Source organism: Terriglobus albidus (assembly GCF_008000815.1).
Classification (GTDB): Bacteria; Acidobacteriota; Terriglobia; order Terriglobales; family Acidobacteriaceae; genus Terriglobus; species Terriglobus albidus_A.
Genome location: NZ_CP042806.1, coordinates 978,870 through 1,035,755 on the forward strand (window position 1 = coordinate 978,870; position 56,886 = coordinate 1,035,755).

General features: G+C 56.6%; 53 protein-coding genes (2 of these 53 running past the window's edge). 35 read left to right on the top strand and 18 right to left on the bottom strand.

The window, feature by feature from the left end:
* Positions 1 to 544, top strand: the 3' end of a protein-coding gene (mctP, locus tag FTW19_RS04015) for a monocarboxylate uptake permease MctP (RefSeq protein ID WP_147646441.1). Its footprint begins 1,043 nt before the window's first position; 544 of the gene's 1,587 nt are visible here — the last part of the coding sequence; its start codon lies off the left edge, out of view; it ends in the stop codon at positions 542 to 544.
* A 258-nt stretch (positions 545 to 802) separates the two neighbouring features.
* Here the strand turns inward: mctP and FTW19_RS04020 are convergent, their stop codons facing one another.
* Both FTW19_RS04020 and FTW19_RS04025 read right to left on the bottom strand, forming a co-directional pair.
* Positions 803 to 1,990 (bottom strand): carboxypeptidase regulatory-like domain-containing protein, encoded by a 1,188-nt coding sequence (locus FTW19_RS04020; RefSeq protein ID WP_222705525.1) that lies wholly within the window; start codon positions 1,988 to 1,990, stop codon positions 803 to 805.
* Positions 1,991 to 2,434: 444 nt separating this feature from the next.
* Entirely contained in the window at positions 2,435 to 3,367 is a 933-nt protein-coding gene (locus FTW19_RS04025) for an AraC family transcriptional regulator (protein ID WP_147646443.1), read from the bottom strand.
* Between the two features lie 113 nt (positions 3,368 to 3,480).
* Between FTW19_RS04025 and FTW19_RS04030 the strand changes: the two genes are divergently transcribed.
* On the top strand, positions 3,481 to 3,840 hold the full coding sequence (locus FTW19_RS04030) for a hypothetical protein (protein ID WP_147646444.1): 360 nt from the start codon (positions 3,481 to 3,483) through the stop codon (positions 3,838 to 3,840).
* 77 nt (positions 3,841 to 3,917) lie between these two features.
* Here FTW19_RS04030 and FTW19_RS04035 read toward each other — a convergent pair whose 3' ends face one another.
* On the bottom strand, positions 3,918 to 4,268 hold the full coding sequence (locus FTW19_RS04035; protein WP_147646445.1) for a nuclear transport factor 2 family protein: 351 nt from the start codon (positions 4,266 to 4,268) through the stop codon (positions 3,918 to 3,920).
* Positions 4,269 to 4,391: 123 nt separating this feature from the next.
* Here FTW19_RS04035 and FTW19_RS04040 point away from each other — a divergent pair, with 123 nt between their 5' ends.
* Complete coding sequence (locus FTW19_RS04040) at positions 4,392 to 5,309, top strand: AraC family transcriptional regulator (RefSeq protein ID WP_147646446.1); 918 nt, start codon at positions 4,392 to 4,394, stop codon at positions 5,307 to 5,309.
* A gap of 162 nt (positions 5,310 to 5,471) precedes the next feature.
* Positions 5,472 to 5,735, top strand: coding sequence for a nitroreductase family protein (locus tag FTW19_RS04045; protein ID WP_222705526.1), 264 nt, complete (start codon positions 5,472 to 5,474; stop codon positions 5,733 to 5,735).
* 177 nt (positions 5,736 to 5,912) lie between these two features.
* Here FTW19_RS04045 and FTW19_RS04050 read toward each other — a convergent pair whose 3' ends face one another.
* Positions 5,913 to 6,077 carry an SDR family oxidoreductase gene (locus FTW19_RS04050; protein WP_147646447.1) on the bottom strand — a complete coding sequence of 55 codons (165 nt, stop codon included), beginning with the start codon at positions 6,075 to 6,077 and terminating at the stop codon, positions 5,913 to 5,915.
* Between the two features lie 49 nt (positions 6,078 to 6,126).
* Between FTW19_RS04050 and FTW19_RS26005 the strand changes: the two genes are divergently transcribed.
* From FTW19_RS26005 to FTW19_RS04075, 6 genes are all read left to right on the top strand, one after another.
* Positions 6,127 to 6,300 carry a hypothetical protein gene (locus FTW19_RS26005; protein WP_222705527.1) on the top strand — a complete coding sequence of 58 codons (174 nt, stop codon included), beginning with the start codon at positions 6,127 to 6,129 and terminating at the stop codon, positions 6,298 to 6,300.
* A 14-nt stretch (positions 6,301 to 6,314) separates the two neighbouring features.
* A complete protein-coding gene (locus FTW19_RS04055) occupies positions 6,315 to 6,953 on the top strand; it encodes an FtsX-like permease family protein (RefSeq protein ID WP_222705528.1) in 639 nt (212 codons plus the stop codon).
* A gap of 170 nt (positions 6,954 to 7,123) precedes the next feature.
* Entirely contained in the window at positions 7,124 to 8,431 is a 1,308-nt protein-coding gene (locus tag FTW19_RS04060; RefSeq protein ID WP_246153725.1) for an acetamidase/formamidase family protein, read from the top strand.
* An 828-nt stretch (positions 8,432 to 9,259) separates the two neighbouring features.
* Positions 9,260 to 11,992, top strand: coding sequence for a carboxypeptidase regulatory-like domain-containing protein (locus FTW19_RS04065; protein WP_187143256.1), 2,733 nt, complete (start codon positions 9,260 to 9,262; stop codon positions 11,990 to 11,992).
* Positions 11,993 to 12,052: 60 nt separating this feature from the next.
* On the top strand, positions 12,053 to 13,183 hold the full coding sequence (locus tag FTW19_RS04070; protein WP_187143257.1) for a sensor histidine kinase: 1,131 nt from the start codon (positions 12,053 to 12,055) through the stop codon (positions 13,181 to 13,183).
* Positions 13,180 to 13,953: a LytR/AlgR family response regulator transcription factor gene (locus FTW19_RS04075; protein WP_147646451.1), complete on the top strand. Its 774-nt coding sequence runs from the start codon at positions 13,180 to 13,182 to the stop codon at positions 13,951 to 13,953. Before FTW19_RS04070 ends, FTW19_RS04075 begins: the two co-directional genes overlap by 4 nt.
* 51 nt (positions 13,954 to 14,004) lie before the next feature.
* Here the strand turns inward: FTW19_RS04075 and FTW19_RS04080 are convergent, their stop codons facing one another.
* The 3 genes from FTW19_RS04080 to FTW19_RS04095 form a co-directional block, all read right to left on the bottom strand.
* On the bottom strand, positions 14,005 to 15,024 hold the full coding sequence (locus FTW19_RS04080) for an NAD-dependent epimerase/dehydratase family protein (protein WP_187143259.1): 1,020 nt from the start codon (positions 15,022 to 15,024) through the stop codon (positions 14,005 to 14,007).
* 1,155 nt (positions 15,025 to 16,179) lie between these two features.
* Positions 16,180 to 17,526, bottom strand: coding sequence for a hypothetical protein (locus tag FTW19_RS04090; protein ID WP_147646453.1), 1,347 nt, complete (start codon positions 17,524 to 17,526; stop codon positions 16,180 to 16,182).
* A 557-nt stretch (positions 17,527 to 18,083) separates the two neighbouring features.
* On the bottom strand, positions 18,084 to 18,461 hold the full coding sequence (locus FTW19_RS04095) for a nuclear transport factor 2 family protein (RefSeq protein WP_187143261.1): 378 nt from the start codon (positions 18,459 to 18,461) through the stop codon (positions 18,084 to 18,086).
* Between the two features lie 477 nt (positions 18,462 to 18,938).
* Here FTW19_RS04095 and FTW19_RS04100 point away from each other — a divergent pair, with 477 nt between their 5' ends.
* Positions 18,939 to 19,520 carry a helix-turn-helix domain-containing protein gene (locus tag FTW19_RS04100; RefSeq protein ID WP_187143263.1) on the top strand — a complete coding sequence of 194 codons (582 nt, stop codon included), beginning with the start codon at positions 18,939 to 18,941 and terminating at the stop codon, positions 19,518 to 19,520.
* 249 nt (positions 19,521 to 19,769) lie between these two features.
* Here FTW19_RS04100 and FTW19_RS04105 read toward each other — a convergent pair whose 3' ends face one another.
* Positions 19,770 to 20,156: a hypothetical protein gene (locus FTW19_RS04105; protein ID WP_147646456.1), complete on the bottom strand. Its 387-nt coding sequence runs from the start codon at positions 20,154 to 20,156 to the stop codon at positions 19,770 to 19,772.
* Positions 20,157 to 20,683: 527 nt separating this feature from the next.
* On the opposite strand from FTW19_RS04105, the gene FTW19_RS04110 reads away from it, so the two are divergent.
* The 7 genes from FTW19_RS04110 (at position 20,684) to FTW19_RS04140 (ending at position 26,844) form a co-directional block, all read left to right on the top strand.
* Positions 20,684 to 21,619, top strand: coding sequence for a TIGR03435 family protein (locus FTW19_RS04110; RefSeq protein ID WP_187143265.1), 936 nt, complete (start codon positions 20,684 to 20,686; stop codon positions 21,617 to 21,619).
* Positions 21,620 to 21,786: 167 nt separating this feature from the next.
* Entirely contained in the window at positions 21,787 to 22,653 is an 867-nt protein-coding gene (locus tag FTW19_RS04115; protein WP_147646458.1) for a TIGR03435 family protein, read from the top strand.
* A 13-nt stretch (positions 22,654 to 22,666) separates the two neighbouring features.
* Positions 22,667 to 23,425: a TIGR03435 family protein gene (locus FTW19_RS04120; RefSeq protein WP_147646459.1), complete on the top strand. Its 759-nt coding sequence runs from the start codon at positions 22,667 to 22,669 to the stop codon at positions 23,423 to 23,425.
* 58 nt (positions 23,426 to 23,483) lie between these two features.
* On the top strand, positions 23,484 to 24,476 hold the full coding sequence (locus FTW19_RS04125; RefSeq protein WP_147646460.1) for an alpha/beta fold hydrolase: 993 nt from the start codon (positions 23,484 to 23,486) through the stop codon (positions 24,474 to 24,476).
* A gap of 177 nt (positions 24,477 to 24,653) precedes the next feature.
* Complete coding sequence (locus tag FTW19_RS04130) at positions 24,654 to 24,851, top strand: hypothetical protein (protein WP_147646461.1); 198 nt, start codon at positions 24,654 to 24,656, stop codon at positions 24,849 to 24,851.
* 278 nt (positions 24,852 to 25,129) lie between these two features.
* Positions 25,130 to 26,047: a VWA domain-containing protein gene (locus FTW19_RS04135; protein ID WP_246153726.1), complete on the top strand. Its 918-nt coding sequence runs from the start codon at positions 25,130 to 25,132 to the stop codon at positions 26,045 to 26,047.
* Between the two features lie 248 nt (positions 26,048 to 26,295).
* On the top strand, positions 26,296 to 26,844 hold the full coding sequence (locus FTW19_RS04140; RefSeq protein WP_147646463.1) for a DUF3011 domain-containing protein: 549 nt from the start codon (positions 26,296 to 26,298) through the stop codon (positions 26,842 to 26,844).
* Positions 26,845 to 27,038: 194 nt separating this feature from the next.
* Here FTW19_RS04140 and FTW19_RS04145 read toward each other — a convergent pair whose 3' ends face one another.
* The gene (locus FTW19_RS04145) at positions 27,039 to 29,792 is read right to left on the bottom strand and encodes a hypothetical protein (RefSeq protein WP_187143269.1); all 2,754 of its coding nucleotides are present in this window, start codon (positions 29,790 to 29,792) and stop codon (positions 27,039 to 27,041) included.
* 605 nt (positions 29,793 to 30,397) lie between these two features.
* Positions 30,398 to 31,129 (bottom strand): YcbK family protein, encoded by a 732-nt coding sequence (locus FTW19_RS04150; RefSeq protein WP_147646465.1) that lies wholly within the window; start codon positions 31,127 to 31,129, stop codon positions 30,398 to 30,400.
* A 215-nt stretch (positions 31,130 to 31,344) separates the two neighbouring features.
* Here FTW19_RS04150 and FTW19_RS04155 point away from each other — a divergent pair, with 215 nt between their 5' ends.
* The gene (locus FTW19_RS04155; RefSeq protein ID WP_147646466.1) at positions 31,345 to 32,058 is read left to right on the top strand and encodes a class I SAM-dependent methyltransferase; all 714 of its coding nucleotides are present in this window, start codon (positions 31,345 to 31,347) and stop codon (positions 32,056 to 32,058) included.
* Positions 32,059 to 32,274: 216 nt separating this feature from the next.
* On the opposite strand, the gene FTW19_RS04160 is transcribed toward FTW19_RS04155, so the two are convergent.
* Genes FTW19_RS04160 through FTW19_RS04170 form a run of 3 tightly spaced genes read right to left on the bottom strand, consistent with a single transcriptional unit; the run spans position 32,275 to position 33,741 of the window.
* Positions 32,275 to 32,766, bottom strand: coding sequence for a hypothetical protein (locus FTW19_RS04160; protein ID WP_147646467.1), 492 nt, complete (start codon positions 32,764 to 32,766; stop codon positions 32,275 to 32,277).
* 53 nt (positions 32,767 to 32,819) lie between these two features.
* Positions 32,820 to 33,302 carry a DinB family protein gene (locus FTW19_RS04165; RefSeq protein ID WP_147646468.1) on the bottom strand — a complete coding sequence of 161 codons (483 nt, stop codon included), beginning with the start codon at positions 33,300 to 33,302 and terminating at the stop codon, positions 32,820 to 32,822.
* A gap of 1 nt (position 33,303) precedes the next feature.
* Positions 33,304 to 33,741 carry a YraN family protein gene (locus FTW19_RS04170; protein ID WP_147646469.1) on the bottom strand — a complete coding sequence of 146 codons (438 nt, stop codon included), beginning with the start codon at positions 33,739 to 33,741 and terminating at the stop codon, positions 33,304 to 33,306.
* 46 nt (positions 33,742 to 33,787) lie between these two features.
* Here FTW19_RS04170 and FTW19_RS04175 point away from each other — a divergent pair, with 46 nt between their 5' ends.
* Complete coding sequence (locus FTW19_RS04175) at positions 33,788 to 34,678, top strand: EamA family transporter (protein WP_187143271.1); 891 nt, start codon at positions 33,788 to 33,790, stop codon at positions 34,676 to 34,678.
* A gap of 136 nt (positions 34,679 to 34,814) precedes the next feature.
* Here the strand turns inward: FTW19_RS04175 and FTW19_RS04180 are convergent, their stop codons facing one another.
* Both FTW19_RS04180 and FTW19_RS04185 read right to left on the bottom strand, forming a co-directional pair.
* Entirely contained in the window at positions 34,815 to 37,397 is a 2,583-nt protein-coding gene (locus tag FTW19_RS04180) for a glycoside hydrolase family 2 TIM barrel-domain containing protein (RefSeq protein WP_147646471.1), read from the bottom strand.
* Complete coding sequence (locus FTW19_RS04185; RefSeq protein ID WP_147646472.1) at positions 37,394 to 38,101, bottom strand: TetR/AcrR family transcriptional regulator; 708 nt, start codon at positions 38,099 to 38,101, stop codon at positions 37,394 to 37,396. The genes FTW19_RS04180 and FTW19_RS04185 overlap by 4 nt, the downstream gene beginning before the upstream one ends.
* Before the next feature lie 316 nt (positions 38,102 to 38,417).
* Between FTW19_RS04185 and FTW19_RS04190 the strand changes: the two genes are divergently transcribed.
* Both FTW19_RS04190 and FTW19_RS04195 read left to right on the top strand, forming a co-directional pair.
* Complete coding sequence (locus FTW19_RS04190) at positions 38,418 to 38,939, top strand: hypothetical protein (protein WP_147646473.1); 522 nt, start codon at positions 38,418 to 38,420, stop codon at positions 38,937 to 38,939.
* A 283-nt stretch (positions 38,940 to 39,222) separates the two neighbouring features.
* A complete protein-coding gene (locus FTW19_RS04195) occupies positions 39,223 to 39,486 on the top strand; it encodes a hypothetical protein (protein WP_147646474.1) in 264 nt (87 codons plus the stop codon).
* Here FTW19_RS04195 and FTW19_RS04200 read toward each other — a convergent pair.
* Together FTW19_RS04200 and FTW19_RS04205 are read right to left on the bottom strand one after the other, a co-directional pair.
* Positions 39,470 to 39,724, bottom strand: a complete 255-nt coding sequence (locus tag FTW19_RS04200) for a hypothetical protein (RefSeq protein ID WP_147646475.1) — start codon at positions 39,722 to 39,724, stop codon at positions 39,470 to 39,472. The genes FTW19_RS04195 and FTW19_RS04200 overlap by 17 nt on opposite strands.
* Before the next feature lie 110 nt (positions 39,725 to 39,834).
* Positions 39,835 to 41,013 (bottom strand): acyltransferase family protein, encoded by a 1,179-nt coding sequence (locus tag FTW19_RS04205; RefSeq protein WP_147646476.1) that lies wholly within the window; start codon positions 41,011 to 41,013, stop codon positions 39,835 to 39,837.
* Positions 41,014 to 41,197: 184 nt separating this feature from the next.
* On the opposite strand from FTW19_RS04205, the gene FTW19_RS04210 reads away from it, so the two are divergent.
* The 5 genes from FTW19_RS04210 to FTW19_RS04225 all read left to right on the top strand — a co-directional run bounded on the left by FTW19_RS04210 (position 41,198) and on the right by FTW19_RS04225 (position 49,391).
* Positions 41,198 to 42,505: a hypothetical protein gene (locus FTW19_RS04210; protein ID WP_147646477.1), complete on the top strand. Its 1,308-nt coding sequence runs from the start codon at positions 41,198 to 41,200 to the stop codon at positions 42,503 to 42,505.
* A gap of 378 nt (positions 42,506 to 42,883) precedes the next feature.
* Positions 42,884 to 46,249, top strand: a complete 3,366-nt coding sequence (locus FTW19_RS04215) for a TonB-dependent receptor (protein WP_147646478.1) — start codon at positions 42,884 to 42,886, stop codon at positions 46,247 to 46,249.
* 83 nt (positions 46,250 to 46,332) lie between these two features.
* The gene (locus FTW19_RS04220) at positions 46,333 to 47,871 is read left to right on the top strand and encodes a hypothetical protein (RefSeq protein WP_147646479.1); all 1,539 of its coding nucleotides are present in this window, start codon (positions 46,333 to 46,335) and stop codon (positions 47,869 to 47,871) included.
* Between the two features lie 108 nt (positions 47,872 to 47,979).
* The gene (locus tag FTW19_RS26010; RefSeq protein ID WP_222705529.1) at positions 47,980 to 48,084 is read left to right on the top strand and encodes a translocated intimin receptor Tir; all 105 of its coding nucleotides are present in this window, start codon (positions 47,980 to 47,982) and stop codon (positions 48,082 to 48,084) included.
* A 20-nt stretch (positions 48,085 to 48,104) separates the two neighbouring features.
* Positions 48,105 to 49,391 carry a GRP family sugar transporter gene (locus FTW19_RS04225; protein ID WP_147646480.1) on the top strand — a complete coding sequence of 429 codons (1,287 nt, stop codon included), beginning with the start codon at positions 48,105 to 48,107 and terminating at the stop codon, positions 49,389 to 49,391.
* 424 nt (positions 49,392 to 49,815) lie between these two features.
* Here the strand turns inward: FTW19_RS04225 and FTW19_RS04230 are convergent, their stop codons facing one another.
* Positions 49,816 to 50,709, bottom strand: a complete 894-nt coding sequence (locus FTW19_RS04230; RefSeq protein WP_147646481.1) for a sigma-70 family RNA polymerase sigma factor — start codon at positions 50,707 to 50,709, stop codon at positions 49,816 to 49,818.
* 120 nt (positions 50,710 to 50,829) lie between these two features.
* Here FTW19_RS04230 and FTW19_RS04235 point away from each other — a divergent pair, with 120 nt between their 5' ends.
* The 8 genes from FTW19_RS04235 to FTW19_RS04270 form a co-directional block, all read left to right on the top strand.
* Positions 50,830 to 51,336, top strand: coding sequence for a carboxymuconolactone decarboxylase family protein (locus FTW19_RS04235; protein WP_147646482.1), 507 nt, complete (start codon positions 50,830 to 50,832; stop codon positions 51,334 to 51,336).
* Between the two features lie 117 nt (positions 51,337 to 51,453).
* Complete coding sequence (locus tag FTW19_RS04240) at positions 51,454 to 52,068, top strand: hypothetical protein (RefSeq protein ID WP_147646483.1); 615 nt, start codon at positions 51,454 to 51,456, stop codon at positions 52,066 to 52,068.
* The gene (locus tag FTW19_RS04245) at positions 52,058 to 52,441 is read left to right on the top strand and encodes a transcriptional regulator (protein WP_147646484.1); all 384 of its coding nucleotides are present in this window, start codon (positions 52,058 to 52,060) and stop codon (positions 52,439 to 52,441) included. Before FTW19_RS04240 ends, FTW19_RS04245 begins: the two co-directional genes overlap by 11 nt.
* Before the next feature lie 66 nt (positions 52,442 to 52,507).
* Positions 52,508 to 53,899 (top strand): cell envelope integrity protein CreD, encoded by a 1,392-nt coding sequence (gene creD, locus FTW19_RS04250; RefSeq protein ID WP_147646485.1) that lies wholly within the window; start codon positions 52,508 to 52,510, stop codon positions 53,897 to 53,899.
* Entirely contained in the window at positions 53,896 to 54,645 is a 750-nt protein-coding gene (locus FTW19_RS04255; protein WP_147646486.1) for a di-trans,poly-cis-decaprenylcistransferase, read from the top strand. The genes creD and FTW19_RS04255 overlap by 4 nt, the downstream gene beginning before the upstream one ends.
* Positions 54,642 to 55,142 (top strand): hypothetical protein, encoded by a 501-nt coding sequence (locus tag FTW19_RS04260; RefSeq protein WP_147646487.1) that lies wholly within the window; start codon positions 54,642 to 54,644, stop codon positions 55,140 to 55,142. The genes FTW19_RS04255 and FTW19_RS04260 overlap by 4 nt, the downstream gene beginning before the upstream one ends.
* 237 nt (positions 55,143 to 55,379) lie before the next feature.
* Positions 55,380 to 56,108 carry a DUF305 domain-containing protein gene (locus FTW19_RS04265; RefSeq protein WP_246153560.1) on the top strand — a complete coding sequence of 243 codons (729 nt, stop codon included), beginning with the start codon at positions 55,380 to 55,382 and terminating at the stop codon, positions 56,106 to 56,108.
* Positions 56,105 to 56,886, top strand: partial view of an LVIVD repeat-containing protein gene (locus tag FTW19_RS04270; protein ID WP_147646488.1) — the start only. It continues 1,237 nt past the right edge of the window; 782 of the gene's 2,019 nt are visible here — the first part of the coding sequence; its start codon is at positions 56,105 to 56,107; its stop codon lies beyond the right edge, outside the window. Before FTW19_RS04265 ends, FTW19_RS04270 begins: the two co-directional genes overlap by 4 nt.

Genomic DNA, 56,886 nt, shown 5'->3' on the forward strand with positions numbered 1-56,886 from the left:
CGGGGCCGCCAATCTGTTTACCCGCAGCATCTATCGCGCCTGGTTCCGCCCTCACGCCACTGCGCAGCAGGAGTCGCGTGTCGCCAAGAACGTCTCCTTCGGTGTCAAGTTCGGGGCTCTCCTCTTCGTCTTCACCTCATCGCACGACTTCGTCATCAATCTGCAACTGCTCGGTGGTATCTGGATCCTGCAGACTTTTCCTGCCATCACCTTCGGTCTCTGGAAGAGGGTCTTCCATCATCAGGCCCTCATCGCCGGCTGGGTCGCGGGCATGGCCACAGGAACATCCATGGCCGCAGCGCTGCGTCTGCATTCCTCAGTCTATGCGCTCACCATTGGAGGCGTGAGCATCAGGCTCTACGCCGGCATCTGGGCGCTGATGGCCAACATCCTCATCGTCTGGCTGATCTCCACCTTCCTCGATCACGCAAACATTCCACGCAACTACGACGAAACCACCCTCGCCGACTATCAGGACGAATGGGATGGGTCAGGAGCTGCTATCAGCAACGACGTCATCTCGTGCGAGCGAATAGAGGCCTAAGAGTCAAAGGCGTGCTCCATGCCAGGCATGGGGCGCCGATGGCCGATCGGCTCTATAAAAATTCGATCTTCGCAAACGCCTTGACGTCTTGTTGAAGGGCACAGCTTCAGCACCGAACCAAGCCTGATAAGTAAGCGGTGTTTGGATCATCAACGAAAGGTGGATTTATATTTACCGAACAGCGCGAGCGGGGCCTTTGTTGACGCATGAGTGTGAGCTGGGTTCTCAAAGGCTTCAGCCTGAGTGCGATTGGCATGTCTATCTAGCACACGCTTGCGGGTGATTGATCACCACCGTGCGTGCCTCCTTATCGTCGGAAAAAGTCAAAATGGTGCCGCCACAACCAGGATGTTCCCTATCAAGCGCAACAGAGATGGCGTATTCCCGGCCGGGGGAGAGTGGAAGAACAGCGCTTCCGGAGGCGTCTGTCAGGCCAGTTCGCGTTGGTTCGTCTCCTCGGCTACCGTTCGGGAAGGCGTAGAGATACAGACCGGCAGGTGCCGGCGAACCATCCGGCAGGATTACATTTACTCTGACGGTCCGTGTGGAACGCAGGCGGGCAAGCACGAAGTCTACCCGGTCCACACTCGCTGCGGGTCCAAGAGCAATCGTCCGTGCTTCCGGCCTTGGTGAATGAGGATAGTAGATTGTCGAAGCACCGTCTTCTGTTAGGTATCCCGGGTTTCGTGCGGCGACGAGATAGTCACCGGGCGACAGGTGCTGAAATTCATAGCTGCCATTCAGGTCTGTGGTTGTGATGTGACTTGAGTTCATCCGGGCTTCGCTGGCGTACTGCAGTTCCATACGCATGTCCGCAACAGGTCTACCGTCAGCATCGACGACGTTGCCTCGGATTCGGCCTTCATAAGTGACAGGCCAGTTCACCTCGGCGCATCCTTTGTCCGCGACCCTGATCTTTGTGGGCTTGCTGGTTGCAAACCCTTCGGGCACCAGCGCTGCAACAGAATATTCGCCAGCTTTGAGATTCCCGAAAACATACCTGCCTTCGCTGTCTGCCGTAACAGTTCGACTGTCGGGTCCTGAGAGTTGAACTGTCGCGGGTACAACGGTGATGTTACTGTCGAGCGGCAATCGCAATGAGCCGGAGATCACCGAGCCATGCGGGGCGGTCTTATAGGCGCGCATCCAGGTCACCGCCGCGTTCTCAACACCCGGCTCCAACAGCGCTGTTCGGGAACAGCGAGAGGTCCACAACCGCGCGTCGCTTACGTAGGTAAAGACGACGTACTCACGTCCGACCTGAAACGGAAATCCGCAGGCCGAGCTCTGCTGCGACGTATATATGATCTGTTCGGCTTTGGGCTCTCCACTGAACGTCTCCGCTACGGATAATCGGACCTTGAAGGTGCCGTTGCTGGCGAGTTGCATTTCTGTGCCGTCCGGACGCTTGACTGTCGTGATGTTCGGAATCAGCGTGCTCTCCACGACGGTCCCGCGGAAAATTATTGACGAACCCATTTGGATGGAGCATACGGGCCCCGGACCACCGCAGAAGCATGCGTGTGCATTGCTTACCATCCCAAAAAGCAGCGTGAATCCAGGCAGAAATCTCAGCAGTCGGCGCATAGACGCTCCTATGTCCTGTGACTACTTGTCAGACGCTTCGCTCCTGATTATGTCTCATCCAACGGCTTTCGATACGTAAAACAAGCCACTTCCCAAAAGAGAGAAGGTTTTCCAGCAGGTGCAACGCCTTTCATCGATCAAGAAGTGGGTGGGCGTCTAGTTCAAGAGTAGGCTGATTACCTATTTGCTTGGACCGAAGGGGTGAGAGCGAGAGGCTTCCATGGGGGTGCTTACATCAGTGGCGTGCCGGCGCCCCGGAAGAACAGTGTCTAATCCGGCAGCATTCGATATATCTCTGTGCTCCTACTTCGGCGAGAGCATCGCCGAAGCCTGAAAGCGGTCTGCAAACCTTGTTGGAGAACAACCTACTGCCTTTGTGAAGGCTGTGCTAAATGCGCTGCCTGACTGAAACCCGACTGTCAGTGCGATCTCGCCAACGCTTCGGCTACCGCGCCGAAGTTCATCTTTGGCGATCGCGATGCGCCATTGTTGCAGGTATTCCATCGGCCCAATTCCCATCACTTTGGCAAACCGCGCGGCGAAGGCGGATCGGGAGCTCCCACATAGACGCGCCAGCTTTTGGGTCGTCCACGGGAGGCCCACCTGGCTATGGATTGCCGTCAGAGCCTTCGCTGTGATCGGATCTGCCAGCCCCGCGAGCAAACCGGTTTGTGCGTTGTCGGGCGCGAACTTCTTGCTTCGAAGAATCTCAACAAGCACCAGTTCCATCAACCGCGCAATGACGAACTCGCTGCCCGGGCCCGAGGCGCTCGACTCGGCTTCATTCATCATGAGGAGATTACGCACCCGCTCCGACGAATGCTCTGTGGCCTTCACGCAGGTGATCTGCGGCAACAGATCCATCAGCAACTGTTCATTGGCAGAGTCAAAGGCAAATTTGCCACCGCGAACTACCGTGCTCGGGGAATCCCCATCGCTCAGACTTGCAACACTTCCGCTGCCGGTGATGACTGCTTCGCTGTCGATGGCTTCCACATCGATATCGGAAGCCAGGCTGAATGGCATCGACGTGCGGACCAACACAAAATCTCCTGCCTCCAGAGATAGTGGCGCAAAGCCCTGGCGCAGCAGTTCGCATCTTCCTCGCTCGATCCAACAGAACAGAAGATCATCGTGGCGATGAAACAGCAGTCCCCAGCGAGAATTCGCTTCCACTTTCGACCAAAGAGTGGCCCGAGGCTGGAGAAGCCGAATGAGGTCTAGGAAGGGGTCCATACAAACTTGGATGATTGATAAAGAAATTAGGCGTCTTGATTATCGAACTCCAGGAAAAAAGTTCATACCGTAGGGACGTGGTGCTGATCTTAAGGCGCCAATAGGAGAGAACGATGACCGACGAAGCATTGCAGAAACTCTGGAATACCTATCAGAGTGCATGGGCCGACATCCCGACCCAGGAACGCGAACGGCGCCTGCGGGAAACTCTTACCCCGGATGTCGCGTTCACAAACCCTGACGCCGACGATCGGGGCATTGATCGGATGATCGCGAGTGTCCATGACTTCCAACAGCGATATGCGGGCTGTTACTTCCGTACCACGCTGCTAAGGCAACAGCACGGACAACTCGTGGCCATGTGGACGATGTTCGATCGTAACGATGCGCCACTCGTGAATGGACACAGCTACGCCCGCTTCGATGTTCAGAAGGACCAATTCACTCAACTAGCTGGATTCTGGAAGCTATAGGCCTTGCGAGCGCCGAGGTGCCTGTAACTTCGGCATACACCACGACGGGAGCCTGCGTGCTGCTCGGGCTTCTGCTCTTAGAAGAAGCCCGTCAGCTGCTTCAAGCGGCCCTGGTCACTGAACACTCCATGCGTGTGTGCGGTAGTGACCACAGTGTCATCGCCCTTGTACAGAGTCCACTCCAGCAAGACCTGGCTATGGTGTGTTAGCAACTTATTGAGCCTGAAGTAGGCTCCAGGCAGACGCTGCTGGAATTGTTCTACGTGCGCTAATAGGCCATCAAAGCCGTGGCTTTCCTCCGCCGGATTCGTGGATACGACATCGTCGCTCACAGCTTTGAGTAGCAGTTGTCTCCGCTCTTCCTGCGATATATTTCCGTACGCATGCAGATAGTCTTTAATGAGGGCCTCGGCATCACTCTTTGTCATCTCAATCTCCGTCTTTGATCTCGGAGCCAAGTAACGCGTCTCCGATTCCCCAAGGTTAGCTGCGGCCTGCTGCGTGGTCGATAATCTTGAGCCCGAACTTGTTTATCTCTAGTCCAATTGTTCATGGATCCATTTCTCGATCTCATTCAGCTGCTCCGCCCGCGCGTGATGCTGACAGCTGGCATTTACGCCTCTGGACAGTGGGCGGTTTCGTTTCCCATGCGGAACGATGTGCTGTTCTGCTGGGTGGAATTGGGGGAGTGCCAGTTGTTTCGTGAAGGGGCTGCCCCCCTGCCTCTCAGGCCCGGTGATTTTGTGCTTATCCGCACTTCAGCTTCCTTCACTCTCGGAACAGATCCAGCACTGAGACCCGAAGACAGCGAGAGTCTCGTTGCCGCCTCGAACGATCCGGTGCTCAGGCTTGGCGACGGAACCGGAACTCCCGCGGTCCTCAAAGGCGGCAGGTTTGTATTCGACACAACAAATGAAGAGCTTTTGACTGGTTTGCTCCCCGCGCTGATCCGTGTCTCCGCTGACGATACTTCTTCCTGGCGGCTGCGGGCATTCTTGAGTCTGAATGAGACTGAATCGAAGGATCACGGACCGGGTAGCGACTTCATCTCAACCCGTCTGCTCGAAATCATCCTTGTCGAAATATTGAGACATGAATCGCATCGAGTTGACCGGGATCACACTAGCCTCCTCGCTGGTCTCAGCGATCCCATAGCTGCTCGCGCCCTGGCTGCGATGCACTCGCAGGTGGCTCAGAAGTGGACGGTCGCGAGGCTTGCACGGCTTTGCGGGGTCTCGCGATCGACGTTTGCCACTCACTTTCAACGGATTGTGGGAGTAGGGCCGATCGACTATCTCCAGCGCTGGCGAATAGCGCTGGCGAAAGATGCTTTATGCCGTGGACAGCAGACGATTGGTGAAGTCGCGGTAAGCATCGGCTTCAAGTCCTCCAGCGCCTTCAGCACAGCGTTCTCGAAGGCTGTAGGCTGTTCACCCAGGATGTATCTGAGCCGAGCGAACCCCGCATGAAGCGGAGCAAAGGAATGACATCCATTCTGCCTTGAGTGACGGACTGACCTTCAGCACAAAGCCTGTTTGTGCAGGACACAAAGTTTACTGGCCCGGTTGCGCTGAAGCGCTGAGCGAAATCTTCCGCCGCCAACATGGATGTATTCGACACTCTTCACCTGATTGACCCAGCGGGTCGAGAGATCACCTTCACTGGAACACCGATCCGAAGGTTCCGGTGGCGCGACGCCGATCATCTACGCGGCTCACTCGCTTGGCCTCGGATCGACACCGATGATCGGTTTCGATGCTGACGCGCTGCATCGCGAGTTCCGACTGGCCGAGGACGAAGTCCCGGTCATGCTGTTGTCCATTGGAGCAGAACGTCCGGGAAACTGGCCACAGAAGCCGCGCCGTCCCGTGACCGATGTGCTGCATTTCGTATAGCCCAGTTGAAAATCAATAGCGTGCGGAGATGGGTTCACACTTTCGACTAGCAGAGAACACAGGCAAAGATCATCTCTCTTCTTCATGTGCAACTATGGCTGGCTATTCCCAGAGTTGCGACGAGCAGGCTGAAGACCGCACGTTCAAATATGGCGCTGATGACGGGTAGTCTTCCGATCAAGAAAAACCGCCATTTACCCGAATGGTTTGTCCATTCACCCATTCTCCATCTGGTCCTGCCAGGAAGGAAACGGCCCCAGCGATGTCGGCTGGCTGGCCAAGACGTTCGAGAGGCGAGCGCGTGGCGGCCCGCGCCAGCATCTCCGGCGATTTGCCCTTCATGTAAAGGTCTGTCGATCCGTCCTACTTTCCAGCTCTTCGTATTCCGCTGTTGCACGGGCGGCTATGGAGCGAAGCGGAGAACCAGAACGGCTCCCACGTCGCGATCATCAATCAGACGCTCGCGCGTTCCTACTTTCCGAAAGGCGATGCTGTGGGGCATTCGATCAAGCTGCCGGAGATCGAAAGCCGTCCCCCCCCGAGGTGGTGTCGGCGCCCGGCATAGCAGATGCGTGGCTGATGATCGTGGGCGTTGTGGCGGATGCCCGCAACGATGGACTGAGAAATCCCGTGAAGCCGGCCGTCTTCATTCCCTACACGCTCAGCATGAGCCAGGGCACACAGATTCTGGCGAGATCGGATGTGCCTCCCATGACGCTGGTCCACGCCATAGGGAAGCAGGTGAACGCAGTCAATGCGGAACAGCAGATCTACGACAACGTGGAGGAGCTAAGCCTCTGGATCGCCGAAGAGCCGGAGTGGCAACAGGATCATCTGGTGTCGTGGATCTTTGGCCTCTTCGCGAGTTTGGGACTGGCCCTGGCTGCCGTGGGACTCTACAGCGTTGTGTCGTATACCGTGGCCCAGCGAACAAATGAGTTTGGCATTCGCGTGGCGCTGGGGGCAGGGCGTGCCCACGTCTTGCGGATCGTTTTCGCATCCACGCTCGTCAGTGTAGGTGGAGGAGTTCTGTGTGGCCTGGTGCTTATCGGCGGCTTAAACAAAATTCTTGCGCGTTGGGCTGACGGCAATGCACATGACCCGATGGTGCTGACGGCAGGTACCCTGCTGCTTGGCTTGGTAGCGGGTATTGCATGCGCGATCCCGGCGCAACGCGCCTCTCGAGTCGATCCAATCACAGCGCTGCGTTGCGATTGAGGAATCTGACGAAATCCAGCGACTAGATTATGTGGCTGCATCTCCCGAGGAAAAGAATGGCATGTGCCATCCCCACAGCGATTTCAGGTTAGGAACACCCTTTCCGAAGCAACGAATCAGTCAACAGATAGCAGCTTCTCACGATTGGAGGGAACAACGTAACCTTGCAGATGATTCGTAGCGGAGGGACGATGCTAAAACAGGTTTGCTGGTTGGCTGTCGCGTGCAGCGTAGTGCATGCACAAGAGAGATCCATCGCGGGCGATTGGATTGTTGATTTCGATTATCTCGGGAGCAAGATGTATGACCGCGCCCTTATCCAAGACGCGAATGGCAGCCTCTCGGGCAGTCTCCTTGGCCAGCCCTTTGTAGGAACACGGACTGGAACCAAGGTATCGTTCCACTCCACGAATGGAAGTGTCAGCGGCGAGGCCATCGTCACAGGGGATCGTTTTCAAGGAAGTGAAATCATTCGTTTGGGACCTCAGGATCCTCATCCATTGAAGCTGACGTTCGTTGCGACTCGGGTGCCACCACGTCCCGCGCGTCCGCCGATAACACACGATTTCACGCCGTCCGTTTTCTACCGCAGCTTCTCCGCTTTGAATCCGCCTGCCCTGCATATCGCACCGGGCGATACCGTAAGGACAGAAACTGTAGACAATGCCGGCGTAGATGGCGAAAACATCCGGCGTACGGCTGGAGGCGATCCCCAGACTGGTCCCTTTTATGTTGATTCAGCGATGCCGGGAGACATTCTTGCGGTTCACATCCTGAAGCTCACGCTGAATCGAGATACGGCCCAAAGTGACGATGTGATTTCCTATTCGGCAATGAATCGCGACCTCGCGGTGATGACAAAAGATAATAGAAGCGCTGTAACGTGGCACCTGGACCGTAAGCGCATGGTTGGGTGGCCCGAGAATCGGAGCGGACATCTATCGGCGTTTGAAGTTCCGCTGCGCCCTATGCTCGGCGGTGTGGGGACGGCAACTATCCCCGGCCCGCCTGCCCCGCCAACATTCGATTCTAGTAGTTCAGGAGGAAACATAGACTTCAATGAAATCGAAGCTGGATCGACAGTGTACTTGCCGGTCAATGTACCTGGAGGCCTCCTTTACATAGGTGATGGGCATGCGCTTCAAGGAGATGGCGAGCTTAACGGTTCCGCCTTGGAAACCTCTATGGATGTGGAGTTCTCGGTCGATCTGATTTCAAACAAAAGCATCAAAACGCCGAGAGTTGAAACTTCGGCATATGTGGCCGCGATTGGCTTCGACGGAAGTGTCGACGGCGCCTTGAGGGCCGCCACGGACGGTATGGCTGACTGGCTCGCTAAAGACTATGGCTTGACACCCTCCGAGATCGGCCAAGTCTTGGGTGTAGCGGCCGAGTACCGCATCGCGGAAGTAGCGGATCGCAATGCCGGAGTCGTTCTAAAAATCCGCAAGGACCTGCTCATGAAGCTGAACAAGTAGTTTGCAAGTCTTGTTCGTCCTTCATCACTTGGACACAGAAGTCACTTATGCCTTTACCAGTTCACGCCAGTATTAAAGCGCCTATTGTGTTCATTTCAACAGTAGCGCTCAGTTGGCTCACGGCACAGCTGCTGATTCGGATCCCTGGGGTGAGGAAAATCGTCGAGCACGAAACACATATGGTCGTCAGCGCTGGATCGTGGCAAAGTTCTAAACGCCTTTCCCGTTTCCGCTGTGGGAGTGCAGAGCATTGGAAATGACAAGCAGTGGAAAGCATGGAAAACCATAAAGCCGGTTTTCCACCCTTCCCACTCCTCTTGGAAATCCCTTCGGGATTCCCACATTCCCAATGCTCCGGCGACGGAGATATTCTTATTTCAGACCGGACCTAGCTAGCCTTCACCCAGAACCAGAGCCACTTTCTCCGCAAGGGGCTTGTAAACTCTCTCCCCGGTACAAAACGTAAATCATCTCCCGGTGTTCTCACCTCAGCCAAGGTTTGGTTTCCTATTTCGTGCGCGTCAGCGCACAGATCTATAGGGCCGGCGTTGCGGGCAGCACACAGGCCAGCATGATTGGGAAGCGGAAAACGCCGCTGGTAGGGGATTGGAGCGCGGGAAGGGGGAAGCATCCTTCCCGGCAATATGCTGCTTTTCAGGCAGACCCCGCCCCTTAGCTGTGAGCAGCTCTCTGTCACGACTGACGTTCCCATGAATTTCGCCGCTGGGAATAATACATTCCTAGCGGAAACATGCCGTTTCCTTGCAATGTACTCGAACACTTGTCATGTCCCTGAGATCTTCGATCAGAAGAGGACCGCGAGTGACTATGCGATGGATTGTAGGAGTCTTGAGCGTTCTACTGCTTGCACCTTACACGCGAGGACAACAGTACTGTCCCCAGGGATACCGAATTGAAGGCACCGTGACCGACCCGTCTGGAGCATTCGTCTCTGGGGCCTCAGTTCACGCTGGGGAGAGCCAAAATACAGTAACCGATGGTCGAGGACAGTTCGTCTTGCCATGTGTGTCCACTAAGGCAATTAGCGTCGAAGCAAATGGCTTTGCAACCCTAACCGCGAGGCCCAATGGCAGGCGAGGGGAGACCGCGCATCTGAATCTGCGGCTTGCCGTAGCTCAGGTCCAAACCGATGTCACAGTCGACTCCGAAACTACAGGGGTTGACTCGGGCAGCGGACCCGGCAGCACAGTCTTGGGAGCGCAGGACGTAAGTAGATTGCCTGATGATCCGGATGACTTGCGGCAACAACTACAAATTCTGGCCGCAGGCTCCGGAGGAGACCCCAATTCTGCAACAGTCGTAGTCGACGGATTTCAGAATACAAGTGCATTGCCTCCAAAGAGTTCCATCGCTTCGATTCGTATCAACCCTGATGTCTTTTCCCCGGAGTATCAGAAGCCGCAATGGAATGGCGGGCGAATTGAAATCACCACAAAGACTGGAACCGACAGCTTTCATGGAGCCCTGTTTCTAACCGATAGTGACAGCAGCTTCAATGCGAACAATCCGTTTTCCGTCGCTCCAACACCAGCCGGCAAACGACGTTATGGCGTTGAATTGAGCGGGCCTGCCGTTCCCAGAAAGCTGGATTTTGCTCTCGCATTGGAGAAGCGAGATATCGATGAGTTCAGTGTCGTGAATGCAACCTCCCTGAACAGCCAGGGAGATACCATACGAATCCGAGAGTCGATTCCAACACCACAAAGGCTATGGGTTGCCTCGGCCAGGACCGACTGGCAGGTAAATGCAAAGGACCTCGCCGCCCTTTCTTACTCGGCCAATGTCAATCATCAGAGCAATGAGGGCGTGGGAGGTTTGGTTTTGGCAGATGCTGGATACGACGGAGTGGTGAGTGAGTACGATCTCCGCTTCCGTAACGCTCTAACGATCAGCCCGAGTTTCTTACATGAGACCCGGGTCGGATTTTCATGGAAGCGTACACAGCAGACACCGATCTCTAGGGCTCCAGCGCTTCAAGTGGCGGGATACTTCACAGGTGGAGGCGCGACCAGCCAGAACCTGAATAATCGTGAGCGCGATCTTGAAGTCGATGATGAGGTGTTGCTTACCTGTGGGCCTCATGAGATCAAATTTGGTATGCAGGCGCTCGGCTTGTTCGTTCGCAACTACAATCCGGATACATTCAACGGCGCCTATGTCTTTGGTGGAGGAAGCGGCCTTGAACTCGACGCCAGCGGTCAACCAACCGGGCAGACGATCTACGTTGCTCCCCTAGAGCAGTATCGCCGGGCCCTTCTGAATCTTCCTGGCGGAAACCCGACGACTTACCAGATCACCACCGGTATTCCTCTGGTGCCGTTTACGCAGTGGCATGTTGGTTTCTACGTTCAGGACAATGTGAAACTCACACCTCATTTGAAGATAGGCACCGGAATCCGCTACCAGCTCCGAACGAATCCGTCGGGATATGCAGCAGTTGAACCCAGGATCGGTCTCTCCTGGGCACCAGACAACAAGGAGACATGGGTCATTCACCTCCGCGCAGGCTTGTTCACCGAACCTGTTGACCTAACACCTATCACGGCGGTCGAGAGACTCAACGGCATTCGGCAACAGCAGGTCACGGTGTATTCCCCGAGCTACACAGATCCCTTGCTACCAATATCCGGCTCGATCCAGACCGGTACGGTATACCAGTTCGCCCGCTCATACGGGCAAGCCCAGAATTTGCAGCTGAGCGCGGTTGCGGAACACGATTTCCCGCGAAAGTGGCATGTCATGGCGTCATACAGCTTCGGTGGGAATTGGCAAGAAACGCGCGCCATCAATATCAATGCTCCAATGGTCGGAACAAGTAGCGGAACGGCGCCAGATCCGCTCGCAGCTCTTCAGGCCCAACGTCCCATTGTGGCGGGGGAGAATATCATCCAGTATCAACAGTCCGGCCACTCGCTCGGGGACGTATACAAAGTGAGCATCGATCAGCACGGCTACAAGCGTTTTGGGGTCCGTCTGCAGTACTGGTATCTCCGCTTTCGAGAAAACCCCTTATCTCCTCAGTCAACGTACAGCAGTCAGGGAGACTCCGCTCGTCCAGACTGGATGCGGCACGGCGGGATTGCATTCCTGGGTAATGGCAAGCTTCCGCAGAACATCGATCTCGCGGTTCAACTGAGTGTCATGGCAGGCAGACCATTCAACATCACTACAGGTACAGATGCTAACGGTGATGGAAACTTCAACGATCGGCCAGCCTATACAACCGCTTCCGGTCCCAATGCCTATCAAACGCGTTATGGGCTACTCACATCGAATGCGGTCAACGGCGATGTTCCCTATAACGCAGGGACGATGCCCGGCGTTCTCTACCTAAACACGAACCTGAGTCGAGTCTTCACACTTAACCCGCACAACAAAGAGCATCCTCATATTCTGACGTTCAATGTCCGGGCCGAAAACTTACTGAACCACACTAATGTAAGTGCCGTGAACACGGTTCTCTCATCTCCAGCAGTGGGACAGCCTGTGGCGGCCGAGGCTGCAAGGCGGGTTGAGCTGGGAACACGATTTACCTTCTAACCAAACTGGCACGATAGGGATATGCTGAATGCGGCGTCAAAAGTAGAGGAGATTCGATGGATGCTGGAACGGTCAAATAGCGATCGAGGCATTGCCTATGCGGTCTCTGCACCGAAGCTCGACTCATTCGGTATTGCTACACTTTTTGCCGTCGCGAGCATTCTGGCGGTTCTAACAGCGCGCGAATGCCATTTGAATCTGGTCGTGCATCACATCGATGCATCCTTTATCCCTTCACTGTGCTACGGCCTCGCCACATGGTTGTGGTGGGCAGCCATCACTACAAGCCTGTGGGCCGTTGCTGTCCGCGTTGTGGCGGTCATCCGCTTTAGCATGCGTGTGGCAACCGTCCATTTCGCTGTGGCGAGTCTTCTTGCTGCAGCACATCTTAGCCTGCTGCGATATATGGTCGTCTGGGCATCTCAGACCTGGCCCGCATGGGGTGGCCTGTATCGAAATTATGGAACCCTAAATTGGGAACGCTTCGGTCTTGATCTGATCCTATATGGATTTATCTATGGAATCTCTTGCCTTCTACATTCAAAATTCCAGAACCAATACACGACGATTCAAAAGCTAGAAGTAGAGCGGCAGCTCACCCAAGCGCAACTCAAAGCACTCCAGATGCAAATGGAACCTCATTTCCTCTTCAACACATTAAATGCGCTCTCAAGTCTCGTCGCCCAGGGACGGAATAAAGAAGCATCGAGAACGCTGGAGCATCTGGATACGATCCTGCGAACTACCCTGCGCCGCAGAGCACCCGAAAAAGTTCCTTTTGCAGAGGAGCTGCGGGTTATCGAGAGCTATCTCGCTATCCAGCAGGTTCGCTTCGCTCACCGCCTTCAAGTGAAGATCGAAGCATCTCCTGAAGCGCTTGAAGGTCTTGTTCCATGCTTTCTCCTTCAGCCCCTCGTCGAAAATGCAATCCGGCACGGAATCGCTCCGATGGAAGGAGGCGGTTTGATCGAAACATCCGTCAAACGCGTTGGAAACCAATTGTGGTTGCAAGTCCGCGATAACGGGAGTGGCCCGAGCGCTTCCACCAAAGGACACGGTATCGGCATGCAGAACACGAAGGAACGTCTGGCATACTTCTATCCTGGCGCTCACGAAATTTGTGCAGTTGCTCCTGCCGAGGGTGGCTACGAAGTCACGATCCAAATTCCCTACGAGCGGAGACCTGCATGAGTCTTCGAACCTTGATCGTGGACGACGAACCTCTCGCCGTGGAGTTGCTCGGCCTCCTGCTCTCTGAACATGAAGATATCGAGGTAGTAGCCCAGTGCGGAAACGGAAGCGAGGCTGTTCGATATCTGCAGTCGACGCCAATCGACCTTCTTTTTTTGGATGTTGAGATGCCCAAAATGGGAGGCTTCGATGTGGTTGAGCGAATCGGATTGCAACAGATCCCTCCTACTGTCTTCGTGACAGCCTTCCACGAACACGCAGTGCGCGCATTTGATATTCACGCCGTTGACTACATCACGAAGCCGGTGAATCCAGAACGCCTTTCCCTGGCGTTACAACGGGTTCGGGAAAAGATCGCTTCCAGAACCGCTCTCCTGACGCAAGCACAGTTATCGGCTGTCTTGGAGGCATTGCGTAATGGCATACAGGAGCCGGCTCCTTATCTCACTCGCTTCTTGGTCAAAGTTGGCGAAAAGGAAGTCCTCGTGCCCGCGGAGAAGATCGATTGGATCGAGGCAGCGGAATACTATTGTTGTCTGCACGCTGAGGGGCATCAATATATGGTGCGAGAGCCGATTAGCGATCTAAGCAACAAGCTCGATCCCAGGCAGTTCTTGCGTATTCACCGTTCCTCGATCGTGAACCTCAACCGAATCCGCGAGATCTACCGCGAAGGTCCGTTCGATAGTTCCGTGATTCTTTTCAATGGACAGAGGTTGAAGATGAGTAAAACGGGACGTGCCAAGCTGAACGATCTGGTAAAGGTCTAGGACATACCCTTCGGACGAAGACTTTGTTCAATTGCGCGTGGCGACTCTTCGTTAGGTTGGGTGCTTATCCCTCCACAATCGAAGGAGTTCAACTTGCCGCGCCGGTGGAAGCGTATCCCGAAACGTATATCCCCCTAAATTGCCGAGGGCTGAAAACGATGCCAAGCAATCAAGCACGGTATCGCGAAGGGGCCGGATCTGCCATCCGGCCGTCAATGCTTTTTCATCGGAAATTTGCCCTTGAACAGGGCTTCCATCAAGACTTCCGTGGTCTGCGCGACAGTAAGGAAAGTTAAGCAACCAGTTGGAGAGAGATTGAGGGTAGACGCCCTGTTCTTGAAGGAAAGATTCTGGTACCCAGACTAGTTCGCTGTCCGAATGTATTGCGTTCTTGCATTGTTCCAAGAACGTTCTGAATGGCATCCAACGTCCCGCGAGATTGAAGGTCCCAAATATCGACTTCTCAATTGCGAGAAGCAGAAAATCTGCAATGTCCCTGACATCGACAACCGCCACGGGATGCTCTCCCGTTCCCGGAACAATTACTCCGGGCTGAGTTTGTAGGCGGCGAAGCCAGATCAGGAGATCGGGAGTATCATCACGAACCCCTTTTATCCCGCCGGGGCGAACTATCGTAAGCTTCTCGCCGACGATGTCAGCCAACCTACGTTCACTCTCTGCCTTGCCGCGACTATATCCGCTAGCTGCCACATTCCAAGGCGTGAGGGGGCTGTTCTCCGTCACATATGTCTGCTCGAAAGCAGTCTTGTCATAGGCGGCGATTGAAGAAATATAAAGATAGTGATCAGTTCGGTCTTTTAGAAGGCGTGCGGCTGATTCCGCTAGGACCGGATCGTTGGGCCACACATCGATAACTACATCCCAGTGCCTTGTTCCTAGGGCGGATAAATTCTGATCATCGAGGTTTGCACTGCGAAAACCTCGCAACTTCTCTACATTCGGGAAAAGCGAAGGGTTCGTGATCCCCCGATTAAAGAGGGTTACCGTATGTCCTTCTGCGATTGCCGCTTCCACAACGGCTGGGCCGAGGAAAAGTGTTCCTCCCAACACCAGTATTCGCCTCCCACGGACCTCTGCCTGCGACGGCAAGCAACATGCCATTGCTGCACCGGCCGAAATCAAGAGCGAGTTTTTCAGAAATGACCGTCGCCTCACGGGGATCACCCTCCCGGTCTCCGACTATTCCGGAAGCCTGACAATTTCGCGAATAGATTGCAGGGAAATGGCCAGAATGCGCGGTAGGAGTGCCAGAAACAGAGGTGAAATTCGAGAACGATCTCGCGTCTCCGGAATGTGCATCGAGCTATGGCAACGATATTTGGTGCTTTTTGCGCGCGAGATTGATCCAAACGATGCATACGAACTCGTCCACAAGGCTCTCACCGAACGCCTTGCGAACTTAGAAGCCCAAAAGAAGCTGGCGTATTCGACCGATGTGACCGCTTGAGTTCCATCCGCTTGACCGATCCCGCCCCGCGCGCTCGCTAGGCGCCGAGGAGAAAATCCCGGAATGGATCAACATCGTTCCCGATGAGTGCATTCAGGGCAATGCGCTTATTGAAGTCTGTCGTATAACCCGGTGTAGATCTCTGAACTCTGGATCGTGGACATCGCGTTCGAGAGAGAGGAATGAGGTTCTAGGAGATCAGAGCTTGCGACACGGCAGTTCTTCAATCGTGCCAGGCGCGAGGCGCTGGAAACATAGGCCGGTTGAGCAGGTGCAGTGGGTACAGTGGTGGTACACCCATCAGCTTTTTCCTATTGCGACAAAGTGCCGTAAATTACGGTCGCTCAACTACTTAGGGTTACGGTCAATTACGCTCACATTTCTTTATTTTTCAATAATTTACAGTGATATGCGGAGACTCATAATCCCTTGGCTGCAGGTTCGAATCCTGCCGGGCCCACCAAGCCACTTCTATTTCATAGCCAGAGGTGAGCAGGCGGTACAGTGCCGATCTGCGAGGCGGCTAATTTAAGGCTGAGCTACCACTCGCCCATCTTGGAGCGCAGCGGAAGCTACTGCGGTCGGCGAGCGACTCGGCGATGTTGCATCAATTGAGGCCGCATCGACTGCTGTCTGCGGAAAAGTTACCGAAAACCCCGTTTTCTAGGCTATTCGGAGCTGGCGGGACGTTTGCCGCCGGACTCCCTCAAGTGAAGCTCCAACTGCGAAGCACCTCCGGCGAATTGGCAATTTGAAGACTACGGATGGTCCTTATCAAAGACTGATTGCTGCTCAGTATCAAGTGATTTGCTCTCAGTCTCGAGGACTGATTGCCAGTCAGTACCGCCTTTGGGGTCGAGGGGGATGTAGATACAACGCGACTCCGGCGAACTATGCCAACTCTTCCCGTGAGGAAACGTTATTGTGGTTACCTCGAACCAGCGGACGGATCTGACACCTTCGGTCCCGATTGACGTTCCCAGGACGTTCTTTCGCGACTCTTCATCGTGAACGGTTTGCTGGACGTCGGGAAGCTCATCCTGTAACAAGGGTCGTGCCCCCCTGTACGCAGGTGGCCCGTAGAATACAACGTCGATGCTTTTAATGACGCGAGAGTATCTGATGTAAAGAGACGACGAGGCTCCTGCACCAAACTCGCGGTCGCGCACCGCTACCAATTTGAGTGGACAGTGCCGGGTCTGTGGGATGGTCGTAGACGGCGCTGGTTGCTGGGTGTCCGGTCGAGTCTTCAAGTGCGGAGCGGCGTGCGCGTCGTCCGGCACATATCCCAGAGATGTGTCGGAGAGGCTGCCGGGCAAGCTTGCAGCAGACGTAGCCGGGGCATAGGCCTTGACCTCGTTGTCCCATGCCACCCACATCTGCATGATGGCTGCGGCGTGGGCCTGCTCAGGCTGGACGTGAAAGGTGTGGACGATCTTCTCCACCGACGGAAGACTGGGCATTGGCGGGAATGCGATAGGGGCAGGAAAAGCCTGGCGGACCAGGAGGTTGGCGGTCTCCAGCAGAACGTTGCGGCGTGCGGCGTCTTCCCAGTTGATGGGCGCTCCAATGGGAATCGTATCTGCCGTGGACGTCATCTGCGAGGCGAGTGCGCGGGCGCTTCGCTGTCCGAGCGCTACTTCTTTCAGTGACTGGATGATGACCGGCAACTGGAGTGCAAGTCCACGCCGGGTCGCAACGATGCGTGTGTAATGCTGCTCATTGCCGAGATGGGACCCATCGGCGAATACAAGCGTATCGACGATGCCGTGGCAGCGCGCTTCCGAGTCAGCTATTTGGTACCTGGCTTTGCCACCCGGTGGAATGGGACCGAGGAGTGCAAAATATGCAAAGGCATCGTGTTCAAAGTAGTGCGCCGGAGGGCCTTGTGCGCAAAGCAACATTCCGGCGGACGCTATGATCGTTTCAGAACGATGATTCTCAATGACATGCAGCCACACGTCTCGATCGGTGTCGTGGGAGTTGTATTCCACAACACCTTTGATGGGGTCTGGGCCGACCGGGAGACCAACTGCTGGCTGTGCGGCCGCTAGATCGCTGCTCAGAAAGAACGCCGCGAAGGATAGAAATAGCGGGCGATGCATGCGTTGGATCTCCAATTATCGTAGTCCACTGTACAGCGGCTTGATTCCGAAGTCAGCCTCCCGCAAGCGGAACACAAGGAGTGATCGTGTGGCAGTTTTCACAAAGTCCCGAGAAATACCTAGGACCCAGGTTTGCATGAAGACTTACGCGAGCGACGGCAATTGCTACGTCCCGGAACTCCCTGGTGTCCATCTTGATCTGGATGTTGCAAATGAGCTCGATCCATCTCATGGTCGCTAGGTGCAGCGATCCTTCAAAGTGTAGAGGACAATGAGGCGTTGACTCGTAGGGCTTGCAGTCAAGGCCCTGCAAAGTCGCGTTTTCCGCCTGGTCGCTCGCCCATCTTGGAGCGCTGCGGAAGCTACTGCAGTCGGCGATCGACTCGGCGATTTGGCACTCGTCGAGATTGAACAATTGCTTGACGCGCTTGACTCAAGAAAAGCGCGTCTGCTGACGAGAACGGATAAGGCCAGACTGCTGGGTTCGCAACAGCGTTCTGGCAGGTATCTAACGGCGTTGCTGCGCGTCGGCCACGCTTTCCATCCAGGCGAAGGCCTTATTCCGTCGATGAGACCGGCGGAGTTCCACTATCGATGAAGGTGTAGAACACAGCAATGCGGCCGTCGCGTTCCTCCACAACGTCCGTACCGGTATAGCGGAACGGCTGGCCAGGAAGTCCGCTCCCCCAACGGCATATCCCGACAGTGTGCATCGTGTGAATATCGCCAACCACCGTATAGCGATACTCCGGGATGTGCTTACGAATTTCCGACGCTGCCTCATTGATCGCCGCAATGCCAACCAGGCGACCACCCGGGTGTATCCATACGCAATCTTCCGTATAAGCATTGCGCATCATCGCTTCGCGCTTCACTGGATCGAGCTCGATGAAGATCTCATCGAAGTTGTGGTGCATCAGTTCTGCAACTGTCATCCTCTCCCCCCTTTTTCCTCTTTGCCAGTGCAACGATCTTTCCTTTGAACTTCCGGCCATATTCCTGGCATTTCTCTCAAGATACTCAGAAGGAACAGAGAATGGCTTGTACGAAACGGCTACCATAGTACGAAATCGCTATGGTCGAGAGCCGCAAAAGGAGGACGAGGGATGCAGATTTCTGAGGGATCGGACACATTTGAGTTTCGTTCTCCGCACGGTATGAAGGCGGCGTACAGCAGGCTTCGAACGTTTGCGGGCATAGCGGTTCGTCACCTGCAGCACTTCAACCACCCGGGCCGTGCATGGCACGATTTGTCGGGTCCGAAAGACACTCTCACAGTTGTGCTCGCGGAGGTGGGTGGCAGATGTGAGGCCCGCACAAATCTGCATCGTCCCGCTGCCCTGGAAGGCCAACGGCCTAATCACATCAGTTTTGTTCCCGCAGAGATGAGGGTCTGGGGCTATACGGACAACATGGAGTCTGTTCGCGAACTTCGACTGAGCTTCGACAGGAAATCTCTGGGAAATTGGTTCGGCCCCGATCTGGACCCGGGCAAAGCAGGAAATCCTGAGCTGATGTTTCATGACAAGAGAGCGGTCGAGTGCGCGCGACTTCTTGCTGCCGAATGTGACGCATCTGACCCGAGTACAGGATTGTACGGAGAAGGTCTCACGCTCGCCCTCCTGAGCGCCTGCTTCCAGGGGCGCCCCCCAAAAAAGAACTTCGGACTATCGGTCTCACAACTCCGTCTTGTTCTCGAATTCATCCACGAGCATCTCGATGCATCCGTTTCTGTTCTCCAGCTCGCCCGTCTGGTCGATTTGTCATCCTCGCAATTTGCGAGGATGTTCAAGGCGTCTACAGGAGTATCCCCGCATCGCTATCAGCTGAACACTCGGATCGGCAAAGCGCAGGAGCTACTGCTGATGAAAGGAGAAAGCCTTTCCACGGTGGCTGTGACAACAGGTTTTACTGATCAGAGCCACTTCACGCGGACGTTCAAGAGGGTCACTGGAGCTACACCACGCGAGTGGCATCAGAATCGCACCCCCTAGAGGATGCGATATGAAACTGATGAGACAAAGGGCGCCTTTCTCATACCGCGCCATCTTGATTACTCGGATAAGTCATCTTGTGGTTATTGACTTCCGACGAGGCAGAATCTCAACTGCCGAGAAAAGGCCAATGCATTCATTGAAGACAGATGAGGCTGGTCGATCTTCATAAGTGCGTTTGCCGTTACCGATTCAGCTGAAGGTTATCCTGATCCACCAGCACATCAGGGCGTATTGTGGCGCGGCATGCTACTTCTTTCCATACAGCGCCTCATAAAGAGCAGTTGCACCTTGATAGGGAAGGGATTTCTTCCCTATTTCATTTCCTGTGCTGTCGAATACGGTCGCGAAGATTTCAGTAGAAAGCAGATCCGGTGGAATTCGCAAAACCCATTTCTCGTGTTTTCCGGGAGCTGTGGTGAGTGTTGCTTTCCCGACGAGCGTAGGTTCTGTTATTCCGGTCCCTGTTGGCCAAGACCAAATTTCCACCCTGCTCAGATGAGTACCAGTCACGACGAAGTTGGGCTTCTCTATCTTGAACTGATGTAGTCGTCCGCTGTCTTTAGAGCCTTTTTCCCGTTGCGGGGTATCGCGGGAAAAGCGTTCAGCGGCGTTTTCATTGCGGAAAACGCCCATAGATGCGCAAGCCCTGCAATACAGCTGCGGGGAAAATGCTCTAGGGGCTGCGCTATCAGCTTGATATGAAGCGGAGGGCGGAAGAGCAAGAAGGGGCAAAGCAACAATTGGGAGCACGAACCAAGAGCATATGGCTATCCGTCGCAATAGCCCGCATTTGCTCGTGATCATAAACACTCCTCCACGTCGGACGAGATGCTCCCAATTTGATAATTCGGGTAGCGTTCGACCATTCTGAAGTGCCTTCAACGGAAATGCAAAGGATTTTTTCCCGCCAAGACTGAAACGCGCGTCTACAAACGGGTCAGGAAAATCGTGATCCCTTGGCTGCAGATTCGAATCCTGCAGGGCCTACCAGTTTCTATTTCCCAAGAATCGAGATCTCTTCGGGAGCAGGCCGTTGCCTGTGATGTCCTGTACAGTCCAAAATGCGCTGGCCTATTTGCAAACTTAATGTACTAATACACTCATACAATTAGTAGCCGGTACCGCCGATGAGGATAATCCATTTAGAAGCCACGGTTCTTTTGCTAGCGATTGTCGTTGGAGCGATCAGCGTACCGCTGCAGGCACAGGCGAGTTCGAAGGAAGCTACTTCTGTTGAGGCGCCTGATTGGCAGGTGGCAGCCGGCGAGAAGCTTGCTTTTGAAGTAGCTAGCGTGAAGCCAAGCGCGCCGGACAGCCAGCCCAGAGTGAACTTTACCCTGGGGCCTGGTGATGTCTATGCGAGTACCGGCGGCAGGTTCCTTGCAAGTAGCATCAACCTGCTCGACTACATTCGCTTTGCCTACAAGCTCACCGATGGGCAAGCGGAGATATTGCGTGCCAACGCTCCCGATTGGATAACGACAGAGCGGTTCGACATTCAGGCAATGTCTAAGACTCCGAACCCGACAAAAGACCAGATGCGTCTGATGATGCAAGCCCTGCTTGCCGAGCGTTTCAAACTCGGCATCCATGCGGAGGTGCGTGAACTGCCTGTCCTGGCTTTGGTTCTTATCAAACCGGGAAAACCTGGTCCGCAGCTTCGGCCGCATCCTACGAGTGACAGCACATGCTCGGACGTTATGGCGCCTATGAGTGAGGATTCCGATTCAAGACATGCGCTTGAAAGTCCGACAGTTTGTGGTGGCCTGGTAAGTACGGGTGTGCCAGGCGCGCCAAGTCATGTTCGTCTTACTGGGCGAAAAGTTTCGCTCACATTGCTTGCCGCTCATCTAGGTGAAATGGGGCATTATGACCGTCCCATTGTCGACCAGACTGGTTTGACGGGGACGTTCGATCTTGTTCTTGAATGGGGAGCAGATCCTCCGGGTTCAACTGATTCTCCACATCGGGATGACAATCAATCTCTCCTGCAAGAGGCATTGAAGACCGAGCTTGGACTGAAGCTGGAACGGACGAGAGCGCCTTCGACAGCGTTCTTTATAGACCATCTGGATCGGCAACCGACGCAGAATTAGAGTCAGGATGGTTGAGCTGAGTGCGCCGAGAGCACTCGTTTGCTGCGCATAAACTTCATGCCTTTCGCGCTCACACGAGAGGAGCCTCGACGTCCAATGCCTAGAGCGTTTTCCCTCTATCCCCGTTATGGAGGCAAGCTTTGCGGCGACTGAGCAGGAGGCAGGCAATGGCATTGGTCTTTGGTGCGCTGGCTGTTCTTCCGCCGGCGTTCGGACAGGCCGCGGAAGAACCGAACCTCGACCGCTTTGTCTATGAGGTCGTCTCCATTCGACCCGATCATCCCGGGAGTGTGGGAGGAGGAGCGCGCGTGTCCATTACCGATACGCGCCTCGAAGTGAGTCATCTGCCTCTGAACGAGTTGGTCCACCTGGCCTATGGTGTACAGGACCTCCAGATCCAGAATATGCCGAAGTGGATGAGTCAGGAATCCTTCTCCGTCGAGGCGACCGTTGACCCGGAGATAACGGAGGCCCTACGCAAATTAGAGCCGGATGTTCGCCGCGCCGCTCATCAACATATGATGCAGGCCCTGCTCGCTGATCGTTTTCACTTGGTGGTGCGGCAAGAACAAAAGGAGCTTCCCGTCTATGTCCTGACAGTCGCCCCGAACGGACCGAAGCTGCAACCTGCGGACCCCTCGAACCAGTACGAGAACGGAGTCACCTATCCCGGCGGGCCATTGGGACCTCGCAAAGTGGGGTATGCGTTTGGACAAGGTTCGATCAAGATGCCAGGTCAGGGCGTCACAATTCGTCAGTTGGTCGAGCGGCTGAATCAGAGACTTAGTGTTCATTTCCAACGAGTGTTTGTCGATGAGACAAAGCTCGAGGGAATCTATGACTTTGAGCTCGACTTCAGCGTGCCCTGGGTGACGGAGTACGGCTTCATTCCGCCGGGCCGTGACGTGCGGGAGGAGCAGGGGGATTCGTTGTTCTCTGCCATTCAAAGTCAGCTTGGATTGAAGTTGATTTCCGCGAAGCGGCCGGTTCCGGTTATCACGATCGAGCACGTGGAACGACCTACTGAAAATTGAGCTCTGGAGATAAATGATGAAGAGGCTGCTTGTTGAATTTGTTGTCAGCTGTCTTATCGGCGTGCCAGGTATGGCTCAGTCACAGATGGCCCAGGAGAAGGACCCCGGCGTAGAAGTAGCCACGGTTAAGCCCAGCAATCCTGATGAGACTGGAGAGCTCTGTACGATCCGGGGCCGGCATGTTCTGACCATCAATACACCGGCGTTAGATCTCATCCGATTTGCGTTTGGATTACATCCGAGCCAGATCATTGGAGCTCCGGAATGGCTGTCAAAGGAAAAGTTTGATATTGACGCTGTCCCTGCCAGCGACGGCGTTCTCAAGAACGAGCAAATGTGGATGATGATACGCAGGATTCTTGCGGACAGATTTCATCTGAAATATGAGTTCGTTGAGAAGAACCTGCCGGCGTACGCTCTGGTGAAAGCTGGGAAAGATGTCGGTCTGAAGAAATCTTTACGGCGTCCTGAGGATCCCTGGGATTTTTATGGTCCCAGCGGAGAACTCAACGTTAACAACGCGACCATGAAGAACTTTGCCGAAGGGCTGTCCCGAGGCATGGTGGATAAACCTGTCGTAGATCAGACCGGCATTGAGGGACGATACGACTTCGTTCTCAAGTGGAGCGGCTTGAATGCTGTCAATGATCCGAACGCGCCGCCAGGAATCTTTACGGCGTTACAGGAACAGGTCGGACTAGCACTGAAGCCCACACACGCGGATATCAAAGTTTTGCGGATTGATCATGTCGAGCGTCCAGGTGACAACTGAGTACAACAGGCATCACCATGGCGATCATGTAACTGCAACTTCCTGACAGGAGTGCTTTATGTTCCGCGGAATGCAATCGATCTTAATCGGTCTCCCCTTTCTGCTATTCATCGCGCTTCATGCTCAAGAGAAGGTTGATTCATCACCTCACACTGCCCAGATGATCTCCGTGGAGCAAGGCGTCAGCCTGGAGGTGCTCGACTGGGGAGGTACCGGGCGGCCGTTGGTGTTGCTAACAGGTTTGGCCGACAACGCCCATATCTTCGATGACTTCGCTCCGAAGCTCACTGCCAACTATCACGCCTATGGCGTTACTCGCCGGGGTCGCGGCATTTCCAGTTATCCGGAAGCCAAGGCGGCAAACTATAGCGCCACCCGGCTTGGTGAAGACGTGCTGGCTGTCATCGATACGCTGCATCTCAACAAGCCTGTTCTGGTGGGGCATTCCATCGCAGGGGAAGAATTAAGCTACATCGGGTCGCATCATCCTGAGAAGGTTGCCGGCCTCATTTACATGGACGCCGGCTATCCCTACGCTCTCTATCGAACCAGCGGGGTATTGCACCTTGACGCGATTGAATTACGAAAGCAGCTCCATCAATTCATTACGGGGTACAGGATGGAGCCGGTGCAGGACTACGACGGCCTAATTGCCAACATCGAGCGCGTGGAGAAGGAGATCAAAGAACAACAGCAAGAGACGCAAGGTCTCCCTCCCACTCCCGTGAGTCCGAGAATGACTCCGGAGCTTTTCGCCATGATGGAAGCCGAGGAACGGTTCACCACCATTCATGCGCCTGCTCTTGTGCTCGTTGCGGATGAAGATATCTCCAGCGCATCCGGAGACGATCTCCAATCCCGTGCCAATGCCGTGAGACAGGCTCTCCAGCGACGCGACAAGGAGCAGCAGGTGACGGCCTTCGCGCAACAAGTCCCTTCGGCCCATGTGGTCCGAATTCCGCATGCGAACCATTATGTCTTCCGTTCCAACGAGGCTGAAGTGCTGCGCGAGATCAACACGTTTATCTCGTCGCTACCTCCGGCAAACTAGTGCCACAGCGCGATCCGGTGGTGATAGGGTGCGTCCTGAACGTCCGAGAAGGCACGACCGAGGACGCATATTTCCATGACATCATGTTGGTTCCCCAAAACATCGGATGAAAGGCGATGAATGGAAATGAATGGGTTGGGATATAAGCTAGGCCACCTTACAAGGAAGTGGCGTGTATTGATCTTTGTGCTCTTCTTGGCTGGGCTTTGGATGACGGGTTCCAGCGAGGAGGAGTCGGAGATAAGTAAGCTCCAGGTGCGCGTATATGATGCTGAAGCTGACGCTCATCAGGCGCAGCAGGAGGTGGATGAGCTCAAGGATAAGGTGAGCGATCTGCAGGGTAAGATCGAACAAATTGAAGTAGAGATGCCCTAGAGCATACGAAGAGTAAAGCGATAGCGAGGCCCGATTTTAGTGAGGAATTATAGAGCGGGCCTTCAGCCCTTTGAGGTTTAGACGCCTGATACCTGGGGCGTTGCCCCAGGCTGGTATAGAGCGCGCCTTCAGCGCTTTCTCCCAGTGCCACCTCGGGGTCCCCAACGTATTTCACCGTCGGAACACGAGGAGTGAGTTGCTTGTCGACGATTATGAAGTTTTCAACCAGGAGCAGGGGTGTTCTGGTCGGCCTGCAAATTGCTGTTTGCGTGGGGACGATGCTTGCGCAGGCCGGATCGCAGAGAGTACCGGAAACGGATGTTCCGATAAGAACTACCGCGCGCCTAGTATTGGCGCCTGCGATCATCCGCGATCGGTCCGGGGAGTTTGTATCCGGGTTGAGATCTGAGGACTTCGAACTCACTGACAACGGTGCAATGCAAACTCTTCGCGTCGAGCAGACAAAGGGGCAGCCCGTTGCACTTGTTGTTGTCATGCAAACGGGTGATGGAGCTCTTCGGGAGTTTCAGAACTATCAGACTCTGACGCGCCTTCTGAAGATTGCTGATCCGGAAACTCTTCAGAAGGTGGCGTTCGTTACCTTCGACAGCAAACCGCGCCAGGTATGGAACTTCCCTCCGTTGAGGGATGGAGTGCAGTATGCGATGAATCATCCTGAGAGCGGGGATCGAGGCGCATCCATTCTGGATGCTGTCGGTCAGGCACTCGATCTGTTGCGGCAGCAACCGGCTGCGATGCGGAAGATGATCCTTTTACTCAGCCAGTCCCGGGATGATGGAAGTCAGATTTCTCTTTCGGACCTGGCGCAACGGCTCGGGGAAGCAAACGTCATGGTCTATAGTGTGACCTTTCCAGCAGCGCCAGGTATGGCATCCAGAAGCAAGCGTTTGGGGTGCAATGCCGGTCAACTTGTTCTCCCCAAGGAACTCGCACGTCTTTGTGAAGATACGGCTCTTCAGCTTGCGACTCTCTCCGGCGGAGAGCATATCGACGTGACAAAGAGCGCTGCATTGGATCGAAGTGTTAGCGTTCTTCGAGATGCCTTTTTGAACAGCTACCTCCTGAGCTTCCGGCCAGGTTCTCCGGACGCAGGCCCCCACCTGCTTTCTCTGAAAATCAGGACAGCTGGATCACCGTATGCAGTCTCATTTCGCCGGTTTTATTGGGTTCGATAGCGTTACTGACGAAAGCGGTACCGCCAATCAAGCAGAACGAAGACGGCAACAGCAAGAACCATGGCGTGGGTGAACGTCATGGATGCCTCCTGATGGGCGAAGTATAGCTGTTCTGCATCTAATCCCGTGAGACGTACGACGTGCCGCCGTCACCTTTATTGTTCGATCGGACTGACCACTGCTTTACGGGGCAGGTGGTCGGTATGGGGACTGGCGGAGTATCGTTCTATGCGAATCGGGAGGCAACTATGAAGCAACTTCGATTCTTATTGTTTATCTTGAGTTTCCTTGCTCTCGGCACACTATCTCTTAAGGCTCAGAGTGGAACTACGGATCGTGAAGGCGCGAAGCTTACCTGCGCGTCCGATGATGGCAAGCGGCATTACTGCCGAGCCGATACCTCGCGTGGAGTCAGGATGCTGAATCAGCGTAGCGGGTCACCTTGCATACAGGGGGACACCTGGGGATACGATCGCCGCGGCATCTGGGTGGATCGTGGCTGCCGTGCCGATTTCCTTGTGAGAGCAGATGTGTTCCAGGGCGGTGGCCCGGGACCTCAGCCCTATCCGGGCGGCCCCAGACCACCGGACAATGGGTGGTCCGGTCCATCGAATGGTGTCATTACGTGTGAGTCCAACGACATGGGAAGGAACTATTGCCGTGTGCCCATCAGGGGCGGTGTGCGGCTGATCAAGCAACGCAGTGGGTCGCCTTGCAGGCAGGGCGAAACCTGGGGATATGACCGCGGCGGCATCTGGGTGGATCGCGGATGTCGCGCCGACTTCGCTATTCGTTGAGTTTTTGTATTTTCAGATTTGAAAACAGAAGGCCTCCCGGGATGGGAGGCCCTTCTGTTGTGATTTAGAGTGTGAGATCAAACTCGCTCTTTACGGAGAGTTATAGAGCGGCCTTCAGCGCTTTGTTTTTCAATGTAACCGATACCTGGGGCGTTGCCCCAAGGCTGATATAGAGCGCGCCTTCAGCGCTTCCACTAATCATCTGCATCGCGGCGATGCGGCTTGGTGGATTTCCTATGTATCTCTCGGTCCAGTTCGACTGGATCGTCGCAATCGAGCAGTTCGGCTTTTTCCGCGGCGGTCTTTGGGTGTGCGGTGCGTGCGCGGCGAGGATTGAAGATACGCGTGTCCGATGGGGTAAATGTGTACGGTGTCAGATCGGGAGCGTCGGTGAAGCTGTCGCTTAAGTCGGCGGAGAGTGCGTCTTCAAGGTTGAGCGGCCCGAGGTTCAGCAACTCGTAAATCGTCTTCTGCACACTGGCCATGCTGGTGTGACGATGGGAGATATAGCCGCGTTTTGTATAAGGGCTGATGACGAGCACAGGACTGCGATGCGCGTCCACGTGGTCCACGCCGCCTTGCGCGTCGTCTTCAACGACGAAGATTGCGGTGTCTTTCCAGATGGCGCTGTGCGAGATGGTGTCTACGATCTTGCCGAGGGCGAGGTCGTTGTCGGCGACAAAGGAGCTGCGATAGGGATAGCCGTCTGCCGGACGGGCCTTGGACATATGGTCGTTGGGCAGGCGGATCACCGTGAGTGCAGGCTCATATCCGGTCTTGCTGCGCGCGGTGAAATCACGCTGAAACTCGTTGTAACGGTATTGATCGGGAATGCCCATGTTGAAGGTTGGGAACTTGCGATCGCTTGAGACGAAGACAGGTTGGGGGACGGGTGAGTTGAGATAGAGGCGCTGCCCTTCGGGTTCGGTGCCTTCGCGCTCATCGCCGCCTTCGAGTTCGAGGCCCTCGCCATAGTTGAGCAGCGGCAGCTTTGCGCCTGCAACGTGCTCCCAGAGCGAGCCGAACTCCGGCTCATCTTCCGGCATCGGCGCATCGGCGCCGCCGCTCAGAGCTCGCCGTCCGGGAGCTTCGCTGGCAACATTTCCCTTACGGCGGCCGCCATAGCCCGTGGACCAGGCAACATCCATCCAGGGAGCGGGCGCGATGCCGACGACCCAACGATGGCCGTCAGCGGAGGCCTCGCTGTTGACGTAGAAGTTGTCGCTGGTGGCGAAGCGTCCGGCCAGAGCATGAGCATTCGGTGTGACAGGTACGTCATGGAAACCGTGGTCCTCTTCCGCCTCCCATCCGTGCATGCCAAGACGCGCCAGCTTCGGTTCTCCGTTGGAGTTAGGGAGATCGCCAAAGACCTCATCGTAGGTCCGGTTTTCGCGAATGATGAAGAAGACGTGACGCAGATGTGGAAGCGCAGTGGATTCCTTGAGTGCGGCCTCGTTCGCTTTCACGACAGCAGCCGTCAAACGCGGATACTGGTCCTCCGCGATCGGCAATGGGATGGTGGAGATGCTGCCGAACTCAAGCTCATGAATGGAATGGCGGCTTTCGGCCGAGAGGTCGGATGCAATGCTTGGTCCGGTTCCCTGCCCCCGGTTGTTAGCAACGTAGAGCGTCTTCTGGTCCGGTGAGAATGCCAGGGCCGCGGGATACCACCCTACGGGAATATGTGTGAGGACCTGGCTTGTATTGGTATCGATGACGGCTACGGAGTTTGTGCCTGCCTCAGCGACAAAGAGCTGCCCGCTGGAGAGGCCTAGACCGAAGGGCATGACTCCGCGTAGCGGACGCCCGGTTTTGTCGTTGTACTGCGATCCGCTGAAGGGCGTGAGAGAGATCTCGTGCTCGAGCTTTGCTCCGTCTGGCGAAACGACAGCGATCGAGTCCTCGTGCGCCAGCGAGACATAGATGTGTTCCTTGCCGGCGACTACACCGGAGGGCGATGCTCCTCCTACGACCGTATTGTGTCCCTCGGTGATGCGGTGGCCAAGGCGAAGCTTTGACAAAAGATGTGTGGCGCCAGGCGAGTAGACATCATAGGTCCACAGGGAGCTGCCGCGAGGACTATTTTCATCGCCGAGTCCGGGCACGTCATGCCCTTCCGCTTTCACTCCTTTTCGAGCAGCCGTCGATGGGTATCCGAAGGGAGCAAAGTGCAGCCCGGTATGCAGAGGGTCCGCCAGCTTTACGCCCGGAACCATTTGGTATTCGAAGAGGCCGGAGTTAGTGACGTAGAGTCGGTTGCCGTCCGGCGAAAGCGTCATGGCGAGCGGGTTCGAGCCGGTGGGGAGGCCGGCGACCAGTCGTTTGGTGATGAGATCTACGACGACTACGCGCCAGTTTCCCTGGTCAAGAACGTACAGCGTTTTGCCATCCGGAGAGAGCAATGCGACGGCCGCAAAACTCTCCTTGTACATCTTGCCGTTCAGCTTGCCGTCGAGTTCAATGCGGCCCGTGTGCTGCCAGGTGTTGCTGTCATAGATGTCGACTGCGCCCGAGTCGCCCGTGGGGTCATACAACAGCGAGCCGTCCGGCGAATAGGCGACGCCCATATGAACCTGGGTGTTGGGGTCGTTCGTCGAGGAGACGCGCAGGTGCGGATCGTTCGACGGCAGAATCGTGCTGCCATGCTCTGCCTTGATCTCCGGAAAACGACGGTATTGAGGCGAGCTGCCTCCCAGATCATCGATGATGTTCAGTGCAAATGGCCAGCCGATCGAAGGCGCGACGAGGTGTTTGCCATCAGGACTGACGGCAAGGGCAAACGGCATTGGAGCGATGGGTGTCCATGTGCCCACAGGATCAATGGCGCGGCCATTGGGCAGGATGGCGCCTTTGGGTGGATCGCTGGTCACGACCTGTGCCTGTGCTGTGCAGAGAGAGAAGGCAATGCAGAGTGAAACCAGAGGAGCGGTATACGTCTTGCGAATCACGGATTTTTCCTCCCTGCTCATCTGCAGAGTTTGATCGTTTGGATTTGTGCCTTGGGTCCTGAAAAGCGAATACGTTCGTCGTCGGGGAGACGAATCGACTGCATGCAAATCGTAACAAGGAAAGGTTGCTATCAAGTTACGTACTTTGGGAGTCGTTGGTCCGCCGAATGTCTCATCCATCGCGAGTGGCCCCAACGAACAGGTTCGTCAACGACCAATATGCAATGGATGGGGCATGCAGTGTTGTGAATATGGGTCTGGCTTTCCTCTGCTAGACAAGATTGTTCAGCTACCATCGCGACAGAGTTAATAGGGCGGGCCTTCAGCCCTCTAGTTATCAATGTGCCGGAGACCTGGGGCGTGCCCCAGACTGATATAGAACGCGCCTTTCCACCCCAATGAACAAGTTCATTAGGGACTCCGGGCTTCAGCGCTCATTACTGAAAGAACCGGTAACGCCCATTCATGAGAACGAGGATGAAAACAGCCAAGATCATGGCATGTGCAACATGTGGAACATGCGGAACTGTCATGAAGACCTCCCGATGAGCGGAGTATAGCAAGCTCGGCTCATCGGGGATGAGGATGTGTTACTCGATGGTGTTTTACGAGCGTTTCGTTCTACGCGAGTGTCTGCGGCGTGCGTGTGAAGCGGTATAGGTCCACTGGCGGGTTGGGCCTACATCGACGTGCACGAACTGGGAGCGGGGATAGTAGCCTACGCCACCCGCTTCGAGCGACAGTGCTGCATCGCGCAGCAGCTTTGCGGAGACACCCGAAACGCGGAGGTCGATCGCCTTGGCCTCAATGTGCTGCGAATGTTCGGCGGCGTTGGTGGTGCCGCTGGCGCGCAGTGCGTCGTTGGTCTCTTTCGAGCGGTAGCCGGAGAGGATGTCGATGACGCCATCGGGCTTGTTCAGCTTGGCCAGCATGGTGTGCAGCACGTCGAAGGTGCGGGGATCGATGGGCGTGACCTGCTGGTTGTGGCTGTCGCACAGGAAGTGGTTCAGCTGGTCGAGCGCTTCGGGAATGTAGGTATCGCCGATGCGATAGACCACGTTGATCATCTCGCCGGTGTAGGGATGGGCGAGCTTCAGCTCATACTTCTGGCCGTCGGTAGGAACGTCGTCTTCTTCATCGGGAAGAAGGCCGACTCCCGGCAGAGCCACATTGGCAAAGGCATGCGCCAGGGCGTGAAGGCGCGGATGCCGATGAGACGCCGCTTTGCCGGCGTTTGCAAATGGAGTCGAGATGCCTAGAAGAGTGATGGCGGCGAGGGCCGTCAGTTTGCGAGCCGAGACGAGGGACCGAAGAGGCGCAGGCATGTACAGGGGCAAATTAACTGATCTCCAACTGTAGGGTTGCGCGGTACTGAGTCGGAAGCCAGGGACTCAGGGACCCAAATGCGGCTTGCCAATCGTCATTCGCTGTCGTCAATTGTAATTGCCACGAGGGGTGTGTCCAGAGCGAGAAACGGGGAAAAGTTCGGAGTGTGGAAAAAGTGGTTCCGAATGGGGGCTGGTATCCTTGCCGTTCCGCAAGGTGAACTGCCATGCAAGACAACGGGTGGGACCGCTCGGCCCAGGCCTGGATCGCCGATATGGGTGAGCAGGGCGACTGGGGCCGTCGGACATTTCTGGATGAGGCAATGCTGGCGCGTGTACGTGCGGGCGGCTTTCGCTCTGCTTTGGATGTTGGTTGTGGCGAGGGCCGCTTCTGCCGCAGGCTGCAGGAGATGGGTATTGCCACCACCGGTATCGATCCGACAGAAGCGTTGCTACAGCATGCACGTCTGTGCGATCCGGCAGGCAGCTATCTCAAGGCGGCAGCGGAACAGACGCCGTTTGCGGATGGCGCTTTCGATCTGGTCATCAGCTATGTGAGCCTGGTGGATATCGAAGCCTACGAGGCGGCCATTGCGGAGATGGCGCGTGTGCTGGCTGTAGGCGGTCGGTTGCTGGTGGCCAATCTCACCAGCTTCTCAACGGCGCGTGCCGGTAATGGATGGGAGTACGACCTGCTGGGCCGTGCGAAACACTTCACTATCGATCGTTATCTGGAATCTCGGGGCAACAAGGAGAGCTGGCGGGGAATCAAGGTGATCAACTGGCATCGGCCGTTATCAGACTATATGCGGGCGTTTCTCGCACAAAGTCTGGTGCTGACGCATTTCGATGAGCCGGCCCCGGTGGAGGATTGTTCGGCGAAGGCCGATAAGTATCGGCGGGTTCCCTGGTATGTGGTGATGGAGTGGGAGAAGAGATAGGTGGCTTCCCTGTTCGGCACCGAAAGGTAATTGGGTAGAGAAGCAGATTTCTCCGCTGCCGCTACGAAATGACAAAAAAGCCTATCGAGCTCGCTCTCGATACACCCACATAAGCTTCGCGTATGTGGGGCACCCGGTGTACATCCCACTCATCGCGTGGCGATGGATGGGGCACCCGGTGTATCGGTTATTTCAGATTCCGGTGTATGGGCTTGTCTAGTACTGGATGATGTGTGGGGTGGGGTAGGTCAGTGTGCCGTCGCTGCGCTGGACCCAGAGGAAGAGCCGCTTCTTGCCGTTGATGGTCGAGCCGACGATAGTGCCTGATCCCCAGAAGCCTTCTCCGTCGGTGCGGGAGATGTCTACGTGGTGGCTGTGGATCTCGCCTACGGGCGAGTACTGTGTCCAGTCTTCGGTGAACCGCTTCACGGGATAGCCGGTGTATTTGCCGGGATTCGCCTTCCAGTTGTCGTCGTTGACGTAGACGCCGTAGGCGGTGTCGAAGTCTTTTTTCTCGATCGCGGTCAAAAAGCGATCGACCTTGTGCTCGGCGGGGAGATTGGTGAAGAACCAGCCGTGTCCGGCGATGAAGCCGGCAACAAAGAGGATGGCCAGCAGCACTACCAGCACTCCTGCTGCAATCAGCAGGGCTGTCTTGCGCCTTTCTCTCTGCTCATCGTAGACCGGTGCATCCATCAATCCGCTCATGCTCAAATCCCTTTCGCTCTCACTAGATTAGACACCCGCGGAGGTAAATTTGTTCACTCTGGAAGAATCTGCAGGAGATGGTGGCCCATGTGGGCGATGTAGTCCTCGATCAGGAAGCCGAGGGTCCAGGCCCGGTCCGGCGTGATCCACTCATGGGCGAGGTGCGGCTTCTGGGTATGCGCGATGACGTGGACGAGATGACGGTTGAGCCCTTCCCAGAGATTCAGGAGATCTTTCCACGGGCGTTCCGCATAATGCTGCACGGCGACCCATTCGGCCTGCTTGTAGCCGGGAAGATGGATCTCGCGATCGATCTGCAGGCGGACGAAGCGTTGGTGGTTGTTGCAGGCGGAGTCGATCAGGTGCCCGATGATCTGCCGTGGCGACCACTTCCCTGACTCACGCGGCTGTTGCGACTCCAGGTCAGTTATCTGGCGCAGAAGCGGCAGGGCGCTGTCGAGAGCCTGGGCAAGATCGTCGGCCAGCCTCTCGGGCTGTAGCAGCATGACGTCGGTGGGTTGCGTGTACGCGGACATGTCAGAAGGCTCCTTCCATCAGCTCACAGGCGGTTTCGTTAAGGTACACCGAGACCACGTCGAAGCGGATGACGATGCTGTCGCGTACTTTGTCCGGGAAATGCCGTACGTAGGCCGATGCCAGGCGGCGCAGCATTCGTTGCTTGGGGTCATCGACAGCGAACTCCGCCGGTACCAGGTCGCGCTTGCTGCGTGTCTTCACCTCGATGAAGCAGAGTGTTGGCCCGTGCCAGGCGATGATGTCTACGTCGCCGCCGGGAACACCGGCCCAGCGCCATCGCCGGGCTACAACCGTGTAACCGTGCCGTCGCAGATGCCAGAAGGCGGCGTCTTCACCACGCTCACCGACACGCAGATGCTTCGGTTGCGAGGGTCGACGGCCCAGCATCGAGGCAAGCTGTTCCAGCCAGAGCAACGTATGTTGTTGAAGTCCGGGCATCGTGTGAAATCATAAGGTACCGCCGATGCATACCTCCCGGAAATTCATGGCACAGATCATCCTGTGTTTTGCCTGCATTTATCTGATCTGGGGATCGACGTTTCTGGCGATTCACTATGCGGTGATCGATCTGGCGCCGCCGATCATCAGCGGCCTGCGGTACTTCCTGTCGGCTCCGTTCATCTTTCTGCTGTGCTTCTTCAACCGGCAATCGATCCGCATTACCTCGGGTGAGATCTTGCGCTGCACGATTCTGGGCGCGTTCATGCTGGTGGGTAATAACTGCCTGCTGGTGTGGGCAGAGAAGACGGTGGACTCCGGCTTTGCCGCGATGGTGCTGGCTGCGATTCCGATCTTTATCGCTCTGCTGGATTCGCTTGTCCCCGGCGGTGACGGACTTACCAGGCGTGGTTGGGCAGGACTCTTCCTTGGATTCGGCGGCCTGATGACGCTGCTGTGGCCGACGGTCCGTCACATCTCGTTCAGCGGTACGGGTAAGGTCTTCGGCAGTGTTCTCTTGCTGGGTGCGGCGTTGAGCTGGGCGATTGGCTCGGTGATGTCGAAGCGGTTCAAGATGCAGCGCGATCCTATGGTGCTGGCCGGCTGGCAACTGTTGCTTGGTGGTGGATTGAACCTGGTGATCGCTACGGCGATGGGCTCATGGGCAGAGGCGCGGTGGACGCGGCCCGCAGTCTTGGGGCTGGCGTATCTGACGGTCTTCGGTGCCTTGATCGGGTTTACGGCGTATGTGTGGCTGCTGCATCACGTCTCGGTGGCGAAGGTGGCGACATATGCGTATGTAAACCCGATTGTGGCATCGATCCTTGGGATCTGGCTGCTGCATGAGGGGATGGGCGTGTATGAGTGGACCGGGATGTTTGTGATTCTGGCGGCGGTGGCGCTGGTGAATCTGTCGAAGGTGAAGCGGGTGGGGTAGAGCATTTCCCCTGTTGCCGGGTATCCCACTTAAGAGGACGGCTTCACAGTTTGCGGAAAAACTGTGAAGCCCGTTGCTCCCACCCGGTTTCAGTTATGTTGCGTTATCTCAGCTCGAGTGAATTTTTCGATGCCTTCTATTGCAGCTCGGCCTGCGCTGGGATGGTCTTTGCGTCAATCATTGCAGTGCTATCAGTCAATCCGGCGCTCGCAGCGGTCAGCTTGATGGCTCCTGCTTTTCTGGAGGTTCGAATCACTACCAGGGCCCGGCCCTGGTACAGCTTCCTCCGTTCAGCGTGATATGAGTCTGCGTCCTGTCCGTCTCCGTTTCCAACGGCGGCAATGGAGCCGGGGCCGCTGATGGAGAACTGGACTTCCTGTTCAGCATGGGGCTGGAAATGTCCCTGATCGTCAACCGCTTCTACTGTCACAAACGAGAGGTCTTCTCCATCGGCCCGCAGTACGGTTCGGTCTGCCGTCAGTCGTAGTTTGGTTGCATTGCCTGCGGTGGTGAGGATGCTTTGGGTAACTTCGCGGTCACCGCGCACACCCACGGCCTTCAGCGTGCCCGGGGCATAGGGTACGGAGAAGACCGCCTTGAACTCCTGTTCGCGTCCTGTTGGTTTTTCTCCGATGAGTTTGTCGTTCAGGAACAACCGCACCTTCTCCGCGCCGGAGTACACCTCAACCTGCATCTCTTTGCCTTCCTGGCCCGGCCAGCTCCATGCGGGAAGCGTGGGATAGGTGGCCCACATGATGGCGATGATCTTCTTGCCTTCCGGTTCCGGCAGACGAACGGTGGCGTAGACGCGATCGCCGCCATTCCACAGGATGTCGCGATAGTAGGACTGCGGCTTACGGAAGCCGGTCAGATCAAGGTCGCCGCAGACTGCGGCGTGCCATGGGTACGGATGAAAGAAGAACTGCATGGCTGCCTTCGCCATTGGGTCGGACGAACCTTTGGCCATCTCGGCCATCACGTCCACGCCCTTCGCCATTCCGGCGAAGAGCTGGTCGACCATGCCGGTGTTCGCCATCATGCCGCCCGCCTGCTCGGCCATCTTCGCCTGTTCGGGAGTGCCATACTGCCACGCACCGATGCCTGATTCGCCTAGGTAGTCCATGGCGGTCCATGTGAGGTCGCCGAGAACGTAGGGATTGTCGTGTGTGATTGCCCATAGCGGAAATGCCTTCGCCGGCCACGACTCTGTGGTCAACATCAGGCGCGAGGGTAGCTGTTCGTGGTCTTTGGCGTAGGTAGGAATTAGGTTGTAGTTGTAGCCGGTGATGTCGAGTTGCGAGAACACGGCCTGTGCCGTGGGCATGGTGGTGGTGCCGGGAAATGCGAGTGTGAGCGGGCGGGTGTTGTCGAGCGCACGGACTTGCTCTGCAAGCTGTTTGGCGAGTGGACCTCCCCTATCTACCTCGAGTTCCGGAATCTCGTTGCCAATGCCCCAGATCACGATCGAGGGATGATTGCGGTCGCGAAGCACCATGGACGAGATGTCCTGCTTCCACCATTCATCGAAGTTGCTGCCGTAATCGAACTTGACCTTATGCGCCTGCCACACGTCGAAGGGCTCATCCAGCACCAGGAGGCCGAGACGATCGCATGCATCGAGAAACGCAGGCGACGGAGGGTTATGAGCTGTGCGCACCGCATTCATCCCAGCGGCCTTCATGAGTTGAACCCTGCGCTCCTCCGCGCGATCGAAGGCGGCGGCACCCAGCGGACCGTTGTCATGATGCACACTGCCGCCGGTGAGTTTGATGGATTTGCCATTGAGCAGCAGGCCCTTCTCCGCCGACCACGTGAGGGAGCGAATGCCGAAGGAGGTCGTGACCTGATCGACGATCTTGCCGTCCTTGCGAATCGTGGAGACGGCGCGGTAGAGCGTGGGTATCTCGGGTGTCCATAGCGCAGGGTTGGCTACGGCAATCTCCTGCGCTGTCTCGTCCTCTTTACTGGAGGCGAGGTTCAGGCTGGAGTGTGCCGTACCGACGGTTTTGTTGGTCTTGTCGAACAACGTGGTTTCGACGGTGAGTCCGGCGGTCGTGGAGGATTCATTCGAGACGTGTGTTTTGACGGAGACTTTGGCAGAGGTGGTCGAGACCTCCGGTGTCGTCACAAAGACACCCCAATGTGCCACATGCGTCGGCTCAGTCACGATGACGTGAACATGGCGGTAGATTCCCGATCCGCTGTACCAGCGGCTGTTTGGCTCTGCTGAGTTGTCGACCCGTACGGCCAGTACGTTCGTCCCGGAGAGCTTCAGGTCGGGCGTGAGGTCGAAGGTGAAGGAGGTGTAGCCGTAGGGATGTGTCCCGAGCTTGTGGCCGTTCAGATAGACCGTGGCATCGCGGTAGACGCCGTCGAACTGAACTGTCACGCGTTTGCCGTTCCACTTTCGAGGCGCGGTGAAGGTCTTGCGATACCAGCCGACTCCGTTGGGGAAGAAGCCGCCACCTGTACCGCTGGGATTGTCCTTGTCCGGCTTGCTTTCGATGCTCCAGTCATGGGGCAGATCGACGGTGCGCCAGGAAGAGTCGGCGAAGGTTGGATTCTCCGCGCCGGCGGCATCGCCAAGCTGGAACTTCCAGCCCGCATCGGCAGCGAGATCCTGACGGGGCGCCTTTGGAGTTACGGCGCCGGCTGTCGCGGAGAGAAGGACGGTAAGGATAGCCGCAAGACCGATCTGGCAGCGGAACGGGGGATTCATGACGACCTCTTTCTGGCGATGCGTTTCCGTGTATTCGAGGATTCTTTGGCTGGAGCTTCTGGGGCGCGTAACCCGAGCAGGAGAATGCGAAGCGTCTCCCGGAACAGGCGATCGATGGGCTGCCCGTACTCGATCTCGACCTTTCTGCCGAGAGACGCCAGCCTGCGCTGCGCTCCGATGACCGCGTTCATCACGGCGTGCATCGTCAGCTCCGGATCAAGATCGGCGCGCAGTGAGCCGTCGGCAATGCCATTGCGGATCAGTTCCGTGAAGAACCGGAATGGCTGGGGATCGATCTGCGTTTCAAGCGTGAGAAGCCGGTCCACCGGCCAGTCATGCGCATACCTGGCATCGAACTCCGCCAGAAAGCGAACCGCTGCCTGGTTGCCGGAGAGCTCGTCGGCCATGAACTCCAGGAACGCGGTGATCACGGCGAGCGCATTGGGCGCGCCTTCGATGCGCTTCTTCACCTGGGTAGCAGCCCCGCACAGCAACTCGCTGACGAGCTCCCAGGCGATGTCGTCCTTGCTGGAGAAGTACTGATACATGGTGGAAGGCTGAAGGCCGCTGGCCAGCGTGATCTCGGCCATGGTGACCCGCTCGATGCCCTGTTCAATAAACAGGGACTGGGCCGCATCCAGAATCCGGCGGCGCTGACGCTCACGATGAGCGTGGTAGGTGCGGGGTTTTGCCTTCTTTTGCATCGTCTCCCTGAGGTTTGAAATTCGAATGTATATTTCGAATTTCAAGTAGGGCTACGAATTTATAGGAGAGGGAGAGAAAGAGGCAATAAGAACTTCTGTGAAGATGTTGATCGCTCCGCACGATGGGAACCTACTTCTCCGCTAAATGGAACAGCGGGCACCGTTAGCTGCCTTTCGCACGGTAGTCAGCAGGAAATCCAGTCTTTGAATGCGGCACCATATACTCAGTCCCTAAGATTTTGCGCATATGTGACATTTACGGTTGACACATAATTATTAAACGTTACCATGTGTACATCCCCATGGAGGCGACGTGATGGATACCTATCGAATCAAGGTAAAAATTGGAAATCACGAGTTTGAAGCGGAAGGATCTCCCGAGATTGTCAAGGAGCAGTTCGCCTCTTTTAAGGAGATGATTTCGTGCATACCAGCACAGACCGTCGCTCCTCCCCTTGAATTGATTCGAAATAATATTTCGAATCAACAACTTATTGGTGATCAGGAATCGGTAAGCTTGGATAAAATTTTCCGGGTAGAGAATCGCGTAATTTCTTTAACCGCACTTCCTGGCAGTATTCTCGATGCGACTCTTTTGACGATGCTTGGGCAGCGCCATTTTCGCAACAACGATTCCATCACTGGGGCCGAGGTGAAGGACGGCCTTGAGCAATCTGGCTACAGACCGGATCGTGTGGATCGATTCATCGACAAACTGACCAAAGAGGGTCTGGTTATGAAGATTGGAATAGGAAAAGGAAGCCGGTACAGGCTCACGAATCAGGGAGTGGCGCGTGCCGATTCCCTAGCGAAAGATTTGATTGCGACTCTGCCATAAAAGTGGGTCGCAAAGGAGGGTCAAGATGCCTATAAGAAGATGTTCCGCCCGTCGCCGTTCTGCTCACCGCGACGGCGGGCAGATGCACTAAGACCCGAACTGCTAATCCTTGTCGAGGGGGCGGCAGTTCGGGTCGTGGTGGGCTAGCTTGTATTGCGGTAGGTATGGCTCTGGTGAGCCTAGCGGCTTTATAAACCGTGAAAATCCTCGCGAGGGACTGTGGTTCGATTCCGCTACCTACCGCCATTTTAAACCCTTAAGTGAGAAATTAAAAGGAGTTTCTATGACTAGCGGTTCCGTAACTCTCAATGGGCTGGACGACAAGCAGTTAGTGGTGGTTCTTGAAGCGAAGATCCGTAATGAAGGGAAGCTTTTCTTCAACCCTCAGCATATCCAGCAGTTGCCCGCAAACCCAGCCCGTCCCGGCGGCACGATGCTAAACAACAACGTTATCGTTAGCTGGCAGAACGAAGAAGGCTTCAAGGCCGGTATCGAAATGCAGGCACAGCTTGCCGGACACAAAATCGTTGCTACAGAAGTCGCATAGCTTCAATTTGCTGGCGAGCCGTTTCTAGGATCGCCAGCTTCTCTTCATAATCTGGCCGCTTAAAGTGGGCATCGAGTACTGCGATCATTTGAGCGGCCAGTTGCTCTTTTTCGAGTAGCCCAAATTTTGGCTCTCGTGAAACGCCCGTTTCCATCTCAATAACATTTGCCATCTGTCTGCCTCCGTTAGTGTTTGGATGCAGGCGAATAGATGTTTTCTGCCCTGTCGCGGCTTCCATAGCTTCAACGAAAGGCGGTTCCAGGCAGCTCGAACAATCCCACCCATCGCGATGCGATGGATGGGGCACCCAGTGTATGGGTAGCAATGGGTGGTGGCTCGCACTGGCCGTCAGATCTTGATGAAGATTTGCTTGCGGTAGAGCAGCAGCATGGGCAGGTAGCAGACGCCGACAAACAGAAGGGCGTAGGCCAGTGCCGCGATGTAGAGGTTCGGGAAGACCAGCGTGAGCGGGTGGAAGAGCCACTGTTGCACGGTCTGGTGACGGCCGGGCAGGCGGATGGCGTCCAGGGTTCCGGCGAAGAACTCTGAGAAGGCATAGACCGCCAGCGAGTTGGTGCCGAAGACCAGTGCCGGTTCGATAAAGCGCTTCTTTCCGGGGCGGAGGTCGATGATCTGGAAGAAGAACCACAGGGCCAGCAGACTAAGGCCAGCGTTGAAGAGCACGAATGAGCTGGTCCAGAGCCGTTTGTTCAGCGGGAACCAGATGCTCCACACGCCGCTCAGCGCCAAAAAGGAGACTGAGGCGGTCAGCAGGCCGCGTGCGGTGGCGGAGGTTACTCCGTTACGGGTGATCCAGATGCCGGTCAGCACACCGAGCAGGGCGGTAGCGAGCGAGGGAACGGAGCTGAGCAGGCCCTCCGGGTCGTAGAAGTCTGCCCGGTAAAGATGGCTGGCGGGCAGCAGGTGACGATCGAGCCATGCCGGGAAGTTGCCGACCGGATCGAGGAAGGGTACGTCGACGCCCGGCATGCCAAAGCCGGGAACGGGGACCCAGCGGAGCAGGATCCAGTAGCCAAGCAGGATCGAGACTGTCACCACAACCAGCGTCCGCGGCTTCGCCTTGAGGTAGAGGAGCGTGGCAATGAAGAAGCAGATGGCGATCCGCTGCAGCACACCGAAGACCCGGAAGGTGTGCCAGGCGTAATGCGGGAACGAGCTTACGGCCAGCCCGAGGGCAAACAGAACCAGCGTTCGCTTCGCGGCCTGCAGAATGATCGTCGACGACGCGACGCCTTTCCGTAGCTTGCCGCGGAGGGAGAAGACGATGGAGATGCCCACCATGAACAGAAAGCAGGGGAAGACGACGTCGGCCAGGGTGCAGCCGTTCCAGGGGGCATGGGAGAGGAAGGGGAAGGTGTGCGCTCCGTCGCCGCTGGTGTTCACCATGATCATCAGGGCGATGGTGAGTCCGCGCAGGACATCAAGGGAGGTGAGCCGGGGGGAGGAAGAGGGGGCCTGGCTCTCGCTACTGACTTCGGGACGGGGCATGGAGGAGGAAAGCGTCATCCGTAACTCTTCCAACAGGATTTTCGGTAACGGACCGTACCGTGCGTGTACACAAAGCGTCGCCAGCGTCCGTCAATCTCGTTACAATGTATCTGTCGCCTCTTGCCTTTGGCCAAACGCGTTCACGGATGTCCGCTAATTTCACGGTGAATTGCAGGTGAATAAGGCATTGAGGGGAGTAGGTATGTCTACCGCGAAGCCTGTTTCCGACCCTCCGTCTCTAGAACAGCAGCGGCTTCTTGTCTCCCGTATCCTCTCTTCCGCACTCTTTCGCAAGTCGCGCAAGCTCGCGACCTTCCTCCAGTTCATCTGCGAGCAGCAGCAGATGGGGAAGGCCGATTCGATTAACGAGCAGCGTATCGGCACGGAGGTCTTCGGCCGGAATGAGGGATACCACATGGGGGAGGACTCGATCGTCCGCTCCCAGGCGCGTTTCCTGCGCATCCGTTTGCAGGAGTACTTTGCGACCGAAGGGAAGGACGAGCCCATTGTCCTCACCATTCCCAAAGGAAGCTACGTCCCTGAGTTTCACCTGCGCGAGCTTCCTGCTGAAACGGTACAGACGGTTGCGACTCTTGTATCCCACATCGGTTACACGGCGTCTACTCCCAGCGACAAGGAATCGTCTGAACCGCCTCCAAAGAGATCGTTCTTCTGGATCTATGTTGCGGCGGGGATCGGCGCCGTCGTATGCCTGGCGCTGGGCATCGGCTGGTGGCTTCGGGGAGAGGAGCACCGGCACGCCGGAGTTCCTGTGGAGGTTCGCTTCTGGGCCAGCATCTTCGATTCGCAGCGGACGATCATTCTTGTTCCTGCCGATAGCAGCCTGGTGCTGATGGATGAGCTGATCGGCAACGAGATTACGTTGTCGGACTACATGAACCGGAAGTACCGCAGCACCGTTCCTCCGCCCGAAATGACCCGGATATGGAACCAGCTGCTGACGAGTCAATATACGAACGTGGTGGACCTGAGACTGGTCTCGGCGCTGGAGCGTCTGCCTGAGGTTGACCACAGCAAGACGCAGGTCCGTTTTGCGCGGGACGTCAGCGTAAGCGAGCTGAAGCAGAATAACGTCATCCTGATTGGCAGCACACGCGCCAACCCGTGGGTCGATCTCTTCTCCTCTGCCGGGCGCTTCCGCGTGGGCTACGACTCGAAGACTCATACCAATCTGGTGGAGAACCGCAATCCCGGACAGGGCGAGAAAGCGCGTTACGACGAGGCTGCCGACAGCGCCGACCACCTGGCTTACGGAGTGATCTCCTATCTTCCAAGTCTGGATGGTGAGAGCTCCTCGCTGCTGATCGGTGGAACCAGCAAGGCAGGGACGGAGACAGCGTCCGAGTTTCTTCTGAGTCCGCGGTTTATTACCTTCCTTCACACGCTGGATAAGGGTGGCGCGTTGCCTCACTTTGAGATTTTGCTCTCGGCGCAGAACCTGAACGGTAATTCCTACCAGCGCACGATCGTCTGCTATCACATTCTGTAGGGAGCTCGGGCTTCCCAGTCCGTTCGACATCTGTTCGCGCGTAGCGCGAATGTAGCGCTTAAGGGGAAGGGCTTCAGCCGTCACCTTAAGCAAGACAATCGCACCTTCGGTGCGATCTGGTTGTGCTGCATGCAACGAATATTAGCGGTCTAGAAAGGAAGCAAAAAAGCTCTTCATTTGCCTTTCGAGCCCTTCATCAAGCCGTGCACTCGCGCACTTCACGTGAAAGGTAAGCGATTTATTTTTGAATGGCTTACGGCCGTATTCACGGTGAAACCCGGCTATCACAGTTAAATACTTTGCCAATCATTTTTTGCGCCTTCGATACTCCCGACACTCGTCTGCTGTAGTTTGCGGCAGACATGGAGGCCGTAAGAAATGAACGAAAAAAAGATAAATCCAATTAAGCAGAGTCTCGGGCGCATAGTACTTGCCCCGTTGGGTCTGTGTTTTGCGCTGAGTCTGGCATTCCTGAGTGGAGAGCATCTGCTTGCACAAGGTATTACGGGAACGATCGCCGGAAATGTGGCGGACGCCAGCGGCGCAACCATTGCAGACGCGACCGTAACCGTTACACAGACCGAGACCAACACGATCCGCAAAGTCACCACCTCCGATACCGGAAGCTTCACCGTCACCCAGCTCGCCCCCGGGCACTACACCGTCCAGGTTGACCACGCCGGATTCCAGACCTTCCGTCAGGTGGGAATCACGCTGGCCATCGACCAGACGATTCAGCTTAGCCCCGTCCTCCCCAATGGCGAGGTCACGCAGACGGTCGAAGTGACCGGCGCCGGCAACACCATCCAGACGCAGGACTCATCGATCGGCACTGTGGTGGAGAGCCAGGCGATCCAGAACACGCCGCTGAACGGCCGCCTTGGGTTGATGGGACTGATCTCGCTCGCGCCTGGTATTCAGGGTGTTGGCGCGCAGGACCAGCTTGCGACCCGCGGCATTACCTTTGCAGCCGGTACCGGCTCTCGTAGCTCCTACGGTGGACTCACCTCCACTCTGGACGGCGTTACCAATCAGGAGGTGACGCTGCAGCGCGCCGAACCTGAGGTACCGTCGCTCGACGCCATCTCGCAGTTCAAGGTGCTCTCCAACGGCGCACCTGCTGAGTTCGGCCAGCCCGCAGCTCTGATCGTGGTCTCCGCCAGCGGCGCCAACCAGTTCCATGGCGGTGCGCTCGAGTACAACCGCTCCAAGGGCATGGGCGCCAAGGCGTACTTCAGCGGCGCGAATCCGCGGCCGCCGTATCAGCGCAACGAGTTCGGTGCAAACCTTTCGGGCCCGATCCTGATCCCTCATGTCTATAACGGCCGCAACAAGAGCTTCTTCTTTGTTGCGTACGAAGGCTTCCGCCTGACACAGTCGTACTCCGATAACACGCAGCAGCCGACGGCGCTGATGCGGCAGGGTGTCTTCACGGAGTTTTCCGGCAACATCACTAACCCGTCGACTGGAACGGCCTTTGCGAATAAGACCATTCCGACGGCGAATCAGAATGCTGTTTCGCTGAAGCTGCTGAGCCTGCTCTATCCGAATCCGACGACCTCGGGTACGGGCGTCAACACCTATGAGCAGGTGCAGACGACCTCTACAGCAAGCCGCGTTTCGGTTCGCCTGGATCACCAGCTCACGGCCAACGATCAGCTCCGCTTTACCTTCCTGCGTGCGTTCTATGGCCCAAGCCCGACCAACGGATCCACCAGCCTGCAGGGTGGTAACGCACAGGATGGCGAGCACAACATGAACATCATCCTGGGATGGACGCACGTGTTCTCTCCCAACCTGCTGCTCGATACCTACGGCTCGTTCTTCCATCTGCCCATCTACCGCACACCGCAGAACTACAAGACCGACTTCTCCAGCATCATTCCTGGTCTGGGAACGGGTCTGATTCAGGGTGCGCCGCAGATCACCATCACCAACATCCAGGGCGTCAGCGAATCTGGATCGAAGGATCTGGAGCAGGTTGGCCAGATCGGTACATCGTTGACCAAGATCGCGGGGAGCCACACCATCAAGGGCGGTTTCTCGTATCTGTATGACAACCACTGGAACATCTCAGCGACGAGTCCGCAGCGTGGTTCCTTCCGTTTCACGGGCCAGTACTCGGGCAATGCTTTTGCGGACTTCCTGCTGGGCTATCCGGTGACGGCAATCAAGCCGGTGCCGAACGACTATGTAAAGCGCGATATCTCCGCCCAGTACGCGGCTTATATCCAGGACGACTGGAAGATCCTGCGGAACCTGACCATCAACGCCGGCCTGCGCTATGACCTGCAGTTGTTCAGCGACAACCTCTATCGCAACACTGCTCTCTATATCCCCAACCTGAAGCAGGTGGTGGTCTTCGGCAATTCGTATCCGTCGGCGGCTATCCCGAGCTTCCTGACCTCCATTCCGATCACGCTTTCGAGCACAGCCAATCTGCCGAACAATGTCTTCAGCTATCTCGGCCAGAACAAGAAGAACTTCGCTCCACGTCTTGGCTTTGCGTATGAGGTAAGGCCGAACACGGTGCTGCGCGGCGCCTTCGGTATCTACTACAACCTGCTGCCGGCTTCGTATATCACCACGGCGCCGTTTGCCAACCTGCCGTTCTCGGGCTCGCAGACCTTCAACAACTCTTCGGGTTCCACGCCGTCATTCTCGATGTCGAATGCGTTCTCCGGAACCGGAAGCTTCGCGGCGAATCCTTCGGTATTGGCGCAGGCTTCGACGACGACACCCTACACCGAACAGTACAACCTCGCCCTGGAACATCAGTTCGCCGGTAACTGGACGGTGCGTGTCGGTTATGCCGGACAGCACAACCTGAAGCAGAACAACTATGGCGGATCGGGTAACTACGCTCCGAACATCAACCTGCCGTCGACGCCGGTGTTGATCAAGAACGGTTCGGTGACGGCACAGAGCCTGAACCTGGTACAGCCGTTTTCGACGATCAGCCTGAATATGGCTCCCATCTTCCACAGCACGATGAACGCGCTGCAGGTAGGCGCTCATCGTCAGTATCACAATGGCGTCTCCTTCGGCGCTGAGTATCAGTGGACTCGCGTGATCGGTACGGAGAATCTCCAGAACCCTTCCGGATCGGCGCCGAACGACTCCTACGGCAACGTCGGTGGCATCACGCCGCAGGCGCTCACCGTCAACTACTCCTATCTGCTGCCCTTTGGCAAAGGAAAGACGTTCCTGGGAACAGCCGGCAACGTCGTGGATAAGATCGTGAGCGGATGGCAGGTCTCCGGCATCTCGGTCTTCCAGACAGGCCAGCCCTTCTCGGTAACCTATACGGCTCCGGGCACCTACACCGATGGCAGCGGCAATAAGTGGACGAATCTGGTCAGCGGCCGTGCCAGCCGGGCTGCAGGCGCCTCTCTATATCCCACAACGAAGAACAAAACACAGTGGTTCAATCCAGCGGCCTTTACTGCACCGACGGATGCAAACGGCATCCCCGGTGGAGCTTACGGTAACTCCGGCTATAACATGCTGCGGGGACCCCGGTATCAGAACTGGGACATCAATCTGCAGAAGAACATCGTCTTCAAGGAGCGGTATCGCGTGCAGTTGCGTGCCGATTCCTTCAATGTCTTCAACCATCCCAACTTTGGAACTCCCAACGCGAACATCAGCAACACGTCCACGATTGGGACCATTACCTCCACGAGCAGCACGCCCACCTACCAGCAGCGTACGGTGGAGTTCGCGGCTAAATTCAACTTCTGAAAAACAAGTTAGAGGTTGAGTTCTTACCGGGCGGTGTTCTCTTATGAGGACACCGCCCGTACGGATGCATGGAGGTGTTTGTGGTGCGCAAGCTTATCGCAGTAATGGCGCTTTGTGGAGCAACGTCGTTTCTCTATGGGCAGGGCCAACCACCACATGCCCGGCATGTCTCTCCCGCTTCTCTCAATCGAAATACCGGTGAGCTCTTCCAGGAGTCTATGCGCTGGAATGAGTACTTTTTTGACAATGCGGAATCACTCATTAAAAGCCCGTCTGCCGGTTCCCATGGCGCTCAGGGCGAGGGCCGCAGATACATGGTTCGCGAGTCGAGCTGGTACGCGTTAGGTCTTCTCTTTCGCGACCAGCCCGGTGATCGCGAACGTGCCGCAAAGATTCTGGATGCCGTACTGAAGCAGCAGTACACCGATCCGAGCGTTCGCTGGTATGGAACCTATAAGCGCACTCCCGCCGAGCCGACGCCGCCCAGCAAGAGTGAGCTGTGGCGTGATTACGATCCCAACTGGCGTGTCTTTATCGGGACGACCTTTGCGATGATCCTGATTGAGTATCCGGATCGTGTCCCCGCCGAGCTGCGGCAACGGATGTACAAGGCGATCGATCTGGGCATCGCGGGCGAGATGCGTGAGGGCCGCCTGGTTCCGGCGTATACCAACATTGCCCTGATGTACGGCTTCCTGTGGGACTTTGCGGCGATCCACGATCACAACGCGGCCTGGAAGAAGAAATCTGTGGCGTGGAATGAGGAGGTCTATCGGCTGTTTGAGAAGTACGGAACCTTTCCGGAGTACAACTCACCGACCTATAGCGGTGTCGATATCTACGGTCTGGCCCTGTGGCGTGATTATGGTTCCTCGGCGCATATGCGTGAGATGGGCGCGGCGATGGAAACCAGCCTGTGGCGCGAGCTTGCCAACTACTACCAGCCTGACCTGAGAAACCTCAGCGGTCCCTTTGATCGTGCCTACGGTATGGATATGACGCACTACGTCAGCGTGGTGGGCGTATGGATGAGGACTGTGCTGGATGCATCGTCTGCCCCGTTGCCGCCGATCTCCGCGACGACCGATCATCTGGCGGATATCTGGTTTGCCTCGCATATCGCCATTCTGGGGACTGCGATCCCGCCGGATGCGCTTGCGAAGATGCAGCATTTCGCCGGAGCCCATGCCATTCGCCAGAACATCAGCGCGGAACGGACGGCAACGGCGTGGCTCGGCGATCACGTCCTTATAGGCGGAGAGCTGACCTCTAAGACCAAGGACGCCGGTGGACCGAGTTCGCAGTTTCATCCGGCGACCGTCCACTGGCGCACACCCTCCGGCGAGATCGGATGGGTGCAACTGGTGGCGTGTCCGCTGGTCGATGCCAGCGCCGATGAAAATGGACTGGATATCGACACGAAAGGCACCGTCCGCTTACGGATTCATGCCGCCGGTTTGAAGAAAGAGCAGATCAAGTCGGCGGCATGGCATCTGCCTGGACTACAAGTGGGTATCACGACTGATGCTTCCGGGTTTAGTATCGACGACGGAGCAGATTCGGTGGATCTGGTCTATTCCGGTTTGAGCCACATGAGATTCGATATCAAGCCAGTGGAATGATGCCGAAAGCAGAGCCCGTACCGGCATCGTCGCCGGTCTTCCTGTGCCGTTGTGACTGTGCAGGAGTTCTGTACAGATTTTGATGCAACGTTGGAAGGAACCAAACGAATGCCCTTGATGCGAACCGCAAAAGCCATCGTCACCGATATTCACTTCCTGATCCCGCTCATTGTTCTTTGCCTGGGGATCATTCTGCTGATTCAAATTCACTAATTGAGAAAAGTATTCTGCCGATGGCATCTCACGACAAACCACATGCACTGGAAGAAGCCAGCCGTCTGCACTGGGCCGGCGTAATCTGCGGTCTTAGCGCCGGCGTTTGGCTGGGCGCCGCTGAGGCTCCCACGAAACTCGTCAACGCCGGGCTGTCACCGTTTGCGGTGTCGCTCTGCATGGTCTCAGGTGTCTTTGCCGCGCGGTGGACCGTTCCCACGCTGCTGAAAGGCACAAGCCAGGTAACCAAGGACCTGATGCGGAAGAAGTATCTGATCCTCTGGGCGTTGCTTGCCGGCATGCTGTGGGCGGTTGCCAATACGCTGACGGTCTTTGCCATCCGCGATGTAGGACTGACCATCGCCTTTCCTCTCTGGAATACGAACTCGCTGATCGGTCTGCTATGGGGGCGGCTGCTCTTTGGTGAGCTGAATAACGCCAGCCGGTCGAACATCCTCAAGGTGGTGGTGGGCACTATCGCCATCGTCTCGGCCGCGACGCTGCTTGGCTTCAGCACCATGCATGCCGATGGAGGACACAGTCATCGTGCCGTGCAGGGTATTCTTGCGGCGCTCGGTGCCAGCCTGCTGTGGGGCACGATGTATATCCCCTACCGTAAGGCCTACATCAGCGGCATGAATCCGCTGTCGTTCGTTACGGCCTTTACTTTCGGCGAGCTGGGCACTGTCTTCGCATTGGTCTGGTACTTTGACGGTGGCGCGAAGGCGCCGATCTTCCATAAGGAAGGTCTGAGTCACCTGCTCTTCTGGCTCTTCCTCGGCGGCTTCGTCTGGGTGATCGGCGATATCTTCCAGCAGTTCGCGACCAAGTACCTCGGTATCGGCCGCGGCATTCCGCTCTCCAACACGAACCAGTTGTGGGGTCTGGCCTGGGGCGCGTTGGTCTTTGGCGAGCTGGCGAATGCCACCTCCGGCCAGCGGGTGATGGTTATTACCGGATCGCTGATCATGATCGGCGGAGCCATCGCTATCAGCAGCGCGGTCGCGACACAGCGTGAGCACATCTCGATGAACGATGCTCTGCAGCGTGAGTGCGACCGGTATGACCTCGATATCTCAGAGGTACTGCGAGATTATGCGACTCCGGAAATCGATCGCACGACACCGCGGAAGTGGTGGGACTATGCGATCATCGCCGCTGCTGTTGGGGTCTTTGTCTATCTCGGATGGAAGGCCAGGGTTCCGGAGTTAGTGATGAACCTGCGGTGGACCGGCATCCTCGTATGCCTGCTGATCGCGTCCGCAGCGGCTGGTCTGTTTGCACTGCGTAGATTGTCCAAGACGTAAAACCGAAACAGAAGCTTATGCCCGGCGAACGATGTTCGCCGGGCATAAGCATTTTTGTTTGTCATTTTGTGACGAAGCGAAGAAATCTGCTTTTGAATTCTCGCGATATTAGCGCTGAAGGCGCGTTCTATACCAGCCTGGGGCAACGCCCCAGGTTTCAGGCATCAAAAAACAATAGAGGGCTGAAGGCCCGTTCTATATTCGTGAGATGTTTGTACGTGGAGAGGTATGTGTAGGGAGATGATCGCGACCCGTAAGACATTAAGCCCGCTCTAAAAGACGCCCTTATAGAGCGGGCCTTCAGCCCTTGATCCTTTTCTCAACCAACAACCTGGGGCGTTGCCCCAGGCTGGTATAGAACGCGCCTTCAGCGCTTTTACAACTTGGCGCCCTTCGATAACTCAGGGTGATAGAGCCTTTCCATTCATTCATCAGACTCCTCCAGCATTCCAATCTGAAGCCGCTGCAGACGTTCCGGATCTGCAATCACGTCGAGCTGCGTGACTCTGCCGTCTGTGAAGGTGAACCGCAGTACCCGGAACAGGTGGCCTCGCGGAGCCAGAAGAATGCCGACTGCTCCATCCACCAGCGCCGGCTGAAAGAAACGCATATGCCGAGCGAAGGCGATGGCATTCCCTGCCCAGTTACGTGCTCCATGGATCTCGACCGGGAGCCCGGTAGCCGCAGCACTCTTGTCGATGTGGACGACAAGATCGGGATCCAGCACCTGCACCAGGGCTTCGATATCGCCGGCGCGCAACGCAGTGAGGAAGCTGTTTACGATCTCCCGCTGTTGTGTGAGCTCCAGACCCGTGTCAGGGCTGATGCCACGCACCTGACGACGGGCACGGCTTGCAAGCTGTCGTGTGGCGGTGGAGGTGCGGCCTAGGATCGGGGCGATCTCATCGAAAGGGAGATCCATGAGGTCGTGCAGTACAAAGGCAAAGCGTTCTGCCGGGCTGAGGCGGTTGAGCAATACCATCAGCGCTATGCCGACGGACTCCGCCAGAATCGCTTCCTGCTCAGGGTCAATGCTGGCGTCGTCTTTTGCCGGAATCTCGATGGGGTTTTCTTCGATCGAGTCTTCCCGGCGTGAGCTGCGGGAGCGCAATATATCCAGGCAGACGCGCGACACAACGGTGGTGAGCCAGCCGCGAAGGTTGTCGATGCTATTGGCATCGGAGCGGCTAAGCCGCACCCACGTCTCCTGCACGGCATCTTCGGCTTCGCTCAGGGAGCCGAGCATGCGGTAGGCGACACCGCGCAGATGTCCACGGTTCTGCTCGAACTGTTTTGCCAGCCAATCTTTTTCCGCCACCTCTGTCACATCCCTCCCATTGCTCCCGTCATGGTTGTGACGAGCGAAACCCAGGCAATGTGACAAGGGTACTCGTCGCGTAGCACCCGCAGACTGCGGGAGAGGAAAAGGAGAAACGCAATGCAGGCAAGAATGATGAATCCGGCGATGGTTGTTCCCGAAGCCATGCAGGCGCTGATGGCGCTTAGCGCAGCCACCAAGAATGGAGGGGTCCCGGAGAAGACGCTGGGCCTGATGCATCTGCGCGCCAGCCAGATCAACGGCTGCGGCGTCTGCCTCGACATGCATGCCCGCATGGCCAGGCATGAGGGCGAAACGGACGAGCGCATGTTCGCGGTAGCGGCGTGGAGAGAAGCTCCGTACTTCACGGACGCCGAGCGCGCTGCGCTTGCGCTGACGGAAGCTGCGACTCGCCTGAGCGATCGGTCTGATCCGGTTCCGGATGATGTTTGGAATGAGGCAGCCAGGCACTACGACGAGAAGGCATTGGCGGTTCTGGTTCTCCAGATCGCTCTGATTAACGTGTGGAACCGTGTAAACGTCACCACAAAGCAGATTGCCGGCGAGTGGATGAAGTCGGAAGAAGCGAAGAAGTGGGTGCCGGAGGCAGTACAGAAGGCCTCGTAAACCAAAGGTCCAGCCGCCAGAAGCGGCTGGACTTTCACATTTTGTTTGTCATTTCGTAGCGAAATCCATATTGACAAAGCTGCCGTGCAGGATTACTTTGCAATGTAAAGTGAAGCGATGAGCGACCTGCACAAAGCGCTTGGTGATATCAGCAGTATTCGTAAGCAGCTGGCGAATACCACGGAGTTCCGTGGCTATGGTCCGGCGACACTGGCTGCCACCGGTGGTTTTGCGGTCCTTGCTGCTGTTGCGCAGGCGTACTGGGTGCCAGAGCCTGTACATCATCTACCGGCGTATCTGGCGGTATGGGTTGCGACAGCGATTGTTTGTGCTGCGCTTACGGGAGTCCAGATGTATACGCGGACACGGCGCATGCACTCCGGGTTGTCGGATGAGATGCTTCGCATGGCGGTGGTGCAGTTCTTGCCCTCGGCCGGTGCGGGTCTGTTGTTGACCGGCGTGTTGGTGTACTTCGCGCCTGCGGTCACGTGGATGCTTCCCGGGCTGTGGCAGGTGATCTTCAGCATCGGTATCTTCTCTTCCTGCAGGTTTTTGCCACGCGCGATGAGTGCGGCGGGCGCCTGGTATCTCGCGACTGGACTTGGCTGCCTCTCCCTGGCGGGAAGCCGTGCGCTCTCGCCGTGGACGATGGGCGTGGCCTATGGAGTCGGCCAGCTTCTTGTCGCCGGTGTTCTGTTTGTGAACGCGGAAGGAGAGGGCGATGAAGTCTAAGTCTGCCTCCGACGGAGGCCGCTTTGCCTATGAGGGGCTGGACCGCGTGATTCACGAGCGGGCGCGCCTCAGCATTCTTACGTCGTTGGTGACAAATCCCAAGGGGCTGACCTTCAACGACCTCAAGCAGATGTGTGCTCTGACCGATGGCAATCTGAGCCGGCACCTGAGTGTGCTGGAGAAGGAGAAGATGGTCGAGATCCTGAAAGGACACGATCAGAACCGTCCGCTTACTGTGTGCCGTATGACGTCTTCAGGGCGAAAGCGCTATCTCGAATATCTCTCCACGCTGGAGCAGGTGATTCGCGATGCAGCCGAAGACGCAAAGCCCGTGGGAGCACAGGTGCGTGGCCTGACTCCGTCACGAGTCTAAAAAATTTGCCTATTAACTTTGCAATACAAAGTTCTCTGCGGTGAAGAGGAAAAAGGAGAGAAGTCGATGGCTGAATACTCAATCTTGCAGGTACCCGTGCGAGGGATCTTTCGCTCGTTATCGATGGGCGTAAAGCTGATCCTGATCTGTTTTCTGGCCTTGTTTATGACCATACCTTCGTTCTTTGTCTATGGACTGGTAAACGAACGTACGAACCGTGCGAAGGAGGTAGCCAATGAGATCGGCAGCGGCGTTGGTGGGCCGCAGACTTTCCTCGGACCAACGCTTGCGATTCCTTATAGCGCCCCAGGTTCGTCGCCATCGGCTCCACTGGAGCGGGGGACGTACTTTGTTTTTCCCGCGGAAGGAAACGCAGCGATTAAAACGGCAACCGAGGAGCGCCATCGCTCGTTGTTCCGGGTGCCGGTCTTTCAGGCGGATTTGGTCTTCGACGCGAACTTCGACCTGACCGGCGTTCCGGAGGCTCTGCCCAAGGATGCCACGCTGAACTGGGACCGTGCTGAGGTTCTTGTCGGTGTAAGCGATGCGCGCGGTGCCCTGGCTGACGCAGTGCTTACCTCTGACGCTGGAACCGTGACGCTCACGCCTGCAAAGGCGGTCGATAGTGTCGTCATGGGAGAGCAGAAGCAGCAGAAACTCTCGCTCATTGGGGCGCAGGTCAGCGAGGCGAAGCCCGGAAACAAGTTCCATGTGAAATCTGTCCTTAAGTTCTCCGGCGCGAACCGGATTGCCGTTCTCGCCTATGGCAAGACAACCCGCCTCACAGCGCAGGGCGATTGGCGGACCCCTGGCTTCGACGGTGGTATTCCGCCAGCCACCAGAAACCTGAACGAGCAGGGATACACTGCTACGTGGACTGTCCCTTTCATTGCCCGCAACGTACGCTCCGAGGGAGCCGGAAACATCCTGGCGTCGCTCGACACAACCAACCTGGGAATCTCGTTCGTTGAAGTTGCAGATCCGTATCAATCCGTGGAGAGGTCGCTGAAATACGCGCTTCTCTTCCTCGGCATGGTCTTTCTCTCTTACTTCGTCTTTGAAGCGACGACGCGAAAGAGCGTGCACCCTGCGCAGTATGTGCTGGTTGGCATCGCGCAGCTTATCTTCTATTTGCTGCTGCTCTCGTTTGCGGAACGCATCGGCTTCAACTACGGGTTCCTGATCGCGGGCGCTGCAACAGTTGGGCTGTTGTCCATCAATGCCGCCTGGATCTTTGAGAGCCGGATGCAGGGCTTGCGAGCCTTCGCCATCTTCTCGTTGCTGTACACACTGATCTATCTGCTGCTTACGCTGGAAGACAATGCGCTTCTGGTCGGCTCGGTCACCAGCTTCCTCGTCGTAGCAGCAGCGATGTACTTCACGCGGACGATTGACTGGTCAGGATCTGTCTCCGGTGCATCGAGCTCCGTGCCAGTCAATCAGGAAGGCACGCGATGACACACGAAGGACTGCACGTCGCCATCATCATGGATGGCAACGGCCGGTGGGCGACGCGGCGCGGATTACCCCGCGCCGCCGGCCACCGCGCTGGAGTGGCGACGATCCGCCGTATTGTCGATCGCGCTCTCGATCATGGAATTGGACGCCTTACACTGTATGCCTTCTCGTCAGATAACTGGCGCCGGCCAACCGCGGAGGTGCAGGGTATCTTCTGGCTGCTGCGTGCGTTTCTTCGACTCGAAACGAACCGGCTCCGCCAGAGAGGTGTGCGGTTGCAGGCAATTGGCAGGCGCGATCGTTTAGCTCCGGTGGTTCGCGAGGCAATCGAAAAAGCCGAATTGTTGACGGCAGCGGGAGACCGTCTCGACCTTTGTGTTGCGATTGACTACTCCTCCAGGGAGACGATCGCGCGTGCCGCGGCAGGGATGACTTTGTCGGCGGATGAAACCATGTGCCAGCCGATACTGTCGCAACGCCTCATGGGCAACAACAGCGATGTGGATCTGCTTATTCGTACCGGTGGCGAAAAGCGGCTCTCTGACTTCCTCCTGTGGGAGTCGGCCTATGCGGAGCTGTACTTTACTGACTGCATGTGGCCTGACTTCGACGAGGCGGAGTTCGATGCGGCCCTGGAGGAGTTCTACGGCAGGGAGCGCCGATTTGGCGGTCTGTCTGTGAGCGCGCCCGACCCAGCAACATCGACGCATTTCAGCCTTGCCCTTAGTCTGGACAGGAGTTTATGACGCCCGCCGACGCTCTTCGCCGCATCCGATTCTGGCTCGTTCTCTTCATCATTGGATTGGTTCTCAGCGGTGTGACTGCCTTCCCGCTGCAGACGGAATTGGACTGGTTCGTTGCCGTCCTGCATCATTCCTGGATCGAGCCAACCGCGACGTCCACGCACCTGTTGCCGTGGACCGAGCGCGTGCAGCAGGCATTGACGGTTACGAATGAAAGCTATCCGTTTCTTGCTTACGGAACGGACTGGCTGGCATTCGCGCACCTTGTCATCGCCATCACTTTTGTTGGTCCATACATCGATCCCGTCCGCAACAAATGGGTGATCACCTTTGGTCTCATCGCCTGTGCGGCAGTGATCCCTCTCGCCTTGATCGCCGGACAGGTAAGAGGGATTCCGTTCGGCTGGAGGATGATCGATTGCAGCTTTGGCATCTTCGGGGCGATTCCACTCCTCTATTGCAGGCGGCTCATCGTGAGGATCGAGCAAAACCGGCTCTGATTAGCGGTAAGGTGCAATATCCGTATTAATACGGATATTGCACCTTGGCATGCGTGCATTTATAGTTGGCGACACACCGTCCATAAGGGCTAACAAAGTCTTCCACCCACTCTTGTTGTATGTCCCATATCCCTGGCCCGGCCTTTTGTGCTTCTGCCTCGCCAGCCCAGGGTTGCAGCATTTTCCAGGTTGTTCTCAGGTCAAAGCGTTGTCGTGGTCTTCCACGGTATTGGAGGGATGTTGTCTTCTCTGGCTTATGTATCGCTTCGGTCCGGCATCGCAGTTGCGTTTGCATTATGCGCAACGGCGGCCTTGTCGCAGCAATCCGTACCCGCACCTGATTCCCCGCCGGCGATTGTGCAGCCGGGAGCTCCGGGCTCTGTAAGCAAAACTCTGTCCACGGCTGCTGCCACGGCCAGCGAGGCGCCAAAGCCGCCCTCCAAGCCGGATGTGGAGTTCATGCAGGGCATGATCATGCATCACAACCAGGCGGTCGAGATGACCGAGCTGCTCAAGACACGCACCCATGATCCAGCGATCCGGGAGCTGGGGAACAAGATCGATGTCTCGCAGACCGATGAGATGCGCTGGATGAAGCAGTGGCTTACTGAGCGCGGTCTGCCTACTTCCATGGACTCGATGGCCGGCATGGATATGTCGGGCATGGATGCCAAAGAGAAGGAAGAGCATATGAAGATGATGGCCATGAGCATGCCAATGATGCCCGGCATGCTGACGACGGCGCAGATGGACGAGCTGCGTAAGGCCAGTGGGCCAAAGTTCGACCATCTGTTTCTGACGGGCATGATCCAGCACCACACGGGCGCCTTGCAGATGGTGAAAGAGTTGTTTGCCAATCCCGGAGCCGGCCAGGACCCGCAGTTGTTCGACTTCGCCAACGATGTCGACAACACCCAACAGGCCGAGATCGACATCATGCGTCACATGCTGAAGGAGAGAGAATGAGCTGGAAGAATTCCCTGCGCGTTATGCGCAAGACTCTGGCACTGACGGTTGCGTTGTCCGCGACCGGTCTGGCTGTTGCCCAAACCACCACCGCGTCATCAGCCACTCCCACCAAAGTTCCTCCGAAGCCGCCCAGCGTCTTCGTTAATCAACGGGCTACCGATGATCCGCGTATCGGCCTCAAGGGCGGCCTTTACGATGCGGGTCAGGCCGCCAGCGGTCTGCAATTGCTGATCTCAACGCCCAAGCCTGCGGGCTTTGCTCCGGATCTGGACTCCATCAAGGCCATCGATGCGACACCGCCACCGCCTCCGGTTGATCCGGATGCACCGCGCCAGCCTGGCGCTGCTCGTCCCGCGGGTCCGCGTGCGAACTACGGCGGAACAAACTCTGACCTTGCCTTCAACTCGAAGTATCTGTTCAACGGCAACTACAACGGCATCAACATCTATGACATCGCTGATCCGGCACATCTGAAGCTGGTGACGTCGATCGTCTGTCCCGGTGGACAGGGTGACGTTTCGGTCTATGGGCACCTGATGTTCATGTCGGTAGAAGCCGCGAATGGCCGCATGGACTGCGGAACGCAGGGCTTTGCGACCGCAGGGCCTGAGCCTACTCCTCCGGCTCCTACCGGCGATGCCGAGAAGGATGCCGCCGCCATGCGTGCCTTCCGCATGCGGCAGCCTCCTCCGAGCGCGGATCGCGTGAAGGGTGTTCGCATCTTCGATATCTCTGACATCCGCAGCCCGAAGCAGATTATTGACGTGCAGACCTG

What these genes read in the sequence shown, in the direction of transcription:
- FTW19_RS04025 (WP_147646443.1), bottom strand. Translation starts at nt 3,367, where the DNA reads ATGGACCCCTTCCTAGACCTCATTCGGCTTCTCCAGCCTCGGGCCACT.
- FTW19_RS04030 (WP_147646444.1), top strand. Translation starts at nt 3,481, where the DNA reads ATGACCGACGAAGCATTGCAGAAACTCTGGAATACCTATCAGAGTGCA.
- FTW19_RS04035 (WP_147646445.1), bottom strand. Translation starts at nt 4,268, where the DNA reads ATGACAAAGAGTGATGCCGAGGCCCTCATTAAAGACTATCTGCATGCG.
- FTW19_RS04040 (WP_147646446.1), top strand. Translation starts at nt 4,392, where the DNA reads ATGGATCCATTTCTCGATCTCATTCAGCTGCTCCGCCCGCGCGTGATG.
- FTW19_RS04050 (WP_147646447.1), bottom strand. Translation starts at nt 6,077, where the DNA reads ATGAAGGGCAAATCGCCGGAGATGCTGGCGCGGGCCGCCACGCGCTCG.
- FTW19_RS04055 (WP_222705528.1), top strand. Translation starts at nt 6,315, where the DNA reads ATGATCGTGGGCGTTGTGGCGGATGCCCGCAACGATGGACTGAGAAAT.
- FTW19_RS04060 (WP_246153725.1), top strand. Translation starts at nt 7,124, where the DNA reads ATGATTCGTAGCGGAGGGACGATGCTAAAACAGGTTTGCTGGTTGGCT.
- FTW19_RS04065 (WP_187143256.1), top strand. Translation starts at nt 9,260, where the DNA reads ATGCGATGGATTGTAGGAGTCTTGAGCGTTCTACTGCTTGCACCTTAC.
- FTW19_RS04070 (WP_187143257.1), top strand. Translation starts at nt 12,053, where the DNA reads ATGCTGGAACGGTCAAATAGCGATCGAGGCATTGCCTATGCGGTCTCT.
- FTW19_RS04075 (WP_147646451.1), top strand. Translation starts at nt 13,180, where the DNA reads ATGAGTCTTCGAACCTTGATCGTGGACGACGAACCTCTCGCCGTGGAG.
- FTW19_RS04090 (WP_147646453.1), bottom strand. Translation starts at nt 17,526, where the DNA reads ATGCATCGCCCGCTATTTCTATCCTTCGCGGCGTTCTTTCTGAGCAGC.
- FTW19_RS04095 (WP_187143261.1), bottom strand. Translation starts at nt 18,461, where the DNA reads ATGACAGTTGCAGAACTGATGCACCACAACTTCGATGAGATCTTCATC.
- FTW19_RS04100 (WP_187143263.1), top strand. Translation starts at nt 18,939, where the DNA reads ATGGAGTCTGTTCGCGAACTTCGACTGAGCTTCGACAGGAAATCTCTG.
- FTW19_RS04105 (WP_147646456.1), bottom strand. Translation starts at nt 20,156, where the DNA reads ATGGGCGTTTTCCGCAATGAAAACGCCGCTGAACGCTTTTCCCGCGAT.
- FTW19_RS04115 (WP_147646458.1), top strand. Translation starts at nt 21,787, where the DNA reads ATGGCATTGGTCTTTGGTGCGCTGGCTGTTCTTCCGCCGGCGTTCGGA.
- FTW19_RS04120 (WP_147646459.1), top strand. Translation starts at nt 22,667, where the DNA reads ATGATGAAGAGGCTGCTTGTTGAATTTGTTGTCAGCTGTCTTATCGGC.
- FTW19_RS04125 (WP_147646460.1), top strand. Translation starts at nt 23,484, where the DNA reads ATGTTCCGCGGAATGCAATCGATCTTAATCGGTCTCCCCTTTCTGCTA.
- FTW19_RS04135 (WP_246153726.1), top strand. Translation starts at nt 25,130, where the DNA reads ATGCTTGCGCAGGCCGGATCGCAGAGAGTACCGGAAACGGATGTTCCG.
- FTW19_RS04140 (WP_147646463.1), top strand. Translation starts at nt 26,296, where the DNA reads ATGAAGCAACTTCGATTCTTATTGTTTATCTTGAGTTTCCTTGCTCTC.
- FTW19_RS04155 (WP_147646466.1), top strand. Translation starts at nt 31,345, where the DNA reads ATGCAAGACAACGGGTGGGACCGCTCGGCCCAGGCCTGGATCGCCGAT.
- FTW19_RS04160 (WP_147646467.1), bottom strand. Translation starts at nt 32,766, where the DNA reads ATGAGCGGATTGATGGATGCACCGGTCTACGATGAGCAGAGAGAAAGG.
- FTW19_RS04165 (WP_147646468.1), bottom strand. Translation starts at nt 33,302, where the DNA reads ATGTCCGCGTACACGCAACCCACCGACGTCATGCTGCTACAGCCCGAG.
- FTW19_RS04170 (WP_147646469.1), bottom strand. Translation starts at nt 33,741, where the DNA reads ATGCCCGGACTTCAACAACATACGTTGCTCTGGCTGGAACAGCTTGCC.
- FTW19_RS04175 (WP_187143271.1), top strand. Translation starts at nt 33,788, where the DNA reads ATGGCACAGATCATCCTGTGTTTTGCCTGCATTTATCTGATCTGGGGA.
- FTW19_RS04180 (WP_147646471.1), bottom strand. Translation starts at nt 37,397, where the DNA reads ATGAATCCCCCGTTCCGCTGCCAGATCGGTCTTGCGGCTATCCTTACC.
- FTW19_RS04185 (WP_147646472.1), bottom strand. Translation starts at nt 38,101, where the DNA reads ATGCAAAAGAAGGCAAAACCCCGCACCTACCACGCTCATCGTGAGCGT.
- FTW19_RS04190 (WP_147646473.1), top strand. Translation starts at nt 38,418, where the DNA reads ATGGATACCTATCGAATCAAGGTAAAAATTGGAAATCACGAGTTTGAA.
- FTW19_RS04195 (WP_147646474.1), top strand. Translation starts at nt 39,223, where the DNA reads ATGACTAGCGGTTCCGTAACTCTCAATGGGCTGGACGACAAGCAGTTA.
- FTW19_RS04200 (WP_147646475.1), bottom strand. Translation starts at nt 39,724, where the DNA reads ATGGAAGCCGCGACAGGGCAGAAAACATCTATTCGCCTGCATCCAAAC.
- FTW19_RS04205 (WP_147646476.1), bottom strand. Translation starts at nt 41,013, where the DNA reads ATGACGCTTTCCTCCTCCATGCCCCGTCCCGAAGTCAGTAGCGAGAGC.
- FTW19_RS04210 (WP_147646477.1), top strand. Translation starts at nt 41,198, where the DNA reads ATGTCTACCGCGAAGCCTGTTTCCGACCCTCCGTCTCTAGAACAGCAG.
- FTW19_RS04215 (WP_147646478.1), top strand. Translation starts at nt 42,884, where the DNA reads ATGAACGAAAAAAAGATAAATCCAATTAAGCAGAGTCTCGGGCGCATA.
- FTW19_RS26010 (WP_222705529.1), top strand. Translation starts at nt 47,980, where the DNA reads ATGCCCTTGATGCGAACCGCAAAAGCCATCGTCACCGATATTCACTTC.
- FTW19_RS04225 (WP_147646480.1), top strand. Translation starts at nt 48,105, where the DNA reads ATGGCATCTCACGACAAACCACATGCACTGGAAGAAGCCAGCCGTCTG.
- FTW19_RS04235 (WP_147646482.1), top strand. Translation starts at nt 50,830, where the DNA reads ATGCAGGCAAGAATGATGAATCCGGCGATGGTTGTTCCCGAAGCCATG.
- FTW19_RS04240 (WP_147646483.1), top strand. Translation starts at nt 51,454, where the DNA reads ATGAGCGACCTGCACAAAGCGCTTGGTGATATCAGCAGTATTCGTAAG.
- FTW19_RS04245 (WP_147646484.1), top strand. Translation starts at nt 52,058, where the DNA reads ATGAAGTCTAAGTCTGCCTCCGACGGAGGCCGCTTTGCCTATGAGGGG.
- creD (WP_147646485.1), top strand. Translation starts at nt 52,508, where the DNA reads ATGGCTGAATACTCAATCTTGCAGGTACCCGTGCGAGGGATCTTTCGC.
- FTW19_RS04255 (WP_147646486.1), top strand. Translation starts at nt 53,896, where the DNA reads ATGACACACGAAGGACTGCACGTCGCCATCATCATGGATGGCAACGGC.
- FTW19_RS04260 (WP_147646487.1), top strand. Translation starts at nt 54,642, where the DNA reads ATGACGCCCGCCGACGCTCTTCGCCGCATCCGATTCTGGCTCGTTCTC.
- FTW19_RS04265 (WP_246153560.1), top strand. Translation starts at nt 55,380, where the DNA reads ATGTTGTCTTCTCTGGCTTATGTATCGCTTCGGTCCGGCATCGCAGTT.